Source organism: Cupriavidus sp. U2, from assembly GCF_009663685.2.
Classification (GTDB): domain Bacteria; phylum Pseudomonadota; class Gammaproteobacteria; order Burkholderiales; family Burkholderiaceae; genus Cupriavidus; species Cupriavidus necator_C.
On sequence record NZ_RCOG02000025.1, the window covers coordinates 1 to 57,239 of the forward strand.

52 protein-coding genes and 3 pseudogenes (1 of these 55 running past the window's edge) are annotated in these 57,239 nt (G+C 60.9%); 27 read left to right on the forward strand and 28 right to left on the reverse strand.

What is annotated here, in order from left to right; translation table 11 throughout:
- Positions 1–269 (forward strand): integrase core domain-containing protein (locus D9X30_RS18235; RefSeq protein ID WP_153950113.1); only part of this gene is annotated, 269 nt, incomplete at its 5' end.
- Between the two features lie 1,493 nt (positions 270–1,762).
- On the opposite strand, the gene arsH is transcribed toward D9X30_RS18235, so the two are convergent.
- From arsH to D9X30_RS18255, 4 genes and pseudogenes are all read right to left on the reverse strand, one after another.
- Complete coding sequence (gene arsH, locus D9X30_RS18240; protein WP_153950114.1) at positions 1,763–2,527, reverse strand: arsenical resistance protein ArsH; 765 nt, start codon at positions 2,525–2,527, stop codon at positions 1,763–1,765.
- A complete protein-coding gene (gene arsC / locus D9X30_RS18245) occupies positions 2,524–2,946 on the reverse strand; it encodes an arsenate reductase (glutaredoxin) (protein WP_153950115.1) in 423 nt (140 codons plus the stop codon). Before arsC ends, arsH begins: the two co-directional genes overlap by 4 nt.
- Positions 2,947–2,954: 8 nt before the next feature.
- Positions 2,955–4,022, reverse strand: coding sequence for an ACR3 family arsenite efflux transporter (gene arsB / locus D9X30_RS18250; RefSeq protein ID WP_153950116.1), 1,068 nt, complete (start codon positions 4,020–4,022; stop codon positions 2,955–2,957).
- A 376-nt stretch (positions 4,023–4,398) separates the two neighbouring features.
- Positions 4,399–5,094: pseudogene (locus D9X30_RS18255) on the reverse strand (IS5 family transposase); the annotation flags it as partial.
- A 535-nt stretch (positions 5,095–5,629) separates the two neighbouring features.
- Between D9X30_RS18255 and D9X30_RS18260 the strand changes: the two are divergent.
- Positions 5,630–7,024 (forward strand): adenine nucleotide alpha hydrolase family protein, encoded by a 1,395-nt coding sequence (locus tag D9X30_RS18260; protein WP_194946614.1) that lies wholly within the window; start codon positions 5,630–5,632, stop codon positions 7,022–7,024.
- A 1,047-nt stretch (positions 7,025–8,071) separates the two neighbouring features.
- Here the strand turns inward: D9X30_RS18260 and D9X30_RS29725 are convergent.
- From D9X30_RS29725 to pdxR, 15 genes and pseudogenes are all read right to left on the reverse strand, one after another.
- Positions 8,072–8,728, reverse strand: a complete 657-nt coding sequence (locus tag D9X30_RS29725; protein WP_349632237.1) for a tetratricopeptide repeat protein — start codon at positions 8,726–8,728, stop codon at positions 8,072–8,074.
- Positions 8,729–8,770: 42 nt separating this feature from the next.
- Positions 8,771–9,097 (reverse strand): annotated as a pseudogene (locus tag D9X30_RS18265) (cytochrome c-type biogenesis protein); the annotation flags it as partial.
- Between the two features lie 19 nt (positions 9,098–9,116).
- The gene (locus D9X30_RS18270) at positions 9,117–9,671 is read right to left on the reverse strand and encodes a DsbE family thiol:disulfide interchange protein (protein ID WP_029051384.1); all 555 of its coding nucleotides are present in this window, start codon (positions 9,669–9,671) and stop codon (positions 9,117–9,119) included.
- Positions 9,668–11,788, reverse strand: a complete 2,121-nt coding sequence (locus D9X30_RS18275; RefSeq protein ID WP_092603761.1) for a heme lyase CcmF/NrfE family subunit — start codon at positions 11,786–11,788, stop codon at positions 9,668–9,670. The genes D9X30_RS18270 and D9X30_RS18275 overlap by 4 nt, the downstream gene beginning before the upstream one ends.
- Entirely contained in the window at positions 11,785–12,240 is a 456-nt protein-coding gene (ccmE, locus tag D9X30_RS18280) for a cytochrome c maturation protein CcmE (protein ID WP_029051385.1), read from the reverse strand. The genes D9X30_RS18275 and ccmE overlap by 4 nt, the downstream gene beginning before the upstream one ends.
- Positions 12,237–12,374, reverse strand: coding sequence for a heme exporter protein CcmD (ccmD, locus tag D9X30_RS18285; RefSeq protein WP_092603759.1), 138 nt, complete (start codon positions 12,372–12,374; stop codon positions 12,237–12,239). The genes ccmE and ccmD overlap by 4 nt, the downstream gene beginning before the upstream one ends.
- Positions 12,371–13,141 (reverse strand): heme ABC transporter permease, encoded by a 771-nt coding sequence (locus D9X30_RS18290; RefSeq protein ID WP_029051386.1) that lies wholly within the window; start codon positions 13,139–13,141, stop codon positions 12,371–12,373. Before D9X30_RS18290 ends, ccmD begins: the two co-directional genes overlap by 4 nt.
- A gap of 4 nt (positions 13,142–13,145) precedes the next feature.
- Positions 13,146–13,814, reverse strand: a complete 669-nt coding sequence (ccmB, locus tag D9X30_RS18295) for a heme exporter protein CcmB (RefSeq protein ID WP_153950117.1) — start codon at positions 13,812–13,814, stop codon at positions 13,146–13,148.
- Positions 13,811–14,449, reverse strand: a complete 639-nt coding sequence (ccmA, locus tag D9X30_RS18300) for a cytochrome c biogenesis heme-transporting ATPase CcmA (RefSeq protein WP_153950118.1) — start codon at positions 14,447–14,449, stop codon at positions 13,811–13,813. The genes ccmB and ccmA overlap by 4 nt, the downstream gene beginning before the upstream one ends.
- Positions 14,450–14,453: 4 nt before the next feature.
- Positions 14,454–15,041: a NapC/NirT family cytochrome c gene (locus D9X30_RS18305; protein WP_029051389.1), complete on the reverse strand. Its 588-nt coding sequence runs from the start codon at positions 15,039–15,041 to the stop codon at positions 14,454–14,456.
- 40 nt (positions 15,042–15,081) lie between these two features.
- Positions 15,082–15,615, reverse strand: coding sequence for a nitrate reductase cytochrome c-type subunit (locus tag D9X30_RS18310; RefSeq protein ID WP_153950119.1), 534 nt, complete (start codon positions 15,613–15,615; stop codon positions 15,082–15,084).
- A gap of 9 nt (positions 15,616–15,624) precedes the next feature.
- Entirely contained in the window at positions 15,625–18,120 is a 2,496-nt protein-coding gene (gene napA, locus D9X30_RS18315; protein WP_029051391.1) for a periplasmic nitrate reductase subunit alpha, read from the reverse strand.
- Complete coding sequence (locus D9X30_RS18320; protein ID WP_092603755.1) at positions 18,101–18,427, reverse strand: chaperone NapD; 327 nt, start codon at positions 18,425–18,427, stop codon at positions 18,101–18,103. Before D9X30_RS18320 ends, napA begins: the two co-directional genes overlap by 20 nt.
- Positions 18,428–18,523: 96 nt before the next feature.
- Positions 18,524–18,688, reverse strand: a complete 165-nt coding sequence (gene napE / locus D9X30_RS18325) for a periplasmic nitrate reductase, NapE protein (protein ID WP_029051717.1) — start codon at positions 18,686–18,688, stop codon at positions 18,524–18,526.
- A 1,072-nt stretch (positions 18,689–19,760) separates the two neighbouring features.
- On the reverse strand, positions 19,761–21,179 hold the full coding sequence (gene pdxR / locus D9X30_RS18330; RefSeq protein WP_049816011.1) for a MocR-like pyridoxine biosynthesis transcription factor PdxR: 1,419 nt from the start codon (positions 21,177–21,179) through the stop codon (positions 19,761–19,763).
- A 154-nt stretch (positions 21,180–21,333) separates the two neighbouring features.
- On the opposite strand from pdxR, the gene D9X30_RS18335 reads away from it, so the two are divergent.
- The 4 genes from D9X30_RS18335 (at position 21,334) to D9X30_RS18350 (ending at position 25,569) form a co-directional block, all read left to right on the forward strand.
- Positions 21,334–21,780, forward strand: coding sequence for a carboxymuconolactone decarboxylase family protein (locus D9X30_RS18335; protein WP_092603753.1), 447 nt, complete (start codon positions 21,334–21,336; stop codon positions 21,778–21,780).
- A 431-nt stretch (positions 21,781–22,211) separates the two neighbouring features.
- Positions 22,212–22,448, forward strand: coding sequence for a hypothetical protein (locus tag D9X30_RS18340; protein WP_029051644.1), 237 nt, complete (start codon positions 22,212–22,214; stop codon positions 22,446–22,448).
- Between the two features lie 282 nt (positions 22,449–22,730).
- On the forward strand, positions 22,731–24,251 hold the full coding sequence (locus D9X30_RS18345) for a 3-hydroxyacyl-CoA dehydrogenase (protein WP_029051643.1): 1,521 nt from the start codon (positions 22,731–22,733) through the stop codon (positions 24,249–24,251).
- 241 nt (positions 24,252–24,492) lie between these two features.
- Complete coding sequence (locus D9X30_RS18350) at positions 24,493–25,569, forward strand: porin (protein ID WP_029051642.1); 1,077 nt, start codon at positions 24,493–24,495, stop codon at positions 25,567–25,569.
- Between the two features lie 21 nt (positions 25,570–25,590).
- Here D9X30_RS18350 and D9X30_RS18355 read toward each other — a convergent pair whose 3' ends face one another.
- Positions 25,591–26,394, reverse strand: coding sequence for an IS5 family transposase (locus D9X30_RS18355; RefSeq protein WP_153950120.1), 804 nt, complete (start codon positions 26,392–26,394; stop codon positions 25,591–25,593).
- A gap of 254 nt (positions 26,395–26,648) precedes the next feature.
- Here D9X30_RS18355 and D9X30_RS18360 point away from each other — a divergent pair, with 254 nt between their 5' ends.
- Together D9X30_RS18360 and D9X30_RS18365 are read left to right on the forward strand one after the other, a co-directional pair.
- Entirely contained in the window at positions 26,649–27,617 is a 969-nt protein-coding gene (locus D9X30_RS18360) for a Bug family tripartite tricarboxylate transporter substrate binding protein (RefSeq protein ID WP_092603510.1), read from the forward strand.
- 140 nt (positions 27,618–27,757) lie between these two features.
- Positions 27,758–28,639, forward strand: coding sequence for an alpha/beta fold hydrolase (locus D9X30_RS18365; RefSeq protein WP_153950121.1), 882 nt, complete (start codon positions 27,758–27,760; stop codon positions 28,637–28,639).
- Here D9X30_RS18365 and D9X30_RS18370 read toward each other — a convergent pair.
- On the reverse strand, positions 28,632–29,519 hold the full coding sequence (locus tag D9X30_RS18370) for a LysR family transcriptional regulator (protein WP_029051633.1): 888 nt from the start codon (positions 29,517–29,519) through the stop codon (positions 28,632–28,634). The genes D9X30_RS18365 and D9X30_RS18370 overlap by 8 nt on opposite strands.
- Positions 29,520–29,732: 213 nt before the next feature.
- On the opposite strand from D9X30_RS18370, the gene D9X30_RS18375 reads away from it, so the two are divergent.
- Positions 29,733–30,722, forward strand: a complete 990-nt coding sequence (locus tag D9X30_RS18375; RefSeq protein ID WP_092603512.1) for a Bug family tripartite tricarboxylate transporter substrate binding protein — start codon at positions 29,733–29,735, stop codon at positions 30,720–30,722.
- Between the two features lie 7 nt (positions 30,723–30,729).
- A complete protein-coding gene (locus D9X30_RS18380) occupies positions 30,730–32,121 on the forward strand; it encodes an MmgE/PrpD family protein (RefSeq protein WP_153950122.1) in 1,392 nt (463 codons plus the stop codon).
- Here D9X30_RS18380 and D9X30_RS18385 read toward each other — a convergent pair.
- On the reverse strand, positions 32,118–33,017 hold the full coding sequence (locus D9X30_RS18385; RefSeq protein ID WP_049815945.1) for a LysR family transcriptional regulator: 900 nt from the start codon (positions 33,015–33,017) through the stop codon (positions 32,118–32,120). The two genes, D9X30_RS18380 and D9X30_RS18385, sit on opposite strands and share 4 nt — an antisense overlap.
- Positions 33,018–33,251: 234 nt before the next feature.
- Here D9X30_RS18385 and D9X30_RS18390 point away from each other — a divergent pair, with 234 nt between their 5' ends.
- From D9X30_RS18390 to D9X30_RS18460, 15 genes are all read left to right on the forward strand, one after another.
- Positions 33,252–33,806, forward strand: coding sequence for a carboxymuconolactone decarboxylase family protein (locus D9X30_RS18390; RefSeq protein WP_029051430.1), 555 nt, complete (start codon positions 33,252–33,254; stop codon positions 33,804–33,806).
- Positions 33,807–33,863: 57 nt separating this feature from the next.
- Entirely contained in the window at positions 33,864–34,664 is an 801-nt protein-coding gene (locus D9X30_RS18395) for an SDR family NAD(P)-dependent oxidoreductase (RefSeq protein ID WP_029051429.1), read from the forward strand.
- Positions 34,665–34,708: 44 nt separating this feature from the next.
- The gene (locus D9X30_RS18400) at positions 34,709–35,704 is read left to right on the forward strand and encodes a Bug family tripartite tricarboxylate transporter substrate binding protein (RefSeq protein WP_029051428.1); all 996 of its coding nucleotides are present in this window, start codon (positions 34,709–34,711) and stop codon (positions 35,702–35,704) included.
- Positions 35,705–36,541 (forward strand): amidohydrolase family protein, encoded by an 837-nt coding sequence (locus D9X30_RS18405; RefSeq protein ID WP_092603516.1) that lies wholly within the window; start codon positions 35,705–35,707, stop codon positions 36,539–36,541. It abuts the gene before it with no gap.
- Between the two features lie 22 nt (positions 36,542–36,563).
- Positions 36,564–37,517, forward strand: coding sequence for an SMP-30/gluconolactonase/LRE family protein (locus D9X30_RS18410; RefSeq protein ID WP_029051426.1), 954 nt, complete (start codon positions 36,564–36,566; stop codon positions 37,515–37,517).
- Between the two features lie 106 nt (positions 37,518–37,623).
- Positions 37,624–38,517, forward strand: coding sequence for a Bug family tripartite tricarboxylate transporter substrate binding protein (locus tag D9X30_RS18415; protein ID WP_228771117.1), 894 nt, complete (start codon positions 37,624–37,626; stop codon positions 38,515–38,517).
- Between the two features lie 282 nt (positions 38,518–38,799).
- The gene (locus tag D9X30_RS18420; RefSeq protein ID WP_029051424.1) at positions 38,800–39,792 is read left to right on the forward strand and encodes a tripartite tricarboxylate transporter substrate binding protein; all 993 of its coding nucleotides are present in this window, start codon (positions 38,800–38,802) and stop codon (positions 39,790–39,792) included.
- A 32-nt stretch (positions 39,793–39,824) separates the two neighbouring features.
- On the forward strand, positions 39,825–40,619 hold the full coding sequence (locus D9X30_RS18425; RefSeq protein ID WP_153950123.1) for an enoyl-CoA hydratase/isomerase family protein: 795 nt from the start codon (positions 39,825–39,827) through the stop codon (positions 40,617–40,619).
- Between the two features lie 3 nt (positions 40,620–40,622).
- Complete coding sequence (locus D9X30_RS18430) at positions 40,623–42,713, forward strand: acetate--CoA ligase family protein (RefSeq protein WP_153950124.1); 2,091 nt, start codon at positions 40,623–40,625, stop codon at positions 42,711–42,713.
- On the forward strand, positions 42,688–43,563 hold the full coding sequence (locus D9X30_RS18435; protein ID WP_153950125.1) for an alpha/beta fold hydrolase: 876 nt from the start codon (positions 42,688–42,690) through the stop codon (positions 43,561–43,563). The genes D9X30_RS18430 and D9X30_RS18435 overlap by 26 nt, the downstream gene beginning before the upstream one ends.
- Before the next feature lie 2 nt (positions 43,564–43,565).
- Positions 43,566–44,897, forward strand: coding sequence for an MmgE/PrpD family protein (locus D9X30_RS18440; protein ID WP_249641004.1), 1,332 nt, complete (start codon positions 43,566–43,568; stop codon positions 44,895–44,897).
- A gap of 34 nt (positions 44,898–44,931) precedes the next feature.
- Complete coding sequence (locus tag D9X30_RS18445) at positions 44,932–45,897, forward strand: Bug family tripartite tricarboxylate transporter substrate binding protein (protein ID WP_153950126.1); 966 nt, start codon at positions 44,932–44,934, stop codon at positions 45,895–45,897.
- 22 nt (positions 45,898–45,919) lie between these two features.
- Positions 45,920–46,723, forward strand: a complete 804-nt coding sequence (locus D9X30_RS18450; RefSeq protein ID WP_029051664.1) for an IclR family transcriptional regulator — start codon at positions 45,920–45,922, stop codon at positions 46,721–46,723.
- A 524-nt stretch (positions 46,724–47,247) separates the two neighbouring features.
- Entirely contained in the window at positions 47,248–47,454 is a 207-nt protein-coding gene (locus tag D9X30_RS18455; RefSeq protein ID WP_153950127.1) for a hypothetical protein, read from the forward strand.
- Positions 47,455–47,837: 383 nt separating this feature from the next.
- Complete coding sequence (locus tag D9X30_RS18460; protein ID WP_153950443.1) at positions 47,838–47,990, forward strand: hypothetical protein; 153 nt, start codon at positions 47,838–47,840, stop codon at positions 47,988–47,990.
- Positions 47,991–48,416: 426 nt separating this feature from the next.
- On the opposite strand, the gene D9X30_RS18465 is transcribed toward D9X30_RS18460, so the two are convergent.
- From D9X30_RS18465 to D9X30_RS18490, 6 genes are all read right to left on the reverse strand, one after another.
- Entirely contained in the window at positions 48,417–49,322 is a 906-nt protein-coding gene (locus D9X30_RS18465) for a tyrosine-type recombinase/integrase (RefSeq protein ID WP_228771152.1), read from the reverse strand.
- A gap of 390 nt (positions 49,323–49,712) precedes the next feature.
- On the reverse strand, positions 49,713–50,789 hold the full coding sequence (locus D9X30_RS18470) for a DUF6884 domain-containing protein (protein WP_228771151.1): 1,077 nt from the start codon (positions 50,787–50,789) through the stop codon (positions 49,713–49,715).
- A gap of 266 nt (positions 50,790–51,055) precedes the next feature.
- Positions 51,056–51,952, reverse strand: coding sequence for a TIGR01777 family oxidoreductase (locus D9X30_RS18475; protein WP_153950383.1), 897 nt, complete (start codon positions 51,950–51,952; stop codon positions 51,056–51,058).
- Positions 51,953–51,979: 27 nt separating this feature from the next.
- Positions 51,980–52,678: an SDR family NAD(P)-dependent oxidoreductase gene (locus tag D9X30_RS18480; RefSeq protein ID WP_153950382.1), complete on the reverse strand. Its 699-nt coding sequence runs from the start codon at positions 52,676–52,678 to the stop codon at positions 51,980–51,982.
- Positions 52,679–52,704: 26 nt separating this feature from the next.
- The gene (locus tag D9X30_RS18485; protein ID WP_153950384.1) at positions 52,705–54,225 is read right to left on the reverse strand and encodes a cryptochrome/photolyase family protein; all 1,521 of its coding nucleotides are present in this window, start codon (positions 54,223–54,225) and stop codon (positions 52,705–52,707) included.
- Positions 54,226–54,373: 148 nt separating this feature from the next.
- Positions 54,374–55,267: a fasciclin domain-containing protein gene (locus D9X30_RS18490; RefSeq protein WP_228771150.1), complete on the reverse strand. Its 894-nt coding sequence runs from the start codon at positions 55,265–55,267 to the stop codon at positions 54,374–54,376.
- Positions 55,268–56,079: 812 nt separating this feature from the next.
- Here D9X30_RS18490 and D9X30_RS18495 point away from each other — a divergent pair.
- Together D9X30_RS18495 and ku are read left to right on the forward strand one after the other, a co-directional pair.
- Positions 56,080–56,298 (forward strand): DUF2188 domain-containing protein, encoded by a 219-nt coding sequence (locus tag D9X30_RS18495; RefSeq protein ID WP_153950380.1) that lies wholly within the window; start codon positions 56,080–56,082, stop codon positions 56,296–56,298.
- Positions 56,299–56,483: 185 nt separating this feature from the next.
- Positions 56,484–57,239: pseudogene (ku, locus tag D9X30_RS18500) on the forward strand (non-homologous end joining protein Ku) (it continues 155 nt past the right edge of the window).

A 57,239-nucleotide genomic window follows, 5' to 3' on the forward strand; every position in this document is an offset into this window, starting at 1 on the left:
TCGACCATCGTACGCGCAGCTTCGCGCGGGAACTGGGCCTGGAGCCACTGACCACGCCGGTGCGTTCTCCGCAGAGCAACGGTATGGCCGAATCCTTCGTCAAGACCATGAAGCGCGATTACATCGCGTTCATGAACAAGCCCGACGTGCCGACCGCGCTCTCTCAGCTAACGGTCGCGTTCGAGCAATACAATGACTGGCATCCGCATAAAGCGTTGAAGTATCGTTCGCCTCGGGAGTTCCGACGCGCCGCAACATCATCAACTTAACGGTGTTCGGGTGTCCTGAGTTACAGGGTCAACTCCACTTAGAGCGCCGTCTAGAAGCAGTAGGGGGTCGCGGCCCGGAGCGGATAGACGCAGTAACTCGCGTTTAGGGCGAAGGCATCCGCGCAAATGCACTTGAGGTGTCTAAGCTCCACGTTTCAGAGCTCTCGTCAATTGGCGTTGACACACCTTACGTACGGAGTTCAAGGAAATGGACGCGGCGTCCGCGCCGGTGGCGTGGACAGAATCTTGTGGGTAGAACAGCGCGCTGGCCGGCCCTTCTCGGCACAATGCTTCGAAATCTACCGCTGCGTTGGTAAAAAGGCGGCGGTGATAGCAAAAAAACCCCCGCGAGGGCACGCGATTCGAGAGCAGTTCGCTGCTGAAAAACGCTCAGGCGACGAGCCGCCGACGCCACCGGCCCCGTCTCCGCGGTTGAGCACTGTTGGCCTGAGGGTCTAATTCGGTCAGGCAAGAAGTGCGGGCGGTCGGGCAATCGCTGGCGAGATCGGAAACGCGGGGTCGCTCACCACGCGCGCTCAGGGGCTTCCCCATAAAGGGTACTCGACGTACAAAATCCCATGCATTTTGGACAGCGCCTGACAGCCGGGCTTTCCGTAAAGTGACGACATGATAGGCAGGGAATGGGACGGATCATGCACGAGGCAAGATACCGAGCGAGATATGGACGGAGCACCGGTGAGCTGGATGATGAAGTGTGGCGGGCGCGCGAACGCGTCTGTGCCCAGATTGGCCGCCTCCGGGAGGCGCTCAGCGAAGGCGGCGACGTCAGACTGGCGATGCGGACTCTATGGTATCTGCGCCTGGGCTATGCAGAACTGCGACGTCTGCGGCATGAGAGGCTCAGATAGTCCGATTAGCAGTCAACGGCAAGGTGTCCTCGCTGCACGCAAGCTTCGTCTACCTCTGCAGAGGACGGGTGATTTGAGTGATAGTAGGGCACACATAAATACGGACTCTCCGATTCGCCAGCTCTCCGACTGCCACTCGGTATCTCCAACTATGGTGGTCGAGCAGCTCATCATCGACATCGATCTACTTTCCGTATTTTGAGCGTGTCCATGACGAAGCCCAGAAAGCAAATGTCCTTGCGAGGCACGCTCACTTTTCTCGTACATCGATCGCCTCCTTTCACATTGCGCGCCGCACTCGAAGCTGACGCCCGACTCTGTCCTACGCTCCGTAGACTGGCCGGAGCCATGAACGGCTGATGAACGCAATCGTGCCGACTGCAGATTTCTGGATGTCAAATGCCAGCAAATGGTCGGACCTGTCGTCGGCGCTGCTTCACCGGTCAGGCGCGGGCCACTCGACGGTTCGCGACCCTTTATAGGTAGTCGATCCCCCGTTCATCGATACTTTGGGACTGGCAGCGAAGCTGCCAGTGAAGGCGGGGCATGCACCTGCGGGCTACCGGAGGCCGAAGGCAGTCGTAAAGCAGCCGCTGGATTGTTTTTCGCATTCGTCAGTATCGATCATTCGACTTCACTGCTATCTGTGTCGACTGTCTGGGCTTCGCTCTCGTGGCGCATGGCCGTCGCTGCAAGCGTCGTGGCATTGGCCTCTGTAGCCTCTTTGCGCTCGCTGTAGCGGTCGGTCAGATAGTCGCTGCGATCCCGTATCAGGAGCGTGAACTTGTAGAGCTCCTCCATGACGTCGACCACCCGGTCGTAGTACAACGAGGGCTTCATACGGCCGCTGGCGTCGAACTCCTGGTACGCCTTGGGCACCGACGACTGGTTCGGAATGGTTACCATCCGCATCCAGCGTCCCAGCACCCGCAGCGCGTTGACGGCATTGAATGACTGCGAGCCACCGCATACCTGCATCACGGCCAGTGTGCGGCCCTGGGTCGGGCGAATGCCGCCAATCTCCAGCGGGAGCCAGTCGATCTGGTTCTTGAAGACGGCCGTCAGCGTGCCGTGACGCTCGGGGCTGCACCAGACCTGACCTTCCGACCACTCGGAGAGCTTGCGCAGCTCAACCACCTTCGGGTGATCGGCGGGCACGCTGTCCGCCATCGGCAGGTCGCGCGGATCGAAGACGCGGGTCTCCGCCCCGAAGTGCAGCAGGATCCGTTCGGCTTCCTGCACCAGCAGCCGGCTGTAAGACGTGTCGCGCAGCGAGCCGTAGAGCAGCAGGATGCGGGGTCGGTGGGTACTGACGCGGGCGGGCTCCAGCTTATGGAGATTGGGCGTATCGAGCACCGCAGGGACGATATTGGGCAGATCCGCGGTCATTGAATCCTCCGCCCTTGCGCGTCGATGACGGCCTCGCCGTCTTCCTTGGTGAAGGCGCCTTGCTGCGGCGCCGGCAGGATGTCCAGCACGAGTTCCGACGGCCGGCACAGCCGCACGCCCAACTCGGTGACGACGAAGGGCCGGTTGATCAGGATCGGATGGGCCAGCATGGCATCGAGCAACTGGTCGTCGGTGAGTGCTGGATCACCAAGGCCAAGCTCGGCATAGGGCGTGCCCTTCTCGCGGATGGCTTCGCGCACGGTGAGCCCGGCATCGCGGATCATTGCCTGCAAGGTCTGCCGGTCGGGTGGCGTGTTCACGTACTCGATAACGGCCGGCTCGATGCCCGCATTGCGGATCATGGCCAGCGTGTTGCGTGACGTACCGCACGCCGGGTTGTGATAGATGGTGACGGTCATGGGGTATCTCAGCGCGCTTCGTACCAGTGTTGCGAGCGGTTGACGACACCAACGACGAACAGCATCACGGGGACCTCGATCAGCACGCCGACGACCGTGGTCAGCGCCGCGCCCGACTGTAAACCGAACAGGCTGATGGCGGTGGCCACGGCCAGCTCGAAGAAGTTGCTTGCGCCAATCAGCGCCGATGGACCGGCCACGCAATGGGCCACGCCGAGCTTGCGGTTCAGCAGGTAGGCCAGGCCGGAGTTCAGCAAGACCTGAATCAGAATTGGTACGGCCAGCAGGAGTATGATCAGCGGCTGCTCGACGATGGCGTTGCCCTGGAAGCCGAACAGCAGCACCAGCGTCGCAAGCAGCGCGGTGATCGAGTAGGGCCCCAGCGCACCGACCACTCGCTTGTAGGTAACTTCGCCTCGTTCCAGCAGTGCCTTGCGGATGACCTGTGCGATCAGCACGGGCACCACAATGTACAGCGCGACCGACGTGATGAGCGTATCCCAGGGAACCGTGATTGAGGACAGACCCAGCAGCAGCGCGACGACGGGAGCGAAGGCCACGACCATGATCGCGTCGTCGAGCGCCACCTGGGACAGGGTGAAGTAGGGGTCGCCTTTGCAGAGCTGCGACCAGACAAACACCATCGCCGTGCAAGGCGCCGCCGCCAGCAGGATCAGGCCAGCGATATAGCTGTCGAGTTGATCCACTGGCAGCCAGCCCGCGAACAGGTGACGGATGAAGATCCAGGCCAACAGCGCCATGGACAACGGCTTGACCAGCCAGTTCACGAAGAGCGTCACGCCGATGCCACGCCAGTGTCCCGGGACCTGGCCCATGGCACCGAAATCGATCTTGATCAGCATCGGGATGATCATGATCCAGATCAGGACGCCGACCGGCAGGTTCACCTGTGCGACCTCCATGGCGCCAATGGCCTGAAAGACGGGGGGCAGCCATTGGCCGAGGAGGATGCCGGCGACGATGCAAAGCGTCACCCAGACGGTCAGATAGCGTTCGAACATGCCAATGGCGCTAGGTTGTGATGCCTCGGCTATGGGGTAGATCTGTTCAGACATGGTGCAGGATCAAGAAGGGCACAGTCGCCCTTAGGACTTGGATCGTGGCGTCGCGAAAAACTCAGCAGCAGCCGGATTCCGGCGCGCAGCGGGTGGTGCTAGTGGATCGCTTCGGGGTGGCGGTCACTGGGACTGGTACGCAGCACGCGGCGGCCTCGGCGCTACGATCGCGCGATGCGCCGAAAGTGGGAGCACCACCGAGCGTGTAGAACGATTCCCAGGCGATGCCGGTAGGGTCGACCGACCAATGCTTGTTCAAGGTCGCGTAACAGCAGTTCATCTCGGACTGAGACTGCATGGACGGCTGGGCGCTGACCAATCGCGTCTGCATCTCGGCCAACTCTGCGTCCGTCTCCACCTGGACGCTTAGGTGATCCCCATCAGCGGTGCTCACCAGCGCGCTGACTACCAAGCCGTGACGGTTGTCACTCAACGTATGGCCCATGTAGCGCAGTTCACTGCCGGTCTTGCCTTTGCGATAGAGCTTCGCATCGGGATCGGTCTTGGACTGATGCGTCTCGTTGCTGCGTTGCTGTCCCCTGAAGTCGCCACTATCGTCGTCGCCATCGCTGCCATCCTTGCGCACGAAGCTCTTGTGGCCCGCCCACGCCTGGATCAGCGTGCCGTCCACGCTGAAGTGCTCGCCCGACAACCAGTTCTTCTTCTGCGCGAGGGCCAGTACTTCGTTGAAGAATTCGATCACTGCATCGTGCTGGATCAGGCGCGCACGGTTCTTGGTGAATACAGTGGGCACCCATACTGTATCGTCCATCGACAGCCCAATGAACCAGCGAAATAGCAGGTTGTACTGCGTTTGCTCCATCAGTTGACGCTCGGACCGGATGCTGTAGAGCACCTGCAACAGCATCGCCCGCAACAGCTTCTCCGGTGCGATGCTCGGGCGACCGCCTTTGATGTCGGCCTCATACATCTCGGCGAACAGCCGATCCATCTTCGCCAGTGCCAGATTGGCCATCGTCCGGATCGAACGCAGTGGATGAGACTTCGGTACGAAATCGTCCAGCCGCCGCATTGTGAACAAGCTTTCGGTGAAGGTGTCGGCGCCGCGCATGCGATGTTGGGAAAGTGGATCGTGTCGAGTTCTCAGATCAACGTTTGAACATGTCCGCGCGCCGACTATGGCTCGAGGTATTTCAGCAGCCTGCTAGCTTTTCCGTCCTCGCTCAGAAACATGTATCGACCGGATGAAAGAGGAATTCCCTCATTGCACCCGCCCACTATTTTCTGTATGGCGGCCAGACGCCCATCAGCCGCCAACGGGAGCGAGAGTGCCGTACTGGATCCGTCTGGGTAGATAACGATTGCGGAATACGTGTCGCTGCTCATTTAGGAATTTCCTGCATCTGCATGTAGGTTCTTAGTTCCGATCGCCCGGTTCTGGTTCCTCCGCAAGTAGCGCTACAAGTTCCGCACCGCGAGGGAACGACGTTAGCCAACTGCCTTGGGGGGGGCATTGAACTGCTCTACTGCAAAGCTCAACCTTCGCTATTGACACATTGGCACCGTAGCCCATATACCAAGGATGCTGTCTCCGTCCGAGCATCGCGGCAACAGGTAAATTCCATTTAAAAACAGGGAGGTACTGAGTGTTATTTACGCTTCAATCCGCGGATCATCCTAACTCGATCGACCTCAAAATCGGGCCGCAGCGGAGTTTCCGGCGAAAGCTGTTTCGTCAGTTTCGCCAACAGGGCCTCGCGGAGCCTGTAACCTGCCTCGGCAGTCGATACGATGAAAGCACGCGGCGGGCCGCTGGCATGCGCCTGCGCGGGGATTCTGACAATGCAGCCTCGCGCAACAAGGATGGTGACCTGGTCATCAGTCCGGTGGCGCATTGGAGCGATGACGATATCTGGGAGGCCGTCTCCCTTTATGCTGGTGGTGCTCGCCCCGGTTACTCTGATTTCGAAGAGATGCGGCGCATCTACGCCCATTCTGTCGGGACTTCGTGTGCTGTCGTGGCTGACGCGATACTGGACGGTGGTGGTGGCCGGCGGCAAGGGAAGTGCGGTGCGCGCCTCGGCTGTCACGTTTGCCAGATGGCCGAGGATAAGAGCCTCGCGAATATGGTGGCCTACGGCGACCGGTACGCCTATGCCGCAGGCCTGCAGAAGCTCAATCGCTTCATTCGGGCAACTCGCTACGACTGGTCGCGGCGCCATTGGATCGGGCGCACCATTCGAGGTGGCTACGTCAGGGTGATGCCGGACACGTACCACCCCTCAATGTTGCGTGCGCTAACTCGTTACATGTTCCAGTTGGATTTCGACGAGCAGCGGCGGGCAGCCAGTGTTGGAGAGCAGCCGAAGTTCCAGTTGCTCCTCCTTGATATGATGATCGCGGTCGACGCAATGCAGTCGCTCAACGGTGTCGCGAAGCCTTTCGCGGCCTGGGCTGACCTCCGCGATATTCAGGTACGCGGAATCCGTTACGACGTCCCGGACGTGCCCGACATTCACCAGTCCGCTATGCCGATCGCTCGATATCTCCATGTTGGCAGCGAGTGGGACGACTCCGCACCCGACGCCGATTGGACCGGCTTGCGCGATCCAATGCGCGAAGCACTGACGGAGGGGAGTGCATGTCAATCCAGCATTATTTTCGCAGCAGACGGGCGGGCAGTGTTGGACTTGCAGACGGCGCAGCAGTTTGACGTGGACGCTGAAGCCGCTCAGCTCATTGCGGAGTTCGAGGTCGATCGGCTTCTCGATATGCACGACGCAGACGGAGGGCCGGGCTCGGTAACGGCAGGGTATCGCTGGTACGCGCATTACGGCTGCTTGACGCTTTCTCACGCGCAGAAGGTGGAGCACGATGAGATCGCCCGGCGAACCGCGTTCAAGGACCGCCTGGGGCTGACGCTGAGCTACGACCTCAAGGACGTGTTGGCACGGTCTGTTCCTTTGGAGGATCTTCCCGCCGCGGCGCGAGCCGTTTGGGGAGGCCTCAGTAGTGAACCGGCGCAGCTTTTGCTGTGCTAAGCCCCTTCAAGAAGCCCCGGCGTCGTCGACGCTCGGGGCTTTTTCTTTCGGCAAGCGGTCGATATGGAGCAGAGACCCTGAAAGCTCGGGTAAATCATGCGTGTTTCGGGCGAAAGATTCTCTCTACCGGGGCGATAATTGGAGCAGCATTGACGGCACTGCTGACATTCCAGAGTCGGCGCAGTGCAGCCCTAGAAGCGACCGGTTCTGACAGCCGGCACGGCTACTTAAATAACGCAACGGAATAGCTTTCGTGACTAACCACAAGATTAGCGGGCTACACCCAGATTCTCAGCGATTGCTCTGGGCAATGGTGTACAACAGGCGCACTGAGCCATTTGACAACAAGAAACCGTGGCGTCAGTTGAGCAGCCGTAAACTCATAACCAGGATACATGCCGACCACATGGCTGAAGAGCAATGGGCAGTGACGCCTCTCGGTGTAGACATACTCCAATGCTACGCACCGTATCTGAAGCGCATGGGGCTGAACTGCCCGCCTAGAGATTGAAACGGTGGCGGGCACGGAAGTTTTGGTACTCGACGAGCATGGACGATCGCTCTATAGCTGCTACGCGAGAGCGTGCGGAGGCAGCGTGCTCGGCAGCAACCTGAACATCGTCAACAAGGGGACCATCGTAGCAGGCGGCCCCGGCTTGGCGGCTGTGCAGTTCACGGCGCTGGCCGAACGGCGCGCCAACTTCGCTATCTCGCCCATGCCACGCTTGGCTCGCGCTATACCGGCCAGTTCGGTGGCGGCAACCAGGACCATACCGGGACGGTGGGATTGCGGTGGAGGTTCTAGGGTTCAGGGCAGGGAGGGAAGAGCGGCAATATTGCAGAAGCCGCCTCCTGATCGATAAATTGCGAACCGGCGTTGGTTGCGATGGGCTGGGGTAGGCGCGCTTCTTGCTTATTCTCCCTAGCGGCGCCGAGCGTTGGCGCAGGTGGCCGAAATGCGTGCGGTCTACTGATGTTACACCGGGGGCATAATTATCGAGTTCGTGCGCCTTTCCCGCAGCGAGGAGGCGGCTTGGTTGGTCTGAGCTATTTTGATGTTGTGCGGACATCGCTCACCGCCGCGATATTGGCCGCCACGCGGGCGGCCGTTAGCGAGTCCGGAGGCAAGAGGCGGTACAGGTGCTGCCAGTAGTCGATGGCGGCGGCGGTGTCGCCGCGTTCGGACGCTGCGCTGGCGGCCAGCGCCAGGCTTTTGGGATCGTCCGGGTCGGCCGACAGCGCTGCGCGGATCTGTGTCATGGCGGCGCCTTTGAGCGAGCCGCCGTCGAGGCTGGCCAGCACATCGGCGTAGTCGGCCCGCAGCGCCGCCACGTCCGGCGCCAGCGCAACCGCCTTCGCGTAGGCCGCCGCCGCGTCGTCGAAGCGCTCCAGCACCGTGTAGGAGCGCGCCAGCATCGCCCAGCCTTCGGCATCCTGTGGCTGGGCTTTCAGGCGCCGCGCGAGTTGGTCGACCATGGCTTCAATCTGCGCGATCTGGGGCGTGTGCGCGTCGCCGGACAACGGGTGCGCATCGTCGACCTCCATCACGGCGGCGGGATTGCCCAGGTGCAGGTACAGCATGGCGGCCGCCGGGGGCAGCATCACGCAGAGCGTGGCGCTGGTCCACTTCGAACGCGGCGCGGTGGCCGAGGAAGCCCGGGGCATGGTCCGGCGGCTTTCCATTGGCTGCGGCGAGCTGCCCATGGCGGAGGATGGGCGCCTCCACCTGCGCCAGAGCCAGCCCCCTACTATCGTCAGCAACCCGAACGGCCCGAGCCACAGCAACCACGTCGACGGCTTGAACGGCGGGTCGTAGAGCACGAAATCGCCGTAGCGCTGCACCAGGTAGTCCTTGATGGCGGTGTCGCTGGCCCCCTGTGCGACCTGCGCGCGGATCTGCCGGCGCAGGTCGACGGCCAGTTCAGCGTTGGAATCGGCCAGCGTCTGGTTCTGGCAGACCAGGCAGCGCAGTTGCTGCGACAGCGCGTGGACGCGCGCATCGAGTTCGGCGTCCGAGGCTGGCGCGGCGGAGCCATGCCATGCCAGCGCGGCAAGCAGCCAGGCGATCAGCATGCGGGGCAGACCGGACAGGCTAGGCAGGACTCGCACGCGGGCCTCCTTGCTGCAGTTGGCGCAGCAACGGCTTGATCTGCCGTTCGAGCACGTCGGGCGTCACGGGCCCCACCTGCCGGTAGCGCACCACGCCCTGGGCGTCGATCACATAGGTCTCGGGCACGCCATAGACGCCGAAGTCGATGCCGACGCGGCCATCGGCGTCGACGCCCGACTTCACATAGGGATCGCCCATCTGCTGCAGCCATGCCTGGGCGGCCGGCACGGCGTCCTTGTAGTTGAGGCCGTAGACCGGCACCGGAGACTTGCCCGCGAAGTCCACAAGCACCGGGTGCTCGGTACGGCAGGCGGTACACCAGGAGGCCCAGACATTGAGAATCCAGACCTTGCCGCGCAGATCGGCGGTGCGCAAGGTCTGCGTGCCGCCCGCCGTGTCGAGCACCGGCAACGCAAACGCAGGCGCCGGTTTGCCGACCAGCGCCGACGGCAACTCGCGCGGATCGTGGCGCAGCCCGGCGCCAAGCGCGACGACGATCGCCAGGAAAATGGCAAGGGGCAGCAGGAAGCGCGTCATGGCCGTGCCCCTGCGTCGCGTTGGAAGCTCCCCTCTCCCACCCGCGGGAGAGGAGCCGGGGAAGAGGGCAGGGGCTCGACATACGTGGCGGTGGCAACTTGAGCTGCCACGCCCTCTCCCCCAACCCCTCTCCCATGGGATGGGAGAGGGGAGCCAGGCAGTACCGCGTCATATGGACCATACGTCGCCCGGCGCCTCGATCGATATCGCCGGTCGCAGACCGCCACCAGCCCGCCCAGCGCCATCAATCCGCACCCGGCCCAGATCCACTTCACGAACGGCTTCACGTAGATCCGTACGCCCCAGGTGTTCGCTCCCGCCACCTCGCCGATGGCCACGTACAGGTCGCGCGTGAAGCCAGTGTCGATCGCAGCTTCCGTGGTCGGCATGTCCTGGCTGCGGTAGATGCGTCGTTCGGTCGCCAGCGACGTGAGTAGCCGGGCGTCGCGATGCACGGTCATGATGCCGCGCAGCGCTTCGTAGTTCGGCCCCACAACGGGCACCACGCCGTCGAAGCGGAAGGTGTAGCCATCCACGGTCACCGCCTCGCCTGGCCGCATCGGCAGTTCGCGCATGGTTTCCTGGCTGTTCACCATCGTCACCCCGGCGATAAAGACCCCGACGCCGGCATGCGCCAGCAGCATGCCCCAGTACCCGGCCGGCAACTGCCGCAGCCCCGACCATACGCCGCGCGGGTGCTTCAGCCGGCAGGCCAGGCTCACCAGCGCGGTGGTCAGGCACCAGATCGCCAGCGTCAGGCCCACGCCCGTCAGCGCCGACTGGTTGCGCAACGCTAGCAACAGGCCGATGCCGACCGCGAGGCTGGCCACCGCCGCCCAGCGCAGGCGTCGCGCCGCGGGCGGCAGGTCGCCGCGCCGCCAGCGCGCCAGCGGCGCCGCGCCCATCAGCAGCACGGCGGGGCCCATCAGCGGCACGAACACCTGCTCGAAGTAGGCCGGCCCCACCGACACCTTGCCGAGGTTCAGCACATCGAGCACCAGCGGATACAGCGTCCCCAGCAGCACGGCCGATGCCGCCACCGCCAGCAGCACATTGTTGGCCAGCAGGAAGGTTTCGCGCGAACCCAGGCTGAAATCGGTGCCGCGTTTCAGTTGCGGGGCGCGCCACGCGAAGATGGCCAGCGCCAGGCCCGTGACCAGCCCCAGCAGCGTGAGGATGAAAATGCCGCGCTTCGGGTCCACGGCGAACGCATGGACCGACGTCAGCACGCCCGAGCGCACCAGGAACGTCCCCAGCAGGCTCAGAGAGAACGTGAAGATGGCCAGCAGCGCGGTCCAGGCGCGAAACGCGCCGCGCTTCTCGGTCACGGCCAGCGAGTGGATCAGCGCCGTGCCAGCGAGCCACGGCATGAACGAGGCATTCTCCACGGGGTCCCAGAACCACCAGCCGCCCCAGCCCAGTTCGTAGTAGGCCCACATGCTGCCCAGCGCGATGCCTACCGTCAGGAACATCCACGCCAGGATGGTCCAGGGCCGCGACCAGCGCGCCCACGCGGCGTCGAGCCGTCCTTCGAGCAGCGCCGCCAGCGCGAACGCGAACGCCACGGCAAAGCCCACGTAACCCATGTACAAGAACGGCGGATGGAACACCATGCCGGGGTCCTGCAGCAGCGGATTGAGGTCGCGGCCTTCCATCGCGCGCGGCAGCAGCCGGATGAACGGGTTGGACGCGAACAGCAGGAACAGCAGCAGGCCGCTGGAGATGGCGCCCATCACGCCCAGCACGCGCGCGACGAAGGCCATCGGCAGGTTCCGGCTGAACACGGCCACGGCGAGCGACCAGCCGGCCAGCATCAGCGTCCAGAGCAGCATCGACCCCTCGTGACCGCCCCAGACGCCCGCCATCCGGTAGGCCAGCGGCAACGCGCTGTTGGAGTTGGCCGCCACGTAGCGCACGCTAAAGTCGTTGCCGACGAACGCGGCCGTCAGCGCCACATAGGCGGCCACCACCAGCACGGCCTGCGCCACGGCGGCGGGACGCGCCAGCGCCATCCACGGCACGAACCCGCGCGGCGCGCCGGCCAGCGGCAGCGCGGCCTGCACCAGCGCGGCCAGCAGGGCACAGATCAGCGCGAAATGTCCGAGTTCGACGGTCATCGTTGCGATTTCCCGTCGGTACCACCGTCATTGGCGGCCCGCTTCAGCGCTTCGGCCGCTTCCGGCGGCATGTAGTTCTCGTCATGCTTGGCCAGTACCTCGCTGGCCGTGAACGTGCCGGCCGCATCGAGCGTGCCGCGCGCCACCACGCCCTTGCCCTCGCGGAACAGGTCCGGCAGCAGCCCGTGATAGACCACTGGCACCTCGTGGCGCGTGTCGGTGACAACGAAGCGGATGGTCAGGGTGCCGTCCTCGCGCCGCACCGACCCCGGCGCCACCAGCCCGCCCAGCCGGAAGGCGCGCGCAGCGGGGGCCTCGTGCGCGGCAATCTGGCTGGGGCTGAAGAAGAACACCAGGTTCGAGCGGAACGCGTTGAGCACCAGCGCAAGCGCCGTGCCGCCGCAAACCAGCGCGGCGAGGAGCAGGCCGAGGCGGCGCTGGCGTGGCGTCATGGCGTGTCGTCCAGGTCGGCGCGCGGCCGGCGGCGGCGCCGGGCCAGCCAAAGGAGCTCGATCGCAACGGCCAGCAAGGCCATGCCGAAGGCGCCCGCGATGTAAGCGAGGTGGGAGGCGGCGTGCGCGCTCATGCGATGACCTCCCGCACCTCGCCGCGCTCGCGCAGGATGCAGCGCACGCGCACCAGCGCGACGGCAATCGTGTACATCCAGCAGGCCAGCGTCATCGCCAGCATGCCGGCCAGCATCGTCGCCGCCATCGAAGGGGCCGACGTCAGGCTGACCGACGCGCCCTGATGCAGCGTGTTCCACCACTGCACCGAGAAATAGATCACCGGCAGGTTGACCACGCCCACCAGCGCTAGCACGGCGCTGGCGCGCTCCGCGCGGCGCGGCTCGTCGATGGCCGACGCCAGCGCGATGTAGCCGAGGTAGAGAAACAGCAGGATCAGTTCGGACGTCAAGCGGGCGTCCCAGACCCACCAGGTGCCCCAGGTCGGCTTGCCCCACAGCGAGCCGGTCCACAGCGCCAGAAAGGTGAACATGGCGCCGGTCGGGGCCAGCGCCGCCGCCAGCATCGTGGACAGCCGCGTGCGCAGCACCAGCGCCATCGCGCTGTACACGGCCATGACCAGGTAGATGAACATCGACATCCACGCCGCCGGCACATGGATGAAGATGATGCGGTAGACCTCGCCCTGCTGAGCGTCGGTCGGCGCCACGACAAAGCCGAGCCAGAGCCCGATGGCCAGCCAGACGGCCGCCAGCGCGAAGAACCAGGGTGCGGCGCGGCCGGCCAGCGGATAGAAGCGCACCGGCGCGGCCAGTTGCGTCCAGCGGGCGCGGGTGCGCGCGGGGATGCGCGAGGGTGCGTCGGGCAGCGAGGCTTGGCGGGTCATCGGGTCACTCCATCGCAATGCGCAGCCCCACCGCCGCCGCCAGCGGGCACAGCAGCAGCGACAGCGCCAGGCACGCGCCGAGCAGAGACAGGTACGCCACCACGTCGAGCCCCGCATCGGCCGCCGCCCCGGCGCCAGCGCCAAAGATCAGTACCGGGACCGACAGCGGCAGCACCAGGATGCATAGCAGCACCGCGCCGCCGCGCACGCCCAGCGTCAGCGCCGCCCCCACCGCGCCGATCAGGCTCAGCGCGGGCGTGCCGATCAGCAGCGACGCCCACAACAGCAGCGTGGCACCGGCGGGCAGGCTGTACTGCTGGGCCAGCAGCGGCGTCAGCACCAGCAGCGGCAGGCCACTGGTCAGCCAGTGCGCGCAGATCTTGCCGAGTACCAGCAGCGCCAGCGGATGCGGCGACAGCAGCAGCTGGTCGAGGCTGCCATCGGCGTACTCCTGCGCGAACAGCCGCGAGAGCGACAGCATCGACGCCAGCAGCGCCGCCACCCAAAGGATGCCCGGCGCCAGCAGGCGCAACTGCTGCGGGTCGGGGCCGATCGCCAGCGGGAACAGGCTCGACACGATCACGAAGAACACCACGCTGGCCAGCACGCTGCTGCGTCGTCGCCAAGCGATGGACAGGTCGTGCGCCACCACGGCGCCCAGCGCGCCGATCATGGCCGCCGAGCGCCGTGGGCGCCCAGATCCAGCACATAGCTCGCCACGGTCAACAACTGATGCGTGGCGACGACGGCCATGCCGCCGCCGGCCAGATGATCGTCCAGCATCTGGCCGAAGCGTGCGGTGGAATCGTGGTCCAGCGACGTCAGTGGCTCGTCGAGCAGCCAGAGCTCGCGCGGTGCGAGCGCCAGGCGGGCCAGCGATACCCGCCGCCGCTGACCCTGTGAGAGCGTCCGTACTGGCTTGCCGGCCACGGCGTCGAGGCCCAGCCGCGCCAGTGCCAGCCGCAGCGCGCCGGGCTCGGGCTGCTGGCCCGTCAGGCGTGCGGCGAAGCGCAGGTTCTCGATCGCGGACAGGTCGGCATCGATGCCGTTGTTATGCCCGACGTAGGCCAGTCGGGCCAAGTAGTCCGGATCGCCGCCGCGCACTGTGCGACCGCGCCAGGCCAGACGCCCGGCAGCCGGCTGCAGCAGGCTGCACAGCACGCGCAACAGGCTGGTCTTGCCGGCGCCGTTCGGGCCGGTCACCTGCAGAAGGCAGCCCGGTGCCAGCGCCACGTCGACATCGCGGAACACTGCCCGGCCCATGCGCCGGACGCTCAGATCGCTGCCCTCCAGCACCGTACCGGTCATGGCGTTACTGCTCCTCGGCCTTGGCAACGTCGGGCAGGCGGTGGGCGATGCCCTTGTGGCAGTCGATACAGGTCTTTTCCTTGTTGGCGAGATAGGTGGAGTGCATGGCCTGCGCGCGCGGACTCTGGCGCGTGAAGTCCATCGACTGATAGTCGTGGCAGTTGCGGCATTCGAGCGAGTCGTTGGCCTTGAAGCGCGCCCATTCGTGCTGCGCCAGTTCCAGCCGGTGCGCCTGGAACTTCTCGCGCGTGTTCACCGTGCCGAAGATCTTGGCCCAGACTTCCTTCGACGCCTGCATCTTGCGCGCCATCTTGCTCGTCCAGTTGTGGGGCACGTGGCAGTCGGAGCATTTGGCGCGCACGCCGCTGCGGTTGGTGAAGTGGATCGTGCCCTGCAGTTCCTGGTAGACGTTGTCGCGCATCTCGTGACAACCCGTGCAGAACTGTTCGGTATTGGTCAGTTCCAGCGCCGTGTTGAACGCGCCCCAGAACAGCACGCCGGCGATGAAGCCGCCCACCGTGAGGAAGCCCAGGCTGAAATACGCGCTGGGCCGGTTGATCGTGCGCCAGTAGCGCTTGATGAGATCCCAGATTCTGCGCTTCATCGCTCGGCCCCAGTCGGTCTCGGTTCCGCTACTTTGCGCTGGCGGTGCCAGCCTTCACACTGCCACCCTTGGCGCTTTTCTCGCCGCCGCCGCGCTTGAGCATCGTCTCGACGTCGACGAACGAATTGCCCACCAGCGGCTTGGTGTCGGCCTGCGGCACGTGGCATTGGGTGCAGAAATAGCGCCGTGGCGAGACCTCGGCCAGCACGTTGTTGTCGCGGTCCATGTAGTGCGTGATGCTGACCGGAATCGCACCGGTCTCCTCGGTGCGGGTGCGCGCGTGGCAGAACATGCAGCGGTTGAAGTCGCGGTCCAGCTGGTAGCCGTCGATCTTGTGCGGAATCGTCGGCGGCTGCATGGTGTAGTTGCGCGTGCGGCGGATGTCCTTGTTCTCGGTCGGATACAGCAGCGGCGCCTTGGTCTCCTCACCGACCGGCGTCGGGCCGCGCATCGCGTCGGTCAGCCCCTGCGCGCCGGCCGGCGGCACCAGCAGCACCACCAGGGCAATCAGAAGCCAGGCGCCGTATGCCAGCAAGGCTGTCCCGGATCGGCTCGCGTTCATGGCGTCTCCTTATACCTTCACGATCTTGACCGCGCACTTCTTGAAGTCGGTCTGCAGCGAGATCGGGCAGGTGGCATCGAGCGTCACCTTGTTGATCAGCTGGCTGGCGTCGAACCACGGCACGAACACCAGGCCGCGCGGCGGCGTATCGCGCCCGCGCGTTTCGATGCGGGTGCGCATGCGTCCGCGCCGCGACACCACTTCCACCTCCACGCCGCGCCGCAGGCCCATCGCGCGGGCGTCCTCGGGATGCATGAAGCAGACCGCGTTGGGGAACGCCTTGTACAACTCCGGCACGCGTCGCGTCATCGATCCCGAGTGCCAGTGCTCCAGCACGCGCCCGGTGGCCAGCCAGAACGGATATTCCTTGTCGGGCGACTCGGCGGGCGGCTCGTAGGGCAGGGCAAAGATCACCGCCTTGCCGTCCGGGTTGCCATAGAACTGGAAGCCGGCGCCGGCCTTCACGTAGGGATCGCTGCCTTCGCGGTAGCGCCAGCGGGTTTCCTTGCCGTTGACCACGGGCCAGCGCAGGCCGCGCACCTCGTGGTAGGTATCGAACGGTGCCAGGTCATGGCCGTGGCCGCGCCCAAAGCTTGCATACTCCTCGAACAGGCCCTTCTGGACGTAGAACCCGAACGCCTTGGCTTCGGCGTTTTGGTACTCGCCATTGACCTCCTTGATCGGGAACTTGTCGACATTGCCGTTGCGGTAGAGCACGTCGAACAGCGTCTTGCCGCGCACCTCGGGCTTCTTGGCGATCAGGTCCGCCGGCCAGACATCCTCCACCTTGAATCGCTTGGAGAACTCCATCAGCTGCCAGAGGTCGGAGCGGGCGTCGCCCGGCGCATCGACCAGCTGGTGCCAGAACTGCGTGCGGCGCTCGGCGTTGCCGTAGGCGCCTTCCTTTTCCACCCACATCGCGCTGGGCAGGATCAGGTCGGCCGACAGCGCGGTCACGGTGGGGTAGACGTCCGACACCACGATGAAGTTGTCGGGGTTGCGGTAGCCTGGCAGGCCCTCCTGCATCATGTTGGCGGCGGCCTGCATGTTGTTGTTGACCTGCACCCAGTACGCGTTGAGCTTGCCGTCCTTGAGCATGCGGTTCTGCAGCACGGCGTGGTAGCCCACCTTGTCGGGAATCGTGCCGGCCGGCAGCTTCCAGATGCGCTCGGCTTCCTCGCGGTGCTTGGGGTTGGTCACCACCATGTCCGCCGGCAGCCGGTGCGAGAACGTGCCCACCTCGCGCGCGGTGCCACAGGCGGAAGGCTGCCCGGTCAGCGAGAACGGGCTGTTGCCGGGCGTGGCGATCTTGCCGGTCAGCAGATGGACGTTATAGACCATGTTGTTGACCCACGTGCCGCGCGTGTGCTGGTTGAAGCCCATAGTCCACAACGACATGATCTTGACGTTGGGGTCGGCGTAGAGCTCGGCCAGCTGCTGCAGCTTGTCCTTCGGCACACCGGACAGCTTGCTGACGTAGTTGGCGTCGTACTTCGAGACGAACCTGGCGAACTCGTCGAACGTGATCGGCTTGGCGTCGGTGGGGTTGCCGGCGTTCTTGGCGGCCTTCTGCAGCGGATTGTCCGGCCGCAGGCCGTAGCCGATGTCGGTCACGCCTTCCTTGAAGACCGTGTACTTGTTGACGAAGTCCTTGTTGACGCGGTTGGTCTGGATGATGTGGTTGGCGACGTAGTTGAGCATCGCCAAGTCGGTCTGCGGCGTGAAGATGATCGGCAGGTCGGCCAGGTCGAACGACCGGTGCGTGAAGGTCGACAGCACCGCCACGCGCGTCTTGGGATGGCTCAGCCGGCGGTCCGTGATGCGCGTCCACAGGATCGGGTGCATCTCGGCCATGTTCGAGCCCCAGAGCACGAAGGCATCCGCGTTCTCGAAGTCGTCATAGCAGCCCATCGGCTCGTCCATGCCGAAGGTGCGTATGAAGCCGGTGACCGCCGACGCCATGCAGTGGCGCGCATTCGGGTCGATGTTGTTGGTGCGGAAGCCGGCCTTCATGAGCTTGGATGCGGCGTAGCCTTCCCAGACCGTCCATTGGCCCGAGCCGAACATGCCTACGGCAGTGGGACCCTTTTCCTTGAGCACGCGCTTGAACTGCTGCTCCATCTCGTCGAAAGCACGGTCCCAGCTGACCGGCGCGAATTCGCCATTCTTGTCGTACTTGCCGTTCTTCATGCGCAGCAGCGGCTTCGTGAGCCGGTCCTGCCCGTACATGATCTTCGACAGGAAGTAGCCCTTGACGCAGTTCAGACCCTTGTTGACCTCGCACTGCGGATCGCCCTGGGTGGCCACCACCTTGTTGTCGCGCACCGCCACGGTGACACCGCAGCCGGTGCCGCAGAAGCGGCAGGGGGCCTTCGACCACTTCAGCTTGGTGACTTCGCTGTCCGTGACGAAGTTGGCGGCTTCCCCAGGCAACGGGATACCGGCCACCGACGCGGTTGCGGCGATGGCGGTCTGCTTGATGAAATCACGGCGCGTGACTGACATCTGAAAGCTCCTCGTACATGGCTGCGGCGTCTTCGTTGTGCTGGTAGACGAGCGTGGCGGAGATCACGCCTTCCATCTGGTGCAGGCAGGTGAGCTGCGCCACGATCGCATGCGAAGTGGGAGCTTCCACGGTGACCACGAGCTTGCCCATGTCGCTGGCCGCATGGATCTCGGCGCCAGTCATGGCGTCGATCGCGCGGCGCACGTGCGCCAGGCTGATGGGATGGGCAAACACCATGATGCCGGCGATATGCCATTCGTCATCCGAGGCAACGGGGTGAATCGGGATAGAAGGTCTTTCAGGCATGCGTGATCCCCTGACAAAACTGCTTTTGCAGGTTTTTCTTCTTTTGGCAATTGGCCGTTGGGCCAATCCGCGCCTATTCTACGAACGCACTGCCGGTCAATGCTTGGGCGGTCCGCTGATCAGCTGGCTCATCCAGACAATGAAGCCATAGCCGGCCACGATGATGACGGACAGTACCGGCACCATCACGGCAGTCAGAAACAGAAAGCTGCGCGTTTCTTCCTTCTTGCGGTGCGGATCGTCAACGCTGCCTAAATCCATATTCCCCCTCGGCTTATGAACTGGCCTGCCGGACACGAACCCGGTGTTGCGTAACTAATTAAAGGAACGACGGTGCGAACTGTCAAGACAATGAACCCGGTGTGACCAAGCAAGAGCAATTGGGGAGCGAGATTGCTAGGATCGGGCCGGGCCACGCGGATAGCTTGCTTGCTCGTTGGCTATCACGACATGATATGAATATCTTTGCGTTCGTGATGAAAAAAATGTTCGACCGAAGAGGTTCCTCGGATCCCTGCCCCAGTAAACCTCGGTTCTTCGGAAGCCGCATCACTTGCGCGCCGGCGCTTCGGCTTCGCTAGTTCTCTGGTGCCAATGCCGGCATTCGGCTAAAGTCGCATTGAGTTCAGTGTTTCGGAATGGATCTCAAGGGGAAAAACGCGATGTATCATGTCTGCGACCTAGGTTCGATGTTTCATAATGCAACATCCTGACCGGCCCAAATGAAGGGGCGGTCAACCGTGCAGCCCGTAACATGTCGAATTCCACAGTTGAAGATTCCATACTGGAACGCTTGATCCACCTTGACGAGGCCAGGCGCTATACAGAGCGACTGTCCCGTATTCCTGGGATCCGCGGTCCTTATGTTGCCTCGTCGTTGCAGTGGAAGGGACGTCGACTTTACTACGTCGTCGGACGGGACAACGACAGTAGGTTTCGCCTGGTGGAGGTGTTCCGTATAACGCCTGCCGCCGAGTTGGAGCCCGTCCCTGCGTTCCAGTACCCACTGCCTATTAGAGATCTGTTCCCGTTCGATACGGCGTGCTTATACCATCCTGATCCTTGGGGCGAAGCGGCGCCAAGTTTGACGACCAGCCAACTGGCCGACGAGCTCCGACAAATGTCAAGTAAGGATGAGCGGGGGAAGGATTGACGGTAGCAGGCGCAATCTGCTCGCGAGCTGTTTTTGCGCTTGCTGCGAAACTATGGACGTCTTTGGCCGACACGAATCGGTCGGCAGCATTTCTGGGAAGCGGACGGTCAGACGCCACGCCAACGAACGTAGTACCGGTACGTCCCGCGACTGGTACTTTACGATGAATGTGGTCACGGCTCAGAGAGGCGCGACGATTTTCGCGAGCGTCTCGCAAGCGGCATTGATATTGTCCGGGCGCAGGTTCGTCGTGCTGAGTAGCAGGCCTTGTTGCGCGTGACTGCGGCGAAGGTACCAGGCGGAGAGGGCAGAAGGCGCGAGGCCGCGTGAACGGGCAATGCCGACAACGGCGCTATCGTCGGCGGTCGGTGGGAGCGGTGCGATCAGACCAAGGCCCGCGGTCAGCGTGCCAGGCAGGAAAGCGTTGAGATGGGTTAGCGCAAAACTGCGGCGCTTGGCATAGAGCGCCTTCATCCGGCGCAGGTGCCGCAGAAAGTGTCCATCCTCCAGAAACTCCGTGACTGCCAACTGAGTGGTCCGGTTCGGAGCCGGCGCCGACACGGCAGATATCTCGACCAAACGCTCTGCCACCGAGTGTGGCGCGACGATGAAACCGAGACCCAGCGCCGGGCTGATCGTCTTGCTGAACGTGCCGATGTGAATCACGCGCTCCGCGCCTTTACCTGCCGCAAGGGCCGGCGCCGCGCGGCCTTCGAGCTGTAGCTCTCCCAGATAGTCGTCTTCGATGATCCAGGCATTCTTTGTCGTCGCCCAGTCGAGCAAGGCGTGTCTTCGTGCTGGCGACATTGTCACGCCAAGCGGTGCGTGCTGGCCCGGTGAAACCAGCGCCAGCAGGGCGTCTGGCGCGCTGGCGATGCCATCTTCCACGCGCAGTCCCTCGGCATCGACGGGGACGGGTTCAACTTCGGCTCCCATCAGTTCCAGCGCGCGCCTTCCCAGCGGGTAACCTGGCTCCTCTATCCATGCCTTGTGTCCGTGCGCGTGCAGTGCCGTCAGCGCAAGCATCAAGCCCTGCCGGTATCCGCTGGTGACGATGATCTGATCGGGATGGCAATGCACGTGCCGGCTGACGGCCAGATAGCTGGCAATCTGGACGCGTAGCTCGGGCTCGCCGCGCGGGTCGGCGTAGGTCGTGAAAGCGATGGCATCGGTGCGTACGGCGCGCTTGCGCATGCGGGCCCAGAGTTTGGCGGGAAACGCGTCATCGGCGGGTACACCCATCTGGAATGGCAGCGGAGCGCTCGAATATGGGCGTGTGAACCCTGCCAACGGCCCGTCGAGTGGCGGTTTCTCGTCTGCTCGCCCGGCCAGCAACCGAGCGCATACTCGGGTGCCTGCAGAGCCAGCGCCGAGCACCAGGTTCTCGGCAATCAACCGATCGTAGACCGCGCGGATGGTGCCCCGCGCGACGCCAAGCTGGGTCGCGAGATCCCGGCCAGACGGCAAACGCTGTCCGGGTGCCAGCCGGCCGTCGACGATTGCCAGTCGCAGGCTTGCATGGATCTGGTCGCCGATCGGCACGGCGGTGGCGCGGTCCACCAGAATGGACAGCACGGCGGGCGAATTCGGGTGATTCATTTTGGGCCAGTCGTTTCTCCACTTTTTGGGCCTGTATCTTCAATGCCTAGCGGAGTAACTTTGCGTTATGACATGAATCGCGGCCCAAGTCGATAGGCGGCTCGGGCGAGGGGACCGCGACGCTAGACCCCATCATCAACAGAAAAGGACCGAGATGACCCGCTTGAACTGGCAAGAGATCGCGCCTGACGGCGCGAAGGCGTTTTTTGGTATCCACCACTATGTCACGAAGAAGACGGATCTCCCCGAGGAGCTTGTCCACCTCGTGTTCCTCCGCGTCTCCCAGATCAACGGATGCGCGCATTGCATTGACATGCATAGCCGCGATCTCAGAAAGACCATGTCGGTCGACAAGATCACGCTGGTGCCGGTGTGGAACGAGGTGCACCACCTTTTTTCAGATCGGGAACGCGCAGCGCTGGCCTGGGCGGAGGAAGTGACCCGCGTCAGCGAAACGCATGCCTCAGATGAAGCGTATGCCGCTGCCTCCGCCGCGTTTACGCCCAAAGACCTCGTCGACCTCACGATCACCATCGCGGCAATGAATGCGTTCAACCGACTGGGTGCGCCGTTCCGACTGCCTGTTGCCGCCGCGTCGTGATCTGGCATCCGCACGCGTACGTGCTCATGGCCGGCCGAAGTTTTCTCGGACCCTAGGGACAGATTGCGCGCAATCGAGCCATGTATTTCGAAAGGTGGATCTTGACCGGTCTGAGGCGGCAGACATCAGTCAGCTGTGTATGAGCCAGAGCAAACTGCGAAACGCGCGCTTCAGCCCGTGCCTTGCTACGCCTATCCGGCCATGCCTGCCTGGCCATTCCACGAGGCTGGAGTACCCGCCCGCTAGAATTGCCGGTACGACCTTCGGCCCCACGCATTACACCGCCATCGACGGCGAGTCGATTGCCGTCGATCGGACAGTGCGGGGCCGTCGACGCCAATACCAACCCCACCTCGAGAGCGGCCCGCATCCCTTCGACGGGGATCCTCGCGCAGCTCGCGCACTAGTGCTCTTTGTGAATCCCGGTCACGATGAAACAAGCCCTGCTGACGATCATGCCCATGTGCGTGACGGCCGGCCGGTCTCTTGGCTGCATCCCGACGGTGCACGCGCTCGTGGTGCTTGCCGAAGGTGTGCGAATAGATGGCGAAATCGGCGCGCAGCACGTCGCCCTCGTGCAGATACAGCCGTCGGCTCTGGCGGCATTTGATGATCGTTTATCGCATTGCGTCCCGCAACCTTCATTGGCGCCTCTGACGGTGGCGTAGATGAAGCGGTTCGCCAATGGCTGTTCCTGGCCAGACTCGGCCACCTCCGGCTGGTGGGCGCCAGGTCCAATTGGCTGCAACCCGGAAGGGATACTTGGCCGCTTTTATCCGTCCGTCCGTCCTTCATAACGGCCTCATATTCGACCGTTCCATTCCATGGAAATCGACGGCTGTGGCGGTAATTCAAAGCGTGTAGTCTCCTCGACAGTCTGCCTGCGGTTCAACCTTGACGTGTGCTGGCAGGAAAAGGCCTTGGCTATTAGCCAGACGAGGGGACATAGAATGCGAAAGAAGATCGCCGTGATCGGCATCGTTGGCACTGGCGCCATGGGCCGCGGCATCGCCCAGATCGCCGCGCAGGCAGGCCTGACCGTACACCTGTTCGATACCAACGCCCAGGCCGTGGCCGCCGCGCGCCAGTACCTGCAGGATACCTTTGCCAAGCTGGCCGACAAGGGCAAGATCAGCGCCGCCGACAGCGACGCCGCGCTGGCCCGCGTGAAGGCCGCCAGCGCGCTGGAAGACCTGGCCGGCTGCGACATGGTGGTGGAAGCCATCGTCGAACGCCTGGACGTCAAGCGCGAGCTGGTGGCCAAGCTCGAAGCCATCCTGCGTGACGATGCGGTGATCGCGTCGAACACCTCGTCGCTGTCGATCACGGCCATCGCCGTGGGCGCGAAGAAGCCGGGCCGTGTGGTCGGCTACCACTTCTTCAACCCGGTGCCGCTGATGAAGGTCGTGGAAGTGATCGATGGCCTGTCGGGCGATCCCGCCGTGGGCGACCGCCTGATGGAGCTGTCGCGCCGCATGGGCCATACGCCGGTGCGCTGCAAGGACATGCCGGGCTTCATCGTGAACCATGCCGGCCGCGGCATGAACATCGAGGGCCTGAAGGCCGCGCAGGAAGGCGTGGCCGAGTTCGTCGACATCGACAACATCATGCGCGAGCAGGCTGGTTTCCGCATGGGCCCGTTCGAGCTGATGGACCTGACCGGGCTCGACGTGTCGCATCCGGTGATGGAGTCGATCTACAACCAGTTCTACCAGGAGCCGCGCTATCGCCCGTCGCCGATCACGGCACTGCGCTCGGTGGGTGGCCTGCTGGGCCGCAAGACCGGCGCCGGCTTCTATGCGTACCCGGAAGGCCAGAAGCAGGTGCCCGCCGCAAGGCCGGTGCCCGATGCGCGCCCGGCCAGCGTGTGGGTAAGCCGCGCCAACGAACGCGGCCATGCCATGACCGTGAAGCTGATGACCGCACTCGGCGTGACCGTCGAAGCGGGCAACCAGCCTTCCGCCGATGCGCTGATCGTGGTCACGCCGCTGGGCCTGGACGCCACCACCGCCGCGCTGGAAGAAGGCCTGGACGCCACGCGCGTGGTGGCCATCGACACGCTGCTGCCCTTTGAAGCCACCAAGCGCCGCACGCTGATGACCACGCCGGCCACCAGCGCCGCGGCCCGCGACGCCGCCCACGGCCTGTTCGCCAGCGATGGCGTGCCCGTGACCGTGATCCGCGATTCGGCAGGCTTCATCGCCCAGCGCATCATCGGCTGCATCGTGAACATCGCCAGCGACATCGCGCAGCAGCGCATCGCCACGCCGACCGATATCGACCTGGCCGTGAACCTCGGCCTGGGGTATCCGAAGGGTCCGCTGGCGCTGGGCGACACGATCGGCGCCGCTGTGATCCTGGAAGTGCTGCGCAACATGAACCGCCTGACCGGCGACATGCGTTACCGTCCGAGCCCGTGGCTGTGGCGCCGCGCCGGACTGGGCCTGTCGCTGCTGACCGCAGAAGCCTAGACGCCCTCATCCGCTCATAACTGCGCGCTGTCCACAAGCAGAGCGCAGTTTGCACGCTGGATATCTAGACAGCACAGACAATCGGCCTCCCTCAAGGTCGGCAGCCGTCTCGCAAAGAATTTTCCCCGAATGAGCACGACAGGGTGTTGTGAAGCACGCCGAGTCATACCGCGTCGCTTGGCAGATCGCCGCCTGAAGGCGGCCAGCACGAGTTTTTCACAGAGGAAGAGGAGAGGACAGAATGAGGAAAGTAGCTGTATCTGCAGGCGTCGCGCTTGCATCGTTTGCTAGCGTGGCGTCGGCGCAAAGCAATGTCACTTTGTATGGTGTCGCCGATGTCGGTGTTGAGTTCGCTACGCACGTTCCATCCGCGTCGTCCAGCGGCTCCAATGCTGTGCGAGTGAGTTCGGGGAATATGTCTACCTCCCGTTGGGGCATGCGCGGAGCCGAGGATTTGGGCGCCGGCCTGAAGGCGCTGTTCGAATTAGAGTCTGGTATCTCGCTCGATACGGGTAATCAGAACGGAGCAAATGGCAAGCTTTTCGACCGCGTTGCTCTCGTGGGTCTCGCAAGCAAGGATTTAGGGACGGTTACCCTCGGTCGGCAAGCGACCCTCGTCTACGATGTTGGTCTGCAACTTGATCCGATGGCGTTTGCGCCCAGGTATTCGTTGTACCGCAATGACGATGCCATCGCAGGCCGTGCAGACAACGCCATCAAGTATCGGGTCAAGTTTGGCGGGGTCACGGCTTCGGCGTTCTACAGCTTTGCGCGGACTGGCGCCGGTGAGATTCCGGGCAACCCGAAAGTGGATCGTGAAATGAGTGGCGCGCTGACATATGATACGGGCAACCTGTCTGTTGGTGTCGTGTACGACCAGTCGCAAGGGACAACTGTCGGCACGGCAGATCAGACCGACCGACGCGTCCTGACGGGTGCGACCTACGATTTCGGGAGCATCAAAGCATTCGCTGGGTACCGCTGGCTGAACGGCAACGTCAGTTCGACGGCACCCGCACGCTCAAATCTATATTGGGCGGGCGTTCGGTATTCGCCGACAGGTCCTGTGACGCTCAGCGGAGCCGTCTACTACACCGATGACCGGCATTCCGGAGCCGACCCGGTGATGTTTGTCGCGTCAGCCGACTACGCCTTTTCGAAGCGCACGGATGCGTACCTCAATATGGGATTCACCCGAAACAAGAACGGCTCGCAACTTGGCTTGGTGGGATACAACTCCCGCTCGGGAGCGCCCACTAGTGTTGTCCCGGGGAAAAATCAGTTTGGCGCAGTAATGGGACTGCGGCACAAATTTTAACGGGCTTGTGGCTTAGACCGGCTAACAAAACTCCTCAACGAATCGTGAGCAGATGATGGCGCAAGCGAGTTTGAGCAGGCCGAGATGGATATCGAGGCGACGTTCGAAGCGAATGCGCAGCTTGCCGAAGCCTGCGAGCCAAGCATGCGTGCGCTCCACAACCCAGCGATGCTTGCCAAGACGGTCATTCGTCTCGATGCCGCGGCGGGCGATGCGAGGGATGATGCCTCGCTTGTGCAGATGGCGACGGCAGCGTGCGAAGTCGTACCCCTTGTCGGCGTGGAGCTTCTCGGGGCGGCTCCGAGGTCGGCCAGACAGACCAGGCACCGCGGGTATTGCATCGACCAAGTCTTCGAACACAATGGAGTCGTGCCGGTTCGCCCCCGTCACCGCCATCGCCAACGGGACACCGCGTCGGTCTACGACGAGATGTCGTTTGCTGCCAAGTTTGCCGCGATCCGTGGGGTTAGGGCCAGTCTGCTGGCCCCCCGGGGGGCTGGCCACCGCTGAGCCATCGATGCTCGCCCGAGTCCAATCGATCTGGTCATGCTCACGCAAGCGTGTCAGCAGGGCCAGGTGCAGGCGCTCCCATATGCCGCTGGCCTGCCAGTCGCGGAGGCGACGCCAGCAGGTCATGCCGCTACCGAAGCCCAGTTCCTGCGGCAAGTCCTCCCATGGGATGCCGGTCTGCAATACGAACAGGATGCCGTTCAGCGCTGCCCGGTCGTCCACTCTGGGGCGGCCACCTTTGGGAGAGGGTTCCACCATCGGCAGCAGCGGCTGCAATGCCTTCCACAACTCGTTATTGATCTTCTTTCGTGCCATGACACATGGCAACGCTCAACCGCCATGTGGCGATGACATGGTTTTGTTAGCCGGTCTTAGTCAGGAAGAGGCAAACAGCGATGGCGGTTCGCCTTCTTTTTTGGGGTGCTCGGGACTAAGTTGGGCAACCACGACGCCACGGTGAATTAGCAAAGTGGAATCATAGTGTTTCCCCAACGGTATTGGTCTTTGCGATCTCTTTCCGGCATCATCCACGCGAAACACTTCACAATAACCACTCAGGAGACTGCCTCATGGCCCGTTGCCGCGGCCTTGTCGCGACCATTCTCGCGACTCTTGCCCTTGCTCCAACTTCTCTGCTTGCAGCAGGGTATCCGACTAAGCCAATTCGGATGATTGTCACTTATGTGCCGGGCGGGGGTGCCGACATCGTGGGACGGTACGTCGCCGACAAGCTGTCACGGGCAATGGGCCAGCCGGTCATCGTTGAGAATCGGCCTGGCGCAGGCGGGCAGATTGGCGTTAACGCCGGTCTTGCGGCTCAGCCTGACGGTTACACAGTGACGCTTATCTCGTCGAGCTACACGGTAAATCCTAGCCTCTACAAGCTGAAGTTTGATCCGGTTCGTGACATTACGCCAATTTCGCAAGTCTCGGCCGGGCCACTGATTCTTGTGTCGAACCCCGACCTACCGGCGCATAGCGTGGCGGAGGTGCTGGCGCTGTCCAAGACTAAGCCTGGTGGTTTGACGTTTGCCTCGTCGGGTTCGGGGAGCGTAATCCACCTAGCGGGTGAGCGCTTTGGAGCAGATGGAAAGGTGCCGCTTCGACACGTACCATACAAGGGCGGCGGCGCAGCGCTTAACGACGTCCTCGCAAAGCAAGTCGACATCTACTTTGCAGCAAGCGCCAGCGCGCTACCCCTCATCAAATCTGGACAGTTGCGAGCCTATGCTGTGACATCTAAACAGCGGCTGAAGGCGCTCCCTGAGGTCCCGACGGTCGCGGAAAGCGGGCTGCCGAACTACGACGTAACGCTCTGGTACGGTCTGATCGGACCGAAAGGCATGCCGGCGGACGTGGTGAAACGATTGAATACAGAGGTGAACCGTATTCTCGCCATGCCTGAGACGGCGACGAAGTTCTCCACGGATGGTGCAGCGCCCGCAGGAGGTACGCCGCAGCAATTCGGCGAGTTGATTTCTCGGGAAGTCACGACTTGGACCGGGATCGTCACGAAGCTTGGTGTGAAGCCGGACTAACGACACAAGAAGGGCGCAGCAACGTGCCCGCTATAACTCTCAGTCAGAATCCATATTGGATATTGCGTTGCCCTCTCGGTACAGTTTTGTGGAGTGTCTTTTTCTGCGATGTCTGATCGCCCACCACTGAAGAGGTAAGTATGCAAGTTGACTGTCAGAAGGCGTCGCACGACGCGCTGCCGGCGTCGGTGCAGCGTTACGATGTTCGTCGCGACGACGAGGTCTCTATCGAGGTATATGCCACGGGGAAGGGTCCCGTAGTCGTGCTGTTGCCATCGCTTGGTCGTGGTGCGATGGACATGCTCGAACTTGCTGAGCCGTTGGTGGGTGCCGGTTATCGTGTGCTCTGTCCTGAACCTAGGGGGAACGGTCGGAGCACTGGTCCCCTCGAAAACAAGACGCTGCACGATTGGGCTGCCGATATCGCCGCCGTGATCGAACACTCCGGTCAGGTACCGGTGGTCATCGTCGGACACGCCCACGGAAACTGGATTGCTCGGACAACTGCCAGCGACTATCCGCACTTAGTCAGTTCACTTGTGCTGCTAGCAGGCTCTGCCGGCAAGGTGCCTCGCGGGGTCGATGCGGTACCTATTCCTGCGGAGATTCGTGCAAAGATCGAACAATGCGGAAATCTGGGCCTTCCTGATGACGTCCGTCTCGAAAGCCTGAAAGCAGTGTTCTTCGCGCCGGGTAACGATCCAACCAGTTGGTTGTCAGGCTGGAACACTGAACTGATGGCGATGCAGACCTTCGCTCAGAAACGGACGCCTGTAGACGACTTCTTCGCTGGCGGTGGCAAGCCAATCTTTAACGTCCAGGCGGAGTATGACGTCATTGCGCCTCAGCGGTACGCGAATGTCCTCAGCGAGTATTTGGGCGAACAGGTCACGAATCATACAATTCGTAATGCTGCCCATGCACTGTTGCCAGAGCGTCTGGACGAAGTGGCCGAGGCAATTGTTGGATACCTCAAGGGGCGTTACGCTGCGGCCGAAAGCCCTGCGACCCCCGTCAGCTAATTATTGGCTCCCTCATAACGGTGGCAAGGACCTTGCGCACGAGTTCCCCTGGTCCTTGCTCGCGCCATATGGCATAGAGCTGAATATGCCCGGCAGTTTCTTCAATTTCACGAAAGACGACTCCGGGCATTCCTGCGCGAGCGTACGAGCGAGGTACGAGAGCAACCCCTAACCCGAGTCTGACCATCTGAAAGGTTGTCAGAGGATTACGCGCTGTATGCGCGATAGTCGGACTGAAGCCTGCATCCAGACACGATGCAATCATGGCGTCAAAAAGAGCCGGCGCATGGTCGCGGGAAAAAGCAACCAAAGGCATACCCTCTAAATCTCGGATCGTGAGGTCCGACTTCGTCGTGAACTCATGTCCCTCTGGCACGACGATCGAAAAGTGCTCAGTGAAAATAGGGGCCTTTTCGAGACCTGCTCGCGTAGGAACTGAGTGGACGACGCCGATATCAAGCTTTCCCTGCATGACGGCGTGCACCTGGTCAGCTGAGCCTATGTCGGTTACCGCGATATGCAGACCCGGAAAGCTTTCGCCCATACGTTTAAGGATCGTCGGTAACACGTGATAGATACCGGAGGTGACCATCCCGATCTGAAGGGTACCTATGTCACCCGCTGCGGTACGGCGTGCCGTGGATACTGCAACCCGCACTTGCTCGAGAACTGAGCGGCAGTCGGATTGAAAGGCGCGCCCTGCGTCGGTGAGCCTGACTTCCCTTCGGTTGCGGGTGAAGAGTTCTACGCCAATCTCGTCTTCCAGCGCCTTGATTTGCTGAGACAGAGGAGGTTGAGACATATGCAGTCGCACCGCAGCTTTGCTGAAGTTCAGTTCGTCAGCAACAGTGACGAAGTAGAGCAATTGGCGCAGTTCCATCCGACTTCCCTTGTGTTTCCCAGCGTAAGGATAGCTCGAAGTGCATTCTTTGGATGCTAGGGAAGACGTGAGGCCTGTCTGATTCGTCAGCCCTATAACTCATGGAGGCAATCAGTATTGGACGCTTGGCGGGGCGATTCTTAAAGTGGGCTGCATGCGCGGTCGGTGCTCACGACCGGCCAGCAGCATAAGAACACTTAGGAGGAGACTTCCATGGCGGTATTTGGATTTAGCACGCGACGTGTCGTCACCGGCCTTGCTGGTGCCCTGTCGATGGCAATCGGCCTGTCCTCGCATGCGGCGGGGGACTACCCGAATCGGCCCATCAAGATGGTGATTCCCTACACCCCCGGCGGATCCATCGATACGGTTGGCCGGCTGGTCGCGGCGCAACTGCAGCGTCAGATGGGGCAACCCATTATTGTGGAGAACCGCCCAGGCGCGTCAGGGATGATCGGATCGGAAGCGGTTGCCAAGGCTCAGTCGGATGGCTATACGCTTCTCTTCAACGCCTCTAGCCAAGTCTATCTACCTCTGGTTGCAAAGAACGCACCGTATGACGCGATCAAGGACTATACCGCGATTGGTCAAATTGGCCACGTACCGCTGCTGGTGGTCGCGAATCCGAATGTTCCTGCAAACTCTCTGCGCGAACTTGTACAGCTCGCGAAGGCGAAGCCGAAAGCCTACACCTGGGCAACATCCGGGCTAGGCACTACCAGTCATCTTACTGAAGAGATGATTCGCCACTCGTTCAAGCTCGAAATGGAAATTGTGTCCTACAAGGGAGCAGTTCCCCAGCTCAATGACGTAATGGGGGGCCATGTGACAGCTGCCGTATCCCCAATGCCTGGTGTGTATCCATTCGTGAAGGGGGGACGGTTGAAGGTTCTCGCGGTCACCAGCAGCAAGCGGATTCCTCAACTTCCCAATGTCCCGACGGTAGCGGAGAGTGGGCTGCCAGGTTTTGAATTGCTGTCGTGGTACGGCATCTGGGGCCCGGCGAACCTGCCGGCGGACATCACGCAACGTCTTTCGCGAGAAATCAACAAAGCAGTTCAAGATCCCGCAGTGAAGGCTCGGTTCTCCGATATGTCGTTCGAACCGGTGCAATCGACCCCAGAGCAGTTCAAGGCTTTGATTAACTCCGACCTTACCAAAGTATCCGCCATCGTCAAGGCGGCCAACATTCAGATTGATTGAAGTAGGAATGACTGCCTATCTCGACCGGCCTGATGTTGCCATTACAACATCGCTTGCGTCATGGATTTCTAGCGTAACGAATGCCGACCTGCCGGCGGAGGTAAGAGAGGCCGTCGGCTTGCTGTCTCTCGACACTTTTGGGGCTGGACTTACTGGCCATGACCAACCGTGGTCAAAAGCCATCGCAGGTTGGGCTGCCGACGGCAGTCAGGTTCCGCGTGTCAACGGAGCGCGCGCGTGGGGCAGTTCGACGCCGCTATATCGCGCAGCCGATGCCGCTCTTGTGAATGGCGCAGCGGCTCACGCGTACGAGCTGGACGATTTTCACAACGCAAAGGTCCATCTCGGCGCTGTTGTGTTGCCGGCAGTCTTCGCTTTGGCAGAACTGCACGATGTAGAACCCGAGCGGGTGGAAACCGCAATCGCCGTGGGCTACGAGACGATGATCCGCTGCTCCCTCGCTTTGCAGCCTGCGCTTGCCCGCATGAAGGGGTGGCACATGACTGCCGTGTGCGCACCTCTGGGTGCTGCGGCGGCTTCGGCGGTCATGCTCGGCCTCGACGCTCTACGGACCTCTTGGGCACTCGGCCTCGCCGGTACCCAATCAGGTGGCCTCTTCGCATTCGCATGCGATGGTTCCGACTCGAAGCGCTTCCATCCGGGTCGCGGGGCTCATGCTGGCGTGATGTCTGCCGAGCTGGCGGCGCGCGGACTCACGGGGCCAGGAAAGCTGTTCGAGACCGAAGATGGCGGCTGGTTGAAGGCGTTTTCGGATGATCCTAGACCGGGCGAAATCCTCGAGGGCTTGGGCCGGGAGTGGCGTATGCCGCGGACAAATTTCAAGCCGTATGCCTGCTGTGGCAGTGCGCACTCGCACGTGGACTGCGCCCTTCAGCTGAGGGAAAAGTGGTCTCGCCATGGGAGTATCAGGGTCGGTATGCCTACTGTCGTGGACGTGCAGTGCGGTTACAGCTATGAGCCGGGAAGCGTGCTGAACGCCCAGATGAGCGGACGCTACAGCTTAGCCGTGGCCCTTATCGATGGACAGGTCCTCCCTCCCCAGTTTGACGACAAGCGGCTGTCTGACCCGGAGGTTGTCGCACTTGCCAACGCAATGGAGATCGTCCGCGATCCCCAGCTCGATGCGCTGTATCCGGCGAGCTTCTGCGGATGGGTGGAGCTTGAGTCTCGGGATGGTAGGCGCGTACGGGCGAACCGAACTAATCCGTCAGGCTCAGCGGAGAATCCTGAGCGCCCGGCGGCCATTTTTGCGAAGTTCAGGGCATTGACAGAGTCTGCCTTGTCACCGGCGCAAGGAGACGAGTTGATCGCTGCTTTTGGAAAGCTGAGCACGACGCCCGTCAAGGATATCCTTAGCTTGGCCGTTCCCCGAAACTAGGTAGCTGAACTGTCCAGGTCCCGAACTCCGAGTGCCTTCAAAGCCCGCAGCAGTACCGGCGATTGGTTCGTGGGGTTCCAAATTGCAGAGTACTCCGCCACGGCTGAGACATCGTTTAGCTCTCTCAGTGCTACGCCGGGCAAGGAAGCTTTAGCAAGCGTCGCAGGGACAAGAGCGAACCCTCGTCCCAAGCCTACTAGGCTGACCACGGAAAGCAGGTGCTTGGCATAGTGGCGGATGTGGGGGCTGAATCCAGCTTGCACGCACGTGGCGGTAACGAGGTCGAAGTACGCGGGTGCACTGTCTCGCGGAATTGTGACGAAAGGGACATCTGCTAGCTGGAAAAGGTCGATCTTCCTACGCTTTGCCGCAGGGTGGTCGTCCGGTAACGCGGCAACCAGACGCTCCTTGTGAACGACGTGGGCGCGCAACTCAGCAGGTGGTGTCCCTATTTGGGCGAATCCAAGATCAATCCGGTCGCGTTGCAAGGCGTCTACTTGCTCCGCTGTGCTGATTTCCTCCCAGGTCAGGTCAATCTCACCGATGTCTTTCTCGAACTTCCTGACAATGTTCTCGATGTTCATGTAGAGGACAGCCGCTACAAAACCAATGCGAAGGTAGCCGATGTCGCCGTGTTCTGCCTTCTTGACCGCCTCTACCGTTGCATCAAGCTGGTTCAGCATGCGGCGTGCTTCGCGCACCAGCGCCGAGCCTGCGGGTGTCAGCTTGACAGTACGTCGGTTGCGGTCGAAAAGTTGCACGCCTAAATCTTCCTCCAACTGCTGGATATGCTTTGTCAGCGGTGGTTGGGATATCGAGAGCCTTTGCGCGGCGCGGCCGAAATGGAGTTCCTCGGCGAGCACTAGAAAAAGGCGGAGAGTCCTGAGTTCGAGCATTTGGAGGAGGTGCTGCATCGCAGCACGAGGGTGTCGATTGGTCTAACTTATTCTAATCGGGAATTAGTCTCTTCCGAAATTTGTATTGGACGCTATCGATCGGTCCACCCAAAATATAGCCATCAAACCAAAAATGAAACGGAGACAAGCCTTACCTGGCGGCACATCGATACTCATCGATGGCGGCGCCCGGTGCGGTGTTCCGGTTCATTCTCACTTCGGAACACAAGCACCATGGAACGTCTCCAGCCACTCAAGCCTGAAGAACTGTCGCCGGAACAGCGAGAGGTGTACGACGCTATCGCATCCGGTCCACGTGGCCAAGTACGTGGCCCGCTGGCCATGTGGCTGCACCGCGCAGGTCTTGCCAGCCGCGCCCAAGCACTTGGCCAGTACTGCCGTTATGACTCGGCCCTGCCGCCGCGACTGTCCGAGCTTGCCATTCTTGTAATGGCCCGGACTTGGATGGCTGAGTTCGAGTGGTGGGCCCACAAGCCTATCGCGCTGAAGGCTGGCGTGCCGTCCGACGTGGTCGAAGCGATTCGCGTTGGAAAGACGCCGGAGTTTTCGCTCGCCGATGAAGCAGTCGTCTACGACTTCATTACTGAGCTCCACGCTACGCGCAATGTCTCGGATGCGCTCTACCAGCGCGCACTTGATGTCCTTGGCAAGGATATGGTCGTAGACCTGGTGGGCGTCGCTGGGTACTACACGCTGATCTCCATGACCATCAACGTGTTTGGCGTCGTGCCTCCCGACGGGAGCGCGCCGGAGCTCCAGAAAGCCTAACGGCTCGGAGATCCCCAATTAACTTCGTTTGCGAATCAACAGATAGAGGTATTCAGAATGGCTGGTCGTCTGGAAGGAAAAGTCGTCATCGTCACCGGTGCAGGTTGTGTTGGTCCGGGTTGGGGTAATGGTCGTGCTGTGGCAGTGCGTTTCGCTGAAGAAGGCGCGAAGGTCTTCGCGGTGGACAAGAACCAAGATCCGATGGTGGAAACCTTGGACCGCCTGGCAGCCGTTGGTGGAGAGTTTGCATCGCATCTCTGCGATGTGACTGACTCTGCAGCCGTCGCAGCCATGGTTGAGGCCTGTGTTGAGCGATTTGGTCGCGTGGACATCCTGGTCAACAACGTTGGAGGGTCCGCGAAGGGTGGCCCAGTTCAACTGAGTGAAGAAGACTGGGATCGTCAACTTAACTTCAACCTGAAGAGCGTCTTCCTGACGTGCAAGCACGTGCTGCCGCACATGGAAAAGCAGGGCAGCGGCGCCATCGTGAATACCGCGTCGACGTCGGGTATCCGCTGGACTGGGGCTGCTCAAGTGGGTTACGCATCGGCCAAGGCCGCCATCATCCAGTTCTCTCGCGTGGTCGCAGTCGAATATGCAAAGAAGAACGTTCGCGTGAACACGGTTGTTCCTGGTCAGATGCACACGCCGATGGTTGAGGCGCGTCTTGCGGGCCAGCGAGCCGGCGGCGACGTCGATTCGCTGCTGGCGCAACGTCAGGCTCGAATTCCCCTTGGCTTTATGGGCGATGGTCGCGACACAGCAAACGCGGCGCTCTTCCTGGCCTCGGACGAAGCTCGGTTCGTTACCGGCACTGAGATCGTTGTCGACGGTGGTATGAGCGTTCGCTGCGACTAGCCCCGAATCCCACATTACAGAGCAAGAGAAGTCTAGGAGTCGCAATGAAGTCAAGTTTTCGCGTGACGCGTCGTCGGTCGCTCGGCCTGGTGGCTGCTGCTGTACTGGGGGTCGTAGCATGGCCCGCCGTAGCCGCTGGGGCTTATCCGGACAAACCGATCCGGCTGGTGGTGGCGTTCTCGGCTGGAGGTCCCACTGATATCATCGCTCGCGTCATTGCGAAAGACATGAGTTCTCGGCTGGGGCAGCAAATTATCGTCGATAACCGTCCAGGCGCGGGTGGCAACATTGCGGCGGAATTTGTAGCAAAGTCGCCGGCCGACGGGTATACGCTGCTCTATAACAGCTCCTCGATCGCGATCTCTCCTGCGCTGTTCAACCTTCCGAAGCTGAATCCGGACCAGATTTTCGCGCCGGTCGGTTACGCAGCGAATGTGCCGCTCGTCCTCATCGTGAACTCGGCGTCCCCGGTTAAGACACCGGCGGACTTTATCAAATTGCTGAAGGACAAGCCAGGTCAGCTGAATTTTGGATCGTCAGGTAACGGCACCATTGATCACCTCACGAGTGCGGTGTTCGCCGACAAGACGAAGACGAAGTTCAACCACGTGCCGTACAAGGGCAACGCGGCGGCACTGCCCGACCTTCTGGCTGGCCGTATTGATTTCATGATGTCGGGAAGCTTGAACGCAGTCCTGCCATTCATCAAAGATGGAAAGCTCCGCGCAATTGCAGCCACGACGTCGAAGAGAGTGTCGGTTTTGCCTGATGTTCCAACCTTGGCGGAAACCGTAATCCCTGGATTTGACTCGGGGACATGGCAAGGCATCGTAGCGCCGGCAGGCGCTCCGACGCCGGTCGTCGAGCGACTGAATCGCGAACTGAACCAGACTCTCAAGTCGCCGGAAGTCGTGAAGGCTCTGCAAGCACAAGGTGCGGATCCCACCGGCGGTACGCCTGCGCAGTATCACGAGCTCATCCACAAGGAATACGTCCGTTGGACGAAGGTTGTCAAAGAGACTGGCGCTACGGCGAACTAAATGATTGAAGGCAGGGAAAGTATGTCGGTTTCCACTCCGGTGTGGGATTGCCACACCCATATCTATGGCCCGTATGACCGGTATCCGCTCCCGAAGGAAGCGCTCTACGTTCCCGAGGCAGCACCATTCGATGCCCTGCGAGCCGTACACAAATCGATAGGCATCACCCACGGTGTCATTGTCCAGGCAGCGAACTATGGGTCGAATCATTGCGCGTTGCTGACAGCTCTGGATGCTAGCAAAGGGACGTATCGAGGTATCGCCGTCATTTCGCCTGACATCTCGGATGAGAAGCTCGCGATGATGGCGACTCGCGGCGTCAAGGGGATTCGGATTGGTTTGATGAGCCATCTGGGCAACTCGTTTGATGCGGGAAAGGTGCGAGCGCTTGTTGAGCGCATCCGACCGTATGGTTGGCACGCACTGATCCACGGAGAGCCCAAGAACGTTATTGCGGCCGTGGATGCCGCTGGCCACTACGGCGTCAAGCTCGTCATAGACCACATGGCTCGCCTCGCCGTTGACGCGCCAGACCTGGCTGCCTGCCTTGATGACGTCTGCACGCTGCTTCGCCAGGAGAACGTATGGATTAAGGTTTCCGGAGTTGACCGTATTACTAAGGGTCGGCTGGACGCGGCGGAGGCAAAAACGGTGTTGCAGCGCCTCCTCGAAGCGGCGCCGAAGCGCGCAATTTGGGGAACGGACTGGCCCCACCCGAACCTGACCTACCCTGTGCCTAAGGACGATGCGCTGCTCTCTTGGTTTGGTTCCGCTGTCGGTGATGAAGCAATGCTGAGAGCCGTTCTATCTGAGAACCCCAGCAGCTTGTATCAATAACAATCCCAGAGAGGAGACCATCATGCAGGACGCATCCTTGTCGGTTGAGCCCATTCGCTACCCGGACGCACGCATTCAGGCACTTAGCCATCGGTTCGAAAAGTACCACTTGCCTCTGGCGGCAATTGACCGCATCGCTACCGGTGGGCGATGGAATGAAGGTCCGGTGTGGTTCGGCGATGCACGCTGTCTGCTTTGGAGCGACGTGCCGAACAACCGGATTCTGCGCTGGGACGAGGAAACGGGCAACACAACTATCTTTCGTAAGCCGTCTAACAACGCCAACGGGAATACTCGCGACAGGCAGGGGCGCCTGATTACGTGCGAACACGGCGGTCGACGAGTCACTCGGACTGAATACGATGGCTCCATCACAGTTCTGGCGGACCAGTACGACGGGAAACCGCTGAACTCCCCCAACGATGTGGTTGTGAAGTCGGATGGATCAATCTGGTTCACGGATCCGCCGTTTGGCATCCTTGGGTTCTACCAGGGCGAGAAAGCCGTAGCCGAGCTTCCCGAGCGAATCTATCGCATTGATCTGCATACCGGAGCGCTGAGCGTGGTTGCAGACGATGTAAGCGGTCCGAATGGCTTGGCTTTCTCTCCGGACGAGAAGCTCCTGTACGTCATCGAGTCCCGCACCCGTCCACGTCGGATTCGTGCCTTTAACGTATCCGGCGACGGTGAAAGCCTGACGGACAGCAAGGTGTTGATTGATGCTGGCCCCGGCACCCCTGACGGCTTCAGGGTAGATGTGGACGGAAACCTTTGGTGCGGTTGGGGAATGGGTACTCCTGAGCTTGACGGAGTACGGATCTTCGCTCCGGACGGTGAGGCTATTGGTCACATTAGCCTTCCTGAACGATGCGCTAATCTGTGTTTCGGTGGTCGCCACCGTAACCGACTTTTTATGGCATCGTGCACGTCAATCTACGCCCTGTACGTAAACACGCAAGGCGCAATCGGCGGCTGACAGGCACCGATACAAGAGTTTCTATAGAGGGGACAGTAATATGAGAAGGACATTCCTGCGGGTGGCTTTGGCCTCCGCAATGGCAGCGCTTTGCTCGCAATCTGCAATGGCGACGGATATCGCCCGGATGGTGGTCGCGTTTCCGGCGGGTGGACCTGCTGACGCACTCGCACGGTCCATTGCAAAGCAACTCGAGGTGGAGCTCAAGCGAACGGTCATTATTGACAACCGCCCGGGTGCAAATGGCGCTATCGCAGTCAGCGCGGTAACGAAGGGGCCCGCTGACGGTTCGGTCTTTTTTCTGACCAGCGCCGGCGCAATCGTTATCAATCCGGCGTTGTATAAGAACCTGTCCTATAAGCCTGAGAAGGACTTGGTTCCCGTCTCTCTTGTGACGACCACGCCGCAGGTCATCGTTGCTCCCATGAATTCCAAGTTTGCGACGGCAAAAGACATTGTTGCTTTGAGTCGCTCGGGCAAGCCGGTTTCGCTCGCTTCGTCCGGGATCGGTAGCATGCCACATATGGCTATCGAACTCTTCAAGGCGTCGACGGGCGCGGACTTCCTGCACGTTGCCTATAAGGGTGCAGCGCCGGCAATCACCGACACCATTGGCGGGCAAGTTGATGCTTTTTTCGGCGATGCCTCTGGTCTACTAACGTTCATCACCGGGAAGAAGCTTAAGCCCATCGCCGTCACGACCAGTGCGAGGCTACCTTATCTTCCCAACGTACCAACGCTTGAAGAGAGTGGTATCAAAGGGGTCATCGCTGAGAACTGGTACGGCGTGATGGCACCAGCTGGAACCTCACAGAAGGTTGTCCAGGAACTTAATTCTGCTATTCGCAAGACGCTCGCGAACAAGGAAGTGCAGGCTAGTCTCACGACCATGGGTATGACTCCGGCACCTTCGTCTCCTTCGGAATTTGCTACCCGGATCCGTTCGGATGGTGAGAAGTGGTCGCGCCTCATCACGGAACGGGGCGTGAAGCCGGAGTAATACGCAGCTGAATTGTATGACCCCCTGTCCGACTTCGTACAGTCTCCAGGAATTGAGGCAGGGTTAGCCCGACGGAGTGCCAACCACCGGGCTTTTTTGTTTTGCCTGCGTGCGTTGTTCGACGACGGCTTCCATTGTTGTTCGAAGTAAATTCCACTGCATGGAATTTTGGGGATGTCCGATCGCAAGCTTGTCGCTAACCTGTATCTATCAAAGAAGCGCACTGAGATAGAAGACGTATCTCATCTCGGGCGGACAAGCATTCGTCAACAGGAGACAAGTATGAACATCATCCGTGCGACATTCGTACGAAGCATCGCTGTCGCTTTGATTCCGCTGGCAGCGGCTCTGGCGCCATCCGCAGTGTCTGCTGCTTATCCCGATAAGCCGATTCGCCTAGTCGTTCCGTTTGCTCCTGGCGGTGGTACGGACTTGGTTGCACGTGCCATGGGAATCACGATGGGCGAGGATCTGGGCCAGCCCGTTATCGTGGATAACAAGCCTGGCGGTAGCACCATCATCGGTACGGATGCGGTCGCCAAGGCCGCGCCCGATGGCTACACGATGGTGATGGCAACTCTGGCGCACGCGGTCAACCCGAGCCTTCACAAGAAGCTGCCCTTCGATACGGAAAAGGCTTTTGCGCCGGTGATGCTCGTCGGTCGCTCACCGAACGTGCTGGTAGTTCGCCCGGACAGTCCGATTAAGTCCGTTCAAGATCTCATTGCGGCTGCCAAAGCGAAGCCGGGAAGAATCAGCTACGCCTCGCAAGGCGCGGGCACATCGGCCCACTTGGCCGGTGAGCTCTTCAAGAAGCTGGCCAAGGTAGACATGAATCATATCCCATATCGTGGGGCGGGCCCGGCAATTACTGACCTGCTTGGTGGGCAGGTCGATGTGATGTTTGCAACCGCGGCGGCGGTAGGGCCGCACCTTGAGAGCGGGAAGCTCCGCGCGATTGCAGTGACCACGGCTCAACGATCACAGGCGGGCGGTCTGAGCAAGGTTCCGACCATCGCCGAAAGCGGTGTTCCAGGATACGCCGCCGACAGCTGGTATGGCCTTTTCGTGCCGGCAGGCACGCCGAAGGATGTCATCGCACGCCTGAATGCTGCAGCCAAGAAGGCAGTTCAAACGGAAGCTTTTCGCAAACGTGCTGAACAGGAAGGTCTCACTGTAAGCGCTGGATCACCTGAGGATTTTGGGCGGTATGTCGCCGGTGAGAGCCAGCGCTGGAGCAAGATCATCAAGGAATCAAACATCACGGCTGACTGACCGCGTTGCCGTCACGAAAACTGGATTGAAACATGGAAAACTACTCCCTTATCGAACTGAAGTACGAGTCTGGCATTGCTGTCATTGCTCTGAACCGTCCCGAGAAGCGCAATGCGATGAGTGACGACATGCGAACCGAGTTCATCGATGCACTCGAGCGCATTACGGCCGACAAAGCTGTGCGGGCTTTGGTTATCACCGGAAACGGTAAGGGTTTCTGTGCCGGCGGCGACGTATCCGGTATGAAGCGCCGGATGGAAGCACCACAAGGCGAGGTTGGTTTCAACGGTTGGAGCCGCCAGCAGCGTGTGCACTACACCCAACAGCTGCTCCACACCATGCCTAAGCCGACTATTGCGGCGGTCAATGGTGCGGCGGCGGGTCTGGGTGCTGACACGGCGTTGTGCTGCGACTTTGTCATCGCATCCGAACATGCGTCGTTCTCGTGGTCGTACATCAATCGTGGTCTGATTCCGGATGGTGGCGGCATGTATTTCCTGCCGCGACGGGTTGGCCTGGCGAAGGCCAAGGAGCTGGTCTTTACCGGTCGGAAGGTCGCGGTTGAAGAGGCTAAGGAGATTGGCATTGTCGATCGAGTCAGCCAGGCTGACAGCCTTCTAGAAGACGCTGTGGCATGGGCGAAAGAACTGAGTCAAGGTTCGCCGACTGCAATCGCGCTGGGTAAAACAATCATGAATCAGTCCTACGAACTGGCGGCAGATCAGATTTTTGCTCAGGGCAGCCAGGCCCAAGGCATCTGCTACACCAGCACTGAACACCGTGAATCCGTGCTGGCTTTCCTGAATAAACTCGCAGACAAAGGCTGAGCCATGAATGCAATCCAACGCCTTGTGGCACCGCGTAGCGTCGCTGTAATCGGTGCATCCGCTGACCCAACGAAGACTGCTGGTCGGCCGGTCCAGTATCTCCGTAAGCACGGGTTCACCGGCGCCATCTATCCTATTAACCCGAAGGTTGGTGAGATTGATGGTCTGCGGTGCTACCCGGACGTAGCTTCCCTGCCTGAGGTACCCGACGTCGGTATCGTATTGCTTGGCGCTGAGCGTGCGCATTTGGCCGTTCGCGATCTCGCTGCCAAGGGCGCCGGTGCCGCGATTGTGCTGGCAAGCGGGTACACTGAAACCGGCCCCGAGGGCGCACGGCGTCAAGCTGAGCTGATTGAGGCTGCGGGGAATATGCGGCTGCTCGGCCCGAACACGATCGGCCTGGTGAACCTGACTGACGGAATTCCGCTGTCTGCTAGCGGTGCGTTGGAGATGGATAAGTTTCCGGCCGGCAGCATCGGTGTTGTTTCGCAAAGCGGCGGCATCCTCGGCGCTCTTCTGTCACGTGCCGCGGCGCGAGGCATCGGTATGTCCAAGCTTGTTTCGACGAGCAACGAGGTGGATCTCGACCTGGCGGACTTTGTCGATTATCTGGCCGACGATGAGGCCACCAAGGTAATCGCGCTTTATGTCGAGAGCATCCGCAACCCGGAAACCTTCCGGCGTGCTGCACTTAAGGCGGCTCGCGCTGGCAAGCCCGTTGTAGCATTCAAGATTGGTCGTTCGGAGAGCGGCGCGCGTGCCGCCGTATCGCATACTGGTGCGCTCGCGGGTGCGGACCGAATGTATGACGCGTTGTTCGACCAAGTGGGCGTCATTCGTGCGCAGTCCTTCGCAGACCTGTTGGATATCCCAGCCGCGCTCTCCACGGGGCGAAAACTGGCGGGAAAGCGAATCGCAATCCTCACCTCTACAGGCGGTGCTGGTACGCTGGTTTCGGATAGCCTGGGTGTCGCTGGTTTCGAGACTCCGGCCCCAGATGAAGAGACTGCTGAAAAGCTGCGAGCGCTGCAGAAAGGAGATCATGCTGCGCTGGACCGAAACCCGATTGACGTTACGTTAGCCGGCCTGCAGCCGGACCTGCTTCGTGCGGCGATTCGCATTCTGCTGGACAGCCCGAGCTACGACGCAGTAACTGTGATTGTTGGATCGTCGAGTCTGGCAATGCCCGACCTGATGGCGAATGCAATTCGCGATTGCTTGCCGACCAGCGCCAAGCCGGTTATCGCATACGTCAGCCCGCACGCGCCGGAAGTGGCGTCGCTCTTGAATCAGTGCGCAGTGCCGGCGTTTTCGGCCCCTGAGGCGTGCACCGTGGCTTTCCAAGCGATGTTGCACTCCAGCTCGTTTAATACCGCAGAGGATCTCGGAACCGAACCGAAGGCAGCTCCCAACCTTGACAGCTTTGGTTCGGGTTCACTGGATGAGGCTGCCGGCAAAGCACTCTTTGGTGCGTTTGGGGTGCCAGTGACGCGAGAGACGGTGGTGAAGAGCCAAGAGGAAGCTCTCGCTGCCGCCAGGCAGTTCGAGGGTGGCGTGGTGCTGAAGATTCTCTCTGGCGAAATCACCCATAAGAGCGACGTCGGCGGGGTGGCTGTCAATGTGGACCCAGCTAAAATTGGTGAGCGTCTGATTCAGATGGGCGACCAAGTCGAGAAAGCGGTCGGCACGCGCCCGACTCGCTTCCTGGTACAGGAAATGGTGAAGGGCGGCGTTGAGGTTATTCTCGGCATGCACCGGGACCCCCTCGGTACCGGCATTCTCCTTGGCATGGGAGGTGTCACCGCCGAACTTTTCGAAGACACGACCCTGCGGCTGCTGCCACGGGGCCGCGGATTGTCGAAGACTGTCGCACTTGAGATGATCCGTTCGTTGAAGACCGCACCGCTGCTGGAGGGCTATCGGGGTCGGCCGAAGGCGGATGTGGATGCGCTGGCAGATGCCATCGTAGCCTTCTCAGGCATGGTTGCTTCGCTCGGTGAAAAGTTGGTGGAAGCCGAAATCAACCCCATCTTTGTCCTGCCGCAAGGACGCGGCGTGGTGGCCGGTGATGCAGTCGCAGTCCTCGGTTCCTGAAGTCCTGACGACTTCGGTGGACGGCTGCAAAGTCGCATGGCGGGTCGTCGGCGACGGCCCGCCAGCGATTCTTCTGCATGGCGGTCATGGCTCGTGGAGACACTGGGCTCGGAATATCGAATCGTTGTCGGGGATACGCCGGCTGCTGATTCCCGATATGCCAGGGTTTGGCGACTCCGACGACTCGCCGGTGGCTGACATGGCCGGATTTGTCGGCCTTTTGGCGAAATCGATAGACCAACTACCCACCTGTGACGGACGCGTCGACCTGGTGGGTTTCTCGTTTGGTGGATTTGCTGCAGCTCATCTTGTGCACCATGAGCTGCTGGCGCTTCGGGTTCGAAGCCTCGCGTTGCTTGGTCCTGTCGGACATGGCGGTTCCCGCAGGTTGACGCGCGATCTAGTCGACTGGAGGCGCGTTGCGGGTGCAGATGCGCTTGCCGAGGCGTTGCGGCATAACCTTGCCACATTCATGTTCGCGGAGTGGACCGAAGTGGACGACGAGGCGCTAGAAATCCACACGGCGGCATGCCAATCGACCCGATTTCGCAGCAAGGTCATCTCCCGGAAGGGAGGCCTTCAAAAGGCAATCTTTAGCTTTGAGGGTCCGCTTCTCATGGCCTGGGGGGATGCAGACGTCACAGTCATCCCTACCGATATTCCGGACATCATCCGCGCCTCCCGTCCCCGTTCTCATACGCAATACCTGAATGGCCACACACGCGTGTTCGTTGTTCCGGCAGCGGGGCATTGGGTTCAGTACGAGGCGAGTCAATCGGTAAATGAACTCCTGCTGCAGTTTTGGCGGGACACAGAACATAGTCCGGCTGGTGCCGGGCAAGGAGCCTAAACGTGTACGCAACAGAAGCCTTCGGCAAGTTCTACTCCATGGTCCAGTCTGCACCGCTTCCCCCCGAAGCCATCCACCATGCCAAACGCGCACTTGTGGATTGGCATGCCGCGGTTTATCCAGGTATCAGCCACGAGGCCGTTAGGATCCTTGAGCGCGTCCTTGAAGACGAACTGGGGAAGGGTAGCGCAAAGCTGGCATCTGGTAGGTCCGCGACCGCCAGGGCTGCGGCGTTAATCAACGGCGCTGCCGCGCATGCCGCTGAGATCGATGACAGTTTCAAGGACGCCATGTATCACCCTGGCGCACCTACGATTGCCGCGGCTATCGCTGCTGCCCAAGACGTAGGCGCCACTGGAGATACGCTGCTTAAGGGGATTGTCGTCGGTTACGAGATCTCCACTCGAATTGGCGTAGCTCTTGGTCGAGGTCACTACAAATACTGGCACAACACAGCGACTGTCGGAGTATTTGGTGCCGCGTCCGCAGCCGCCTTCATTTACGGTGCCACTCCGGCCCAACTGGCTCACGCGCTAGCGACGGCCGCGACATTCTCAGCAGGCCTGCAACAAGCATTCCGGATGGACTCCATGTCGAAGCCGCTGCATGTGGGGCGCGCTGCAGAGGGTGGCCTGCTGGCGGCCAAAGCAGCGGCTGCAGACGCGACAGGTTCGCTGGATGTCCTAGATGGTGATGCTGGACTCGGTAAGGCTATGTCCGATGGGGCAAACTGGGGCTCGGTGGCGGCGACGCTCGGCAGTGACTTCCATATCTGCCGATTGACTTTTAAGAACCACATTGGTTGCGGCCACACGTTCGCGGCTATTGATGGTGCCCTAGCGTTGAAGGCCGTGCTCGGCATCGATTCCAGCAAAATCAAACGCATCCAAGTAGCGACATACCGGCCTGCGCTCGATATCGCCTGCAATCTAAATCCGAAGTCCGAGAACGAGGCGAAGTTCAGCCTGAAGTACATCGTCGCGACGGCTTTGGCATTTGGCAGTGTGCGGCTTGCGGCGTACACGCCAGAAAGGATTGCTGACGCCCAAACTCGCCGATTGATGGACTGCATGACCATTGAGGTGGATCCGGAAATTGACGCGGCGTTTCCTGGGAAGCGCGCTGCGAACATCCGCATTGAGACGGTCGACGGCCAACTTGCGGAACACTTCCAGCCAAATCGTAAGGGCGACCCTGAGGAGCCTCTCACTGACGCAGACCTTGACGCGAAGCTGCTCGAACTTGCTTCTCCTGTTTTGGGGCAGTCCGTGGCAGAGAAGCTTGCTTCAACACTTTGGAGTATGGACCGTTCGAAAGCAGTGGAATTCGCATAGTAACGAAATAGAACAGAGACAAGGAGGAGACGATATGCGTAGAAATATCTTGAGGCTGGCCTGCGCCTACATAGCGGTCTCGGCGCTGCCCGTTCTGGCAGCAGCGTATCCGGAGCGGCCCGTTCGGATTATTGTTCCGTTTCCTGCAGGGGGAGGAACGGATGCCATTGCAAGATCGCTCGGAGAAGAGCTCTCGCGCCGCCTCGGTAAGCCATTCATCGTCGAGAACAAGCCAGGCGCGGCGTCCATCATGGGCTCGGACCAAGTGAGTAAGAGTCCGGCTGATGGGTACACGCTGCTCTTGACCACTAGCGCGCTCGCGATTGTGGCAAGTGTCGGTCCCAAGCTGCCATATGATGGTACGCGTGCGTTCGAGCCGATCGCGTTGCTAGGACGAGCACCTAACGTTGTGCTTGTCCGAAAGGACAGTCGGTTGAAATCCATGGAGGACCTATTGCAGGTCGCCAAGGCTTCGCCCGGCAAGCTGACATATGGCTCAGCTGGCAACGGAAGTTCAGTTCATCTGGCTGCCGAGTACCTGCAGGCGATGTCTGGCATCAGGCTGATACACGTACCGTACAAAGGATCCGCACCTCAGTTTTCCGACCTTCTCGCAGGCCATATCGACGCAGCATTTGCCACTATGGCAAGCTCTGCCGGCCTCATCCGAGATGGCCGCGTACGCGCGCTCGCTGTGACTTCTGCGGAACGTTCGCCCACGTTTCCAGAGGTACCGACCATCAGCGAAGTGGGCGTGAAGGGCTATAGCGCTGACGTCTGGTACGGCGTCTTTGCTCCGAAGGGAACGTCGCCAGCTATCGTCCAGGTTCTCTATCAAGCCATTGAGAGTGCTTCGGCGAGCGGCCCCTATCGCGAGCGTCTTGCGCGGGAGGGAGTGACTGGAAGAGTAGGTGCGCCGCAAGATTTGACGATCACGGTCGACCAGGAAGTCGCGCGATGGAAGAGCGTCGCGAAGGAACGAAACATTCAGTTTGACTAGCCACATCGGCCGGCGGATCACCATGACGAACACCATTGCAAATCCAGACCGTGTGAAACCGGGAAAGGGAATGGCTACGCCAAACCGGTCGCTTGAACGGGGGATATCAGTCTTGCGGGCATTTCGGGCAGGTTCGTCGATGCTCGGCAATAGCGAGATTTCTGATAGAACTGGACTCTCGCGGTCGACGGTGAGCCGCCTTACGCAGTCATTGGTCGAGAGCGGAATGCTCGAGTATGTTCCTCAATTCCGCGCTTACAGGCTCGGAGTTCCAGTCCTCAGCATGGCGCACGCGATGTGCGATGGCTCTACTGTTTTAAGAGTGGCGACTCCCCTCATGACAGAGGTGGCGACGCGCCACAAGTTAAACGTCGGCCTAGCGGTGGCCGATGATGACGACATGGTGTACCTGGAGTCATTTCGCTACAGCAGGCGCCAATCGCTTCGTACTATCGTCAGTGGCTTGCGTATTCCTATAGCGCTGACCTCCCTCGGCCGGGCCTACCTAGCGACACTGTCTGAGACCAACTTTGACATTACGATGCGAGAGATGGCCAGTCGCAATCCAGGGCGAGCGTGGCTGTCTATTCGGAAAGAGATCGAGCTGGCGGTTCAGTCAGTGCGACAGAACGGCTACTGTGTAGCGTCGTGGCAGCCGCAGGTGGTGGCAGTTGCGACGCCTATGCAGATCGAGGGCTATGGCACCTACGTCCTCAATGTCAGCATCTCGACTCAGCAGACGGTTGAAGAGGTCGAGGCCACGCTCGCCAAACCTTTGCTGTCCTTAGCGGCCTCGATCCTAGCGGCGATCAGTCGTATTGAGTGAATGCTACAAGGTGCCGCACGTTCGGCCACAGTCTGCGTTGTTCGTTACACGTCTTGGCGGGAGGCCGTATGCGTCAGGTGATACGGCCGGGGGTCCGCAAATCTTGATGCCCGGCGGTAGGCGGCGCACCTTCCCCCCGGCGAACCGCAAACGAGGGTTTCCACTGATGTTGTTTCGCCTTTGCTCGCTGGGCGGCGACAGCGGTACAGCGTAAACCCTGAATCTGACGCTTTCCGCGTGTCCCTGGGTCCTCCAGAGCCTGGCTCCTATGCAATTGACGTATAGCGGCTATGGTTTCCGTCCTCCTTATTCGGAAGCGTTGCCTCCAGTAGAGTGACTGAAACAGAGCGAACGTTACTTCCCTACCAGATGCCCCGTCATATGGCTCAGTCGTGGTGCGGCAAGTTACCTTCGTAGTGCAAGAAGTCCTCTTGGGGTGCGATATGTCTATGGGTGTGGAGCCGATCTGGGTCGACGTAAACGGGATTGCAACTAGGTACTTTGCAAAGGGCGAGGGCGAGCCCATGCTGCTGATTACCGGTGGTCATTTCGGGAATCCAACAGCTACCTCGGTCGTGCAGACCTGGGACCGGAACTTCGAGATTCTGTCGAGCGCGTTCCACGTGGTGGCCGTGGAGAAGCTCGGCCAAGGTTACACTGCTAATCCGCTTCAGGATGACTTTCCCGAGCGCATCCCATTCGTGCCCAACCGCGCATCGGAAACGGTATGAGGCGTTGGTTCCATGGTATGCGGTACTCAGACATTGGCCTGCGTGTGCTTTGGCCGCTTCGTGAATGCGCGCCAAGCCGTCGGCATCGGTCCGTTGTGCGCCTAGTCGGCTTCGGTGCACACCCGGCACCAGTTCCCTTGCTTGAGAACTTTGTAGCCCATCGCTTCCCAACGGTGGCCAGCCGCGCATTCGAATGGGTAATGGTCGCGGCCGGTCTTCCAGGCGGCCGCGAGACACTTTCCCCCGCGCTCGGCCGCCTTGGCGTGCAAGTCGTCCAAGCCGTACTTTGAGGCTTGCCGGTGTGGCGTAGGCTTCGTTGGCTTGCCGGCGCAACGGGGACACCAGTAGCCCGCCAGCACGCTTCGCCCTTCTGGATGCCATTCATGCCCACGCTGGCAGCGGATTCTATGGATCGCCGCGCCACCGAGAAATCCACCGTCGTTCAAACACTGGCCGCCGCGATCCGCCACGATCTTGTCGAACTTCGCTGCGATGCTGGCTCGGCTGCATTCGGGACAACCGGGCGCCTTGTATAGGACACCGTAGGCCCTGCGCTCAAAGTGATGCCCTCTAGCGCATTCAAGCAGAATCGTGGCGCTAACGCCGTGCCATGCCGTCGCGTGGCAGACAAGGCCTTGTAGCCTGGCGGCGTCATGTAGACGGGCAAGGGCTGCGAGCGCGCGGGGCGACTGAGGACTGTCTTGATTCACTGTGCGGCCTGGGCTAAGCGAAAGAGGGGTTAATTCTCGTCGATAGTGGCCGCAAGGCGCACAACTGTCCGATTGCTGGCCAGGCCAAGCCGCTCTGTGACTGCGTCAGGCTAACGCCGTGCCATGCCGTCGCGTGGCAGACAAGGCCTTGTAGCCTGGCGGCGTCATGTAGACGGGCAAGGGCTGCGAGCGCGCGGGGCGACTGAGGACTGTCTTGATTCACTGTGCGGCCTGGGCTAAGCGAAAGAGGGGTTAATTCTCGTCGATAGTGGCCGCAAGGCGCACAACTGTCCGATTGCTGGCCAGGCCAAGCCGCTCTGTGACTGCGTCAGGCGCAACGCCACGGATCAGCAGGCGCCGGCAGAACGTATTCCGCAAGGTCCTCGGGCTCATGTTTTCGACGTCCTGGCCGATGGCGGCGAGGGCCTCGCGCACAATCTTGCCAAGGCTCATGTCCGTGATGGGTGTGCCAGTGCGCTTGAGCGTGAACAGCAGGTCGCCGTCTACGGGCGAGTCATGTCGTACAGCATGCCAAGCGGCCAAAGGGGCGATGGCGAAGGGCTCTAGGTGCACGGTGCGGGAAATCTTGGGCGGGCGTGCTGGCACGTGCAAATAGGGCGGGCTTGCTTTCGGGTGTAGGTCCGGAATGCGCGCGGCACGCGCCTCGCTTGCCGTGACGCCGGTGCCGAGAAAGAACGCCAGGATCGCGCGCCTCTGCAACATTTCGGGCGAATCCCTGCGGCGGGGCATGACGAAGTCCTGCAGGCGCTGGTCGACGTCCTCGGGAAGGAAATGAACTTCGGGATCGTCTACCGGCCAGCGGCCCGCTAGGACTAGCTCGGAAGCTGGATTTGATTTCCGTACGCCGGCCTCGACCAGGTGTCTGCACAGCCGGTCGAGCAGCTTCAGGTAGCGCATGCGAGTAGCCGGCGTGTACGTGGCCGCCTCGGGGCTGAGCCAAAACGCGTCGATCTGGTCTGCACCGAAGCTGGCCAGCGTTGCACCGTGCCCGACCAGGTGTCGGTGGAACCGATCGAACATGGCGCGGTGCTGGACGATCGATTGCTGTGAGAAAGGCCGCCGGTCTGCGCCGGCCGCTTCGCGGATCTGCCAGTCGGCATAGGCCCTGGCGGGGTCGGAGAGCCAGAGTTTATCCATAGAAATTTATATACTGATTTTCGCTTCCATCATACAACTATCGGCGCTTTGCGCCGCCCACTGCTTGCAGATGCGGGGATACCCCCCCGCCTGAGCGTGCCCGGCGCAGGCGAGCATAGCGCGGATAGCTGGCATCCATTGCATCCTCTACCACCTCTACCTGGCTTTGGTCGAACGGTGAGCACTCCAGAAGGTGCGATTCAGCACAGTAGCGAAGGATTTCGAGCAGCAGTGCGTGACGACGTGGCTCGGGAAAATGTAGCCGACGGTTTCGCGTCCAAGTCCGGTAGCCGGCATGTGTAAGGGCAAGCAATTGGTCGGCGGTACCGTCCACATTTTCAGCTAGACGCCGTGCTTCTAGAAGCAGGGCACGCTGATTGTCAGCATCGCTCATAACGTCTCCCGCAGATCCGCGACGCTCACCCATCGCGTGCTCAGTTTCGGGCGGCCGCGCGTCTCGCACTCGACCTCCACTTCGGCTGTGGGCCCGCTTGGCCCGGCGAAGAGAGACATCACCCGCGCCTTGCACGCAGGTAACTGCGGTGCGGCACGGTAGACCAGGCGCGTCGTGGCGCCCACCTCGATCCAACCATGTCGACGGAAGATCGGTGTGCCATTTGGAAGGGCACCAATTGGTTCGGCAAGGGTAGGGGCCTGGCTGTCAAGAAAATCGGCAAGCTGGGAGCGTTGATAGCCGATCCCTCCACTGACTTCGCCGATGGGAAGCCCCGGCGTGCCAACCACGCCAATCGCGGCGCGCATCACACGCCGGTAGTGCTGTCCGCCCGCCAGAAACACCATACTGGCTCGGCTGGGCCAAGCCACATGGTCCACGCACTGATGCAGCCGCCCCAGAATCTCGTCAGCCCGTGCAGATGTCATCAGCTGGTCATAAGGGTCCAGCGCCTCGTCGGGGGCGACGAACCCATGCTTGGCGGACAAGATCACGACGGCCGGCGCAGCGCCGCATTGAACGTGAGCGCGGTAGGTCTGGTACATCACGCCTTGGTAGAGCTGCAGGGCAGGGGCGCGGACCGCGGCTTTTTTTCCAGAACAGGCGAGGAACAACAGCGGCGGAGCTGACGCGTCGAATTGAACGGTAGTGTTACGGGGAAAGAGGTCGAACTGAATTGCGGGCATCGTTGCGGTATGGCGAAAATTGCTCTTTCCAGCATACGGCCGATCGCTGCAAGTCAAGAGCGCGCGAATCTCCCCGGGGGCGAAAATACAATTGACCGATGGTGTTGAACCGCAAAACGTTCTATCAGATATCTGGTAGCTATCCAGCGACGTACGCCCGGCTACCACGCTGGGGTTTGACGCCAGCCAGCCATTTACGGTGACGGGCGCCCCGATCGCACAAAACGTGGCCCCCTGGCGGAACTGCGCGCCGACTTCGCCATCTCGTCCGCGGCCACGCTCGGCTTCCGTTATACCGGCCGGCTGGACGGCGGGAACCAGGACCATACGGGGACGGTGGGATTTAAGTGGCGCTTTTAGCTAGCGTCTTTTATTAGTGCCGAACGCCTACTACTCCGACACAGGGTACGGCTGGATTTGCAAAGGAGACCCCAGTAGTGCACCGCCGCTTACCAATACGAAGGCACGGGATATGTTGTTGCCGTGGATTGGGCCGCTGCAGATTTCTGCAGTGCAGGTTCGGCTCCTGACCTCGCTAGGTGAGGTGGAAACGGGATAACGCCCCAAGCGTTTCTCCAGCGCTACGGAGGCCGCTAACTGAAGCACCGCTCCAGCGCCCCAGCGAGATTCGGTTGGCGCCATACGAAACCGGCTTCTTGCGCCCGACGGGGAATCAAACGCTGGCCGCCGAGCAGCAGAATCGACATCTTTCCCAGCGCCAGACGCAGCGCCCATGAAGGTGTTCGTAGTACGGCTGGACGGCGCAGCGCTCGGGCCAGCATTTGAGTAAAGTCGCTGTTGCGCACCTGTTCGGGCGCGCAGGCATTGTAGACGCCGCCGCATTCGCTATGGTGTAGCAAATAATCAAAGAGGCGGACCAGGTCGTCGAGATGTATCCAGGGCATCCACTGCTCTCCGCTGCCCATCTGCGCGCCCAGACCCAAGCGAAATGGGGGTGCCATCCGAGCCAACATTCCACCTTTTGGGGACAGTACGGGAGCAATGCGCAGCGTTGCAACGCGTATACCAAAGGTCGTCGCGCGGTTCGCCTCTTGCTCCCAGGCTTGGCATAGGTGGCTTCCAAAGTCCGCGATGCCTTGCGGGCTGGATTCGTCCAGGAGCACATCGCCCCCGTTGCCGTACCAGCCCACTGCAGAAGCAGAAAGCAGCACAGCAGGGGGAGTGGACTGGTTAGCCATCGAGTCAATGAGGGTGCGGGTCAAGTGCACGCGGCTACGCCACAGCAGATCGCGACGCGCTGCGGTCCACCGGCGGTCCGCGATCGGTGCGCCGGCCAGGTTGATCACGGCATCCAAGGGGAAGCTCCCATCGAGCTCTTGAAGCCGCGCGATACCCCGCGCGCCGCTACATAGGGCGGGTACCTGCGAAGGGTTTCGACTCAAGACCCACAACTCGTGGCCTGCGCGTTGCCAGTTGTCGCACAGCGCCCGCCCGATGAGGCCTGTGCCCCCTGTAATCATTATGCGCATAGAGTGCTTCTTCTTGTCGTTAGGCAGCTACCAGGGCAGGCGCTGACCGTTGTAAGCCCACAATCCTCCACTGTCCTCGGGCTGGAGTCGGTCGAGTACCGCTAGTATTTTGCCAGCCGCGTCGTTGGCTGGCCGACCGATCTGCGCACCGCGGAACGGGGCTGATAAGGCTGAATTGACGGTGCCTGGGTGCAATGCCACTAGCACAGCTTGTGGGTGCGTGCGTGCCATTTCGATCGCAGCCGTCTTGATTACCATATTTAATGCTGCCTTTGAGGCGCGATAGCTGAGCCAGCCGCCGAGGCGATTATCGCCAATGCTCCCGACCTTGGCCGATAGTACGGCAAAGTGGCAACGTCCACCGCGCGCCAGCTGGGGCGCGAAGTGTGCTAGTGCCATTGCGGGCCCGATAGTGTTGACGGCAAAGCTGGCGGCAAGATGCTCGGCGCTCAAATCAGCCATACGCTTCTCCGGCGTACCGGTTGGTCCGTGCAACATGCCGGTGGCTACGAGAATCAAGTGCCATGGACCTCGTGTTCGTAGGCTGTCCGCGGCGCGGATAACGCTGCTCGGGTCATAGAAATCCAGCGGAGGAGTGGTGTTGCGGGCCAGGGTATGCACGGCAGCGCATCGGGGGTCGGTGCGCAGTTGTGCCACCAGCGCGGCGCCGATAGCTCCGGTACTTCCGAGAACAAGGGCGCGATAGCCGGCAGGAAGCGATTTCATGGTGTGAGCTATTTGTCGAGTGACCGCTACAGTGTTTCGAGCTGCTCGCGAAGATGGTTGGCATATCCCTGCAGGGCCTGACGTTCCGTCTCAGGCATTCTCTTCAACTGGCGATAGACGAGTGCTAGTCGGGGATTGCTGTGCAGTGTAGGGAAGTGGCGTTGGAAAAAGTCCCAATACAAGGCGTTGAAGGGGCAGGCGCGAATCCCGGTTTTTTGCTTGGGGTCGTAGAAACAATGCTGGCAATAGTCGCCCATGCGTTGAAGGTAGGCGGCACTGCTCACATACGGTTTCGTGGCAATCAGCCCGCCATCCGCGCGCTGGCTCATTCCCAGCGTGTTCGGCAACTCCACCCATTCGAATGCGTCGATATAGATGCCCAGATACCACCTGTGCAGCGCATGTGGATCTAGACCGGCGAGTAGTGCGAAGTTGCCGATCACCATTAGCCGCTGGATGTGGTGTGCGTGGGCGGTGCGCAGCGATTGTGAGATGGCCAGATGAATGCACCGCATACGTGTGTCGCCGCTCCAGAACCACCGCGGCAACGGTGTCCCATGTGAGAGGGCGTTGTTCTTCTCGTAGCCGGGCATGTGCGCCCAGTAAATACCACGCACGTATTCTCTCCAGCCGAGGATTTGGCGTACAAAACCCTCTACGGCGGCCAATGGTGCGCGGCCGGCGCGCCAAGCGGCCTCGGCTCGTTGCACCACCTCCAGAGGATTGAGCATCTTCACGTTGAGGGCGAACGACAGCAGTGAGTGGAACAAGCGCGGGCCTTTGGCGGCCAGCGCATCTTCATAGTCACCAAAGTAGGGTAAAGCTGTAGCGATGAAAGCCTCTAGGCAGGAAAGTGCCTCTTTGCGGTTGAGTGGCCAACGTATGGCGTCGGCTTGCGGATCCCCAAAGCTCTGCACGCCTGCGCCTTTCGCCATTTCCCACAAGCTTCGGTGATCGTGTAGCGGCCGCCAGTCTTGCGGCTCTGGCGGAGTTCCCGGCCAGCGCTTGCGATTATCGTGATCGAAGTTCCATTGTCCGCCTTCGGGCTCGCCGGCATCGTCAAGAAGCACCTTCCAACGTTTGCGCATACCACGGTAGAAGTACTCCATCACCCATTGCTTGCGGCACTGCATTTGTTCTGCAAGGTCGCTGCGTTGGGTCAAGAAATGCTCGCTATCCACCACTTCTGTAGCGTAAGACTGGTCACCACCCCATTTGCTTAGCAGAGCGTCCAGCCGCCATTCGTCGGGCTGTTGCCACTCGACCCGACGAACGCAGTAGTGCGCAGCCAGCGCAGTCAAGTTGCCGGTAATGGAGTGGCGGTTGCTTGGGTCGTCCAGCGCAACATAGCGGACGCGGTGACCTCGCTCACGCAGGTAGTCCGCAAAGTCGCGCATCGCTGCGAAGATGGCCAGGATTTTTTGGGCGTGGTGCAGAACATAGTCCGTTTCTTGGCGAACCTCCATCAGCACGTAGACCACTTTCGGGTCGACCATAGAAAACCAGCTGTGGCCGCAGTGAAGCTGGTCCCCCAGCACAAGACGCATGGTTTCGGTTGAGCTGCTCACGCAATACCCCAAGATGTTGCCCGGCGCCGACTCTGAGGATCAAGGGTCCACATTCACCTGCCTGAGCATTCAAGGTTTCAGGATGCACCGTGGGTGCGCGGTCCCAGACCGCGCACCGGTAGGGCACTCATGGTGCAGGCAAGATGACCTTGTCCAGGACGTGGATGACTCCATTCGAGCACAGAGTGTCGGTTGCAACGATGTTGGACTTGCGGCCACGCTGGTCCGTAATGGCTAGCGTTGTGCCGACGCTAAATGTCTCGCCCTCGACAGTCTTTATTGGCATGTTAAATGGGACACTGGCTTTGAGGACCAATTCAGGCAATACGTGGTACGTCAGCAATTTATTCAGCAATTGCGTGTTCGCTAGCAATTGGTCTTTGGTGACACCCAACTCATTCAACAAGGACGCAAATGCCGCATTGGTGGGCGCGAAAACGGCGTAAGGGCCTGGGGCACTGAGCGTGTCAACCAAGCCAGCAGCTGTCACCGCCTCCACCAAAATGCTGAAATCCGGATTGGCAATAGCCGTTTGCACGATGTTCTTGTCGGCAGGCAGGAGAACCTTGTCAATAGCATGGATGACGCCATTGGATGCCGCTATGTCCGCTTGAATGATGTTGCTGGTTCGGTTGCGACCATCCGTAATAACGAAACCGTTACCGGCTTTGTCGATCTTGAAAAAACCACCTCCAACCGGATTGATGGATTTGCCTAGGGGGATCGCACTGCTCTGCACTTGTCCAGATACGACGTGATACTTCAGGACAGTTGCTAACAGCGACTTGTTCGCCAGAAGCTGTTCTTTGGTCAAGCCCAGTTCGCTCAGCAACGCTGAAAATGCCTGGTTGGTTGGGGCGAACACGGTAACTGCGCTGGAGGCGGTTAAAGTATCTGTCAGGCCAGCCGCCTGTACTGCTTCGACGAGAACGGTGAAACGACTGTCGTTTTGTGCGACCTGCACGACATTACCGGGGGAGTCGTCGCCGCCGCCGCATCCTGAGGCAATGGCAAACAACATGGCACAACATAATCCTGGAATCCACCGAAGCATGATCATTCTCCAAACGAAACCAAGCTAAAACAACTGCAATAGGTTTTCTCTCTCATGCGGCCATAGGCTGCCTCCCATAGCTGTTAATAAGGCGCGGAAGGGAACTGGAGCGGCGTGCGTCCGACCCACGACGGGAGCGCAGCTGGATCCTCCGAACCAGGAGGCGGATCAGGCGCGACCAAACACTTGGACGCTTGTGTGAGTTTGGGAGCACGCAAGGTCCTCCGATTAATGAGAAGAGGGGCGCCTGCACTGATCGCATTTCGCGCAGACCGGTATCCGACGTCGGTCCCCATGACCGCGCACTACTGCTACGGAAAAAAGAATACTGGATAGTAACTAAATTTACAAATGGGTAATGTTAGTGGCGAAGGGAATCGGCGGTCGAGCTCCGCCTGGGCGAAAAACGCCCAAGTGAGTTTAGGGTCTCGTTTGCTTTGCGCGGACTTCGCGTTTCAGATCCGCTGCGCTTGGGCCGTGGTCGTGCAGACACGCTGGCCGGTGGCGATACAGTAATTTTGACGGCCAGGCAAGGGCGGGAATTTTCTGCTGCGCTGGCAGCCCCCGTTTAGCGGGCTAAACGGCATGGGGAGCCACTTAATAATTTTTATAATTTATTTAACATAACTATAATTATGCTTTCTAGATCACATTTTCTGCGTTCTTGCGGGTCAGCCTCACGCTGCCAAGAATCCCGACGCTAGCTACCGTAGGACGGTTACCGATACCGAAAGGTTGATTTGGGCTGAACACTGGAGATGGGTAACAAGGAGACGATTATGGCCAACGATATCCACGTGGTTCCAGCGGGTGAGGGTTGGGCCGTAGAGGCAGCTGGAGGGGGCAAGCGCACGATGTTCGCTACTCAGGAAGAAGCCATTTCGGCAGGCACTGCACGGGCCAAGCAAGACAAGGTCGAGTTGCTTATCCACGGTCGCGACGGGCAGATTCGCGAGCGCAACTCTTTCGGGCACGACCCCCGCAACATCCCCGGCTAGCCGACCGACCACCGATTTACAATTGCCGGCAAGCAGTATTCCGGCGGCCCGCCCCCTCGGGGCGGGCTTTTTGAATGCTGTCGGCCCGACGCCGGTAGCTCGAAGCGTCTTCGGCCTACGGCATTCGAATCATGGGCGGTCTACGCTTTTTTGTATCCCTCTCCGTTTACGCCAGGGAGCCCACCATGGCCGCACGTTCCATTGCGTCGCTGTCGATCAGCTTCGGACTAGTTTCCATACCGGTAAAGGTCTTTTCCGCCACTGAGAGCAAGGCGGCGATCGGATTTAACCTGCTTCATAAGGGCTGCGGGTCCCGGCTACGACAGCAGTACATCTCATCTGCCAGCGTGAAGGCGTTGTGGTTGACCGTGCCGATATGGTGAAGGGATACGAGTTCGAAAAGGACCGGTATGTCATTTTCGAACCCGACGAACTCAAGGCACTGGAAGAAGCCACCCAGCACACCATCGACATTATTGCGTTCATGCCGCTGGCCGCCATCGATCCGGTCTATTACGACAAGGCCTACTACCTTGGTCCTGACAAGCGCGGCGGCAAGCCATACAGCCTTCTGTCAGAGGCCCTTCGAGCCACTGGCAAGTGCGCGCTGGCCAAGTGGAACTGGAAAGGCAAACAATACATGGTGCAAATCCGTGTTGGCGAGGACGGTCTAATCCTTCAGCAGCTGCTCTACGCCGACGAAGTTCGTTCGATGGCGGACCTGCATGTCGAGACCGTGGACGTCTCCAAAGCGGAGCTGTCGCTTGCCGAACAGCTCATCGAGCAAAATTCCGTCGAAGGTTACAACCCGACCGAATACAACGACGAAGAGAAGCAGCGGATTCTCGCGCAGATCGACAAGAAGATTGCGGGCGAAGCCATTACGGTGTCTCCCGAAACCACTGGAGCAGCGAGCGGCGCGGAGGTCATCGACCTGATGG

Excerpts from the sequence above, each read along its gene's own strand:
- arsC (WP_153950115.1), bottom strand. The coding sequence starts at position 2,946 with ATGACCGTCACCATCTATCACAACCCGGCGTGCGGTACGTCACGCAAC.
- D9X30_RS29725 (WP_349632237.1), bottom strand. The coding sequence starts at position 8,728 with ATGGGCAGCTCGCCGCAGCCAATGGAAAGCCGCCGGACCATGCCCCGG.
- D9X30_RS18470 (WP_228771151.1), bottom strand. The coding sequence starts at position 50,789 with ATGGTCCTGGTTCCCGCCGTCCAGCCGGCCGGTATAACGGAAGCCGAG.
- D9X30_RS18270 (WP_029051384.1), bottom strand. The coding sequence starts at position 9,671 with ATGACGCGCTTCCTGCTGCCCCTTGCCATTTTCCTGGCGATCGTCGTC.
- D9X30_RS18375 (WP_092603512.1), top strand. The coding sequence starts at position 29,733 with ATGGCGGTATTTGGATTTAGCACGCGACGTGTCGTCACCGGCCTTGCT.
- D9X30_RS18390 (WP_029051430.1), top strand. The coding sequence starts at position 33,252 with ATGGAACGTCTCCAGCCACTCAAGCCTGAAGAACTGTCGCCGGAACAG.
- arsH (WP_153950114.1), bottom strand. The coding sequence starts at position 2,527 with ATGACCGCGGATCTGCCCAATATCGTCCCTGCGGTGCTCGATACGCCC.
- D9X30_RS18360 (WP_092603510.1), top strand. The coding sequence starts at position 26,649 with ATGGCCCGTTGCCGCGGCCTTGTCGCGACCATTCTCGCGACTCTTGCC.
- ccmE (WP_029051385.1), bottom strand. The coding sequence starts at position 12,240 with ATGACGCCACGCCAGCGCCGCCTCGGCCTGCTCCTCGCCGCGCTGGTT.
- D9X30_RS18410 (WP_029051426.1), top strand. The coding sequence starts at position 36,564 with ATGCAGGACGCATCCTTGTCGGTTGAGCCCATTCGCTACCCGGACGCA.
- D9X30_RS18450 (WP_029051664.1), top strand. The coding sequence starts at position 45,920 with ATGACGAACACCATTGCAAATCCAGACCGTGTGAAACCGGGAAAGGGA.
- D9X30_RS18435 (WP_153950125.1), top strand. The coding sequence starts at position 42,688 with ATGCAGTCGCAGTCCTCGGTTCCTGAAGTCCTGACGACTTCGGTGGAC.
- D9X30_RS18400 (WP_029051428.1), top strand. The coding sequence starts at position 34,709 with ATGAAGTCAAGTTTTCGCGTGACGCGTCGTCGGTCGCTCGGCCTGGTG.
- D9X30_RS18460 (WP_153950443.1), top strand. The coding sequence starts at position 47,838 with ATGCCCACGCTGGCAGCGGATTCTATGGATCGCCGCGCCACCGAGAAA.
- D9X30_RS18465 (WP_228771152.1), bottom strand. The coding sequence starts at position 49,322 with ATGGATAAACTCTGGCTCTCCGACCCCGCCAGGGCCTATGCCGACTGG.
- ccmA (WP_153950118.1), bottom strand. The coding sequence starts at position 14,449 with ATGACCGGTACGGTGCTGGAGGGCAGCGATCTGAGCGTCCGGCGCATG.
- D9X30_RS18475 (WP_153950383.1), bottom strand. The coding sequence starts at position 51,952 with ATGCGCATAATGATTACAGGGGGCACAGGCCTCATCGGGCGGGCGCTG.
- D9X30_RS18355 (WP_153950120.1), bottom strand. The coding sequence starts at position 26,394 with ATGGCACGAAAGAAGATCAATAACGAGTTGTGGAAGGCATTGCAGCCG.
- D9X30_RS18350 (WP_029051642.1), top strand. The coding sequence starts at position 24,493 with ATGAGGAAAGTAGCTGTATCTGCAGGCGTCGCGCTTGCATCGTTTGCT.
- ccmD (WP_092603759.1), bottom strand. The coding sequence starts at position 12,374 with ATGAGCGCGCACGCCGCCTCCCACCTCGCTTACATCGCGGGCGCCTTC.
- D9X30_RS18335 (WP_092603753.1), top strand. The coding sequence starts at position 21,334 with ATGACCCGCTTGAACTGGCAAGAGATCGCGCCTGACGGCGCGAAGGCG.
- D9X30_RS18495 (WP_153950380.1), top strand. The coding sequence starts at position 56,080 with ATGGCCAACGATATCCACGTGGTTCCAGCGGGTGAGGGTTGGGCCGTA.
- D9X30_RS18340 (WP_029051644.1), top strand. The coding sequence starts at position 22,212 with ATGAAACAAGCCCTGCTGACGATCATGCCCATGTGCGTGACGGCCGGC.
- D9X30_RS18345 (WP_029051643.1), top strand. The coding sequence starts at position 22,731 with ATGCGAAAGAAGATCGCCGTGATCGGCATCGTTGGCACTGGCGCCATG.
- D9X30_RS18425 (WP_153950123.1), top strand. The coding sequence starts at position 39,825 with ATGGAAAACTACTCCCTTATCGAACTGAAGTACGAGTCTGGCATTGCT.
- napA (WP_029051391.1), bottom strand. The coding sequence starts at position 18,120 with ATGTCAGTCACGCGCCGTGATTTCATCAAGCAGACCGCCATCGCCGCA.
- arsB (WP_153950116.1), bottom strand. The coding sequence starts at position 4,022 with ATGTCTGAACAGATCTACCCCATAGCCGAGGCATCACAACCTAGCGCC.
- D9X30_RS18455 (WP_153950127.1), top strand. The coding sequence starts at position 47,248 with ATGCTGCTGATTACCGGTGGTCATTTCGGGAATCCAACAGCTACCTCG.
- pdxR (WP_049816011.1), bottom strand. The coding sequence starts at position 21,179 with ATGAATCACCCGAATTCGCCCGCCGTGCTGTCCATTCTGGTGGACCGC.
- ccmB (WP_153950117.1), bottom strand. The coding sequence starts at position 13,814 with ATGATCGGCGCGCTGGGCGCCGTGGTGGCGCACGACCTGTCCATCGCT.
- D9X30_RS18380 (WP_153950122.1), top strand. The coding sequence starts at position 30,730 with ATGACTGCCTATCTCGACCGGCCTGATGTTGCCATTACAACATCGCTT.
- D9X30_RS18290 (WP_029051386.1), bottom strand. The coding sequence starts at position 13,141 with ATGACCCGCCAAGCCTCGCTGCCCGACGCACCCTCGCGCATCCCCGCG.
- D9X30_RS18395 (WP_029051429.1), top strand. The coding sequence starts at position 33,864 with ATGGCTGGTCGTCTGGAAGGAAAAGTCGTCATCGTCACCGGTGCAGGT.
- D9X30_RS18415 (WP_228771117.1), top strand. The coding sequence starts at position 37,624 with ATGGCGACGGATATCGCCCGGATGGTGGTCGCGTTTCCGGCGGGTGGA.
- D9X30_RS18445 (WP_153950126.1), top strand. The coding sequence starts at position 44,932 with ATGCGTAGAAATATCTTGAGGCTGGCCTGCGCCTACATAGCGGTCTCG.
- D9X30_RS18405 (WP_092603516.1), top strand. The coding sequence starts at position 35,705 with ATGATTGAAGGCAGGGAAAGTATGTCGGTTTCCACTCCGGTGTGGGAT.
- D9X30_RS18310 (WP_153950119.1), bottom strand. The coding sequence starts at position 15,615 with ATGAACGCGAGCCGATCCGGGACAGCCTTGCTGGCATACGGCGCCTGG.
- D9X30_RS18480 (WP_153950382.1), bottom strand. The coding sequence starts at position 52,678 with ATGAAATCGCTTCCTGCCGGCTATCGCGCCCTTGTTCTCGGAAGTACC.
- D9X30_RS18370 (WP_029051633.1), bottom strand. The coding sequence starts at position 29,519 with ATGGAACTGCGCCAATTGCTCTACTTCGTCACTGTTGCTGACGAACTG.
- napE (WP_029051717.1), bottom strand. The coding sequence starts at position 18,688 with ATGGATTTAGGCAGCGTTGACGATCCGCACCGCAAGAAGGAAGAAACG.
- D9X30_RS18320 (WP_092603755.1), bottom strand. The coding sequence starts at position 18,427 with ATGCCTGAAAGACCTTCTATCCCGATTCACCCCGTTGCCTCGGATGAC.
- D9X30_RS18490 (WP_228771150.1), bottom strand. The coding sequence starts at position 55,267 with ATGTTGTTTGCCATTGCCTCAGGATGCGGCGGCGGCGACGACTCCCCC.
- D9X30_RS18385 (WP_049815945.1), bottom strand. The coding sequence starts at position 33,017 with ATGCTCGAACTCAGGACTCTCCGCCTTTTTCTAGTGCTCGCCGAGGAA.
- D9X30_RS18420 (WP_029051424.1), top strand. The coding sequence starts at position 38,800 with ATGAACATCATCCGTGCGACATTCGTACGAAGCATCGCTGTCGCTTTG.
- D9X30_RS18430 (WP_153950124.1), top strand. The coding sequence starts at position 40,623 with ATGAATGCAATCCAACGCCTTGTGGCACCGCGTAGCGTCGCTGTAATC.
- D9X30_RS18485 (WP_153950384.1), bottom strand. The coding sequence starts at position 54,225 with ATGCGTCTTGTGCTGGGGGACCAGCTTCACTGCGGCCACAGCTGGTTT.
- D9X30_RS18365 (WP_153950121.1), top strand. The coding sequence starts at position 27,758 with ATGCAAGTTGACTGTCAGAAGGCGTCGCACGACGCGCTGCCGGCGTCG.
- D9X30_RS18275 (WP_092603761.1), bottom strand. The coding sequence starts at position 11,788 with ATGACCGTCGAACTCGGACATTTCGCGCTGATCTGTGCCCTGCTGGCC.